Annotated in this window: 51 protein-coding genes and 1 tRNA gene (2 of these 52 running past the window's edge); 29 read left to right on the top strand and 23 right to left on the bottom strand. The window is 61.1% G+C overall.

Annotated features, from left to right (window positions below; all coding sequences use genetic code 11):
- From HYE77_RS21435 to bcsQ, 5 genes are all read left to right on the top strand, one after another.
- A protein-coding gene (locus HYE77_RS21435; protein WP_003218072.1) for an SGNH/GDSL hydrolase family protein crosses the window boundary here: on the top strand, positions 1–5 show its end. Its footprint begins 667 nt before the window's first position; the window shows 5 of its 672 coding nt (coding positions 668–672); its start codon lies off the left edge, out of view; its stop codon occupies positions 3–5.
- Positions 5–670, top strand: a complete 666-nt coding sequence (locus HYE77_RS21440; RefSeq protein ID WP_177069296.1) for an alginate O-acetyltransferase AlgF — start codon at positions 5–7, stop codon at positions 668–670. The genes HYE77_RS21435 and HYE77_RS21440 overlap by 1 nt, the downstream gene beginning before the upstream one ends.
- Before the next feature lie 17 nt (positions 671–687).
- Positions 688–2,103, top strand: a complete 1,416-nt coding sequence (locus HYE77_RS21445; RefSeq protein ID WP_003218070.1) for an MBOAT family protein — start codon at positions 688–690, stop codon at positions 2,101–2,103.
- Positions 2,104–2,115: 12 nt separating this feature from the next.
- Positions 2,116–3,243, top strand: coding sequence for a cell division protein FtsQ (locus HYE77_RS21450; protein ID WP_008435708.1), 1,128 nt, complete (start codon positions 2,116–2,118; stop codon positions 3,241–3,243).
- A gap of 173 nt (positions 3,244–3,416) precedes the next feature.
- A complete protein-coding gene (gene bcsQ, locus HYE77_RS21455; RefSeq protein ID WP_177069297.1) occupies positions 3,417–4,358 on the top strand; it encodes a cellulose biosynthesis protein BcsQ in 942 nt (313 codons plus the stop codon).
- A gap of 242 nt (positions 4,359–4,600) precedes the next feature.
- Here the strand turns inward: bcsQ and HYE77_RS21460 are convergent, their stop codons facing one another.
- From HYE77_RS21460 to HYE77_RS21480, 5 genes are all read right to left on the bottom strand, one after another.
- Complete coding sequence (locus HYE77_RS21460; protein WP_177069298.1) at positions 4,601–5,815, bottom strand: methyltransferase; 1,215 nt, start codon at positions 5,813–5,815, stop codon at positions 4,601–4,603.
- Positions 5,796–6,485 carry an ABC transporter permease gene (locus HYE77_RS21465; protein WP_032899447.1) on the bottom strand — a complete coding sequence of 230 codons (690 nt, stop codon included), beginning with the start codon at positions 6,483–6,485 and terminating at the stop codon, positions 5,796–5,798. Before HYE77_RS21465 ends, HYE77_RS21460 begins: the two co-directional genes overlap by 20 nt.
- A 38-nt stretch (positions 6,486–6,523) precedes the next feature.
- The gene (locus HYE77_RS21470) at positions 6,524–7,219 is read right to left on the bottom strand and encodes an ABC transporter permease (protein WP_003218063.1); all 696 of its coding nucleotides are present in this window, start codon (positions 7,217–7,219) and stop codon (positions 6,524–6,526) included.
- Between the two features lie 73 nt (positions 7,220–7,292).
- A complete protein-coding gene (locus tag HYE77_RS21475) occupies positions 7,293–8,045 on the bottom strand; it encodes an ABC transporter substrate-binding protein (RefSeq protein ID WP_003218061.1) in 753 nt (250 codons plus the stop codon).
- A 13-nt stretch (positions 8,046–8,058) separates the two neighbouring features.
- On the bottom strand, positions 8,059–8,832 hold the full coding sequence (locus HYE77_RS21480) for an ABC transporter ATP-binding protein (protein WP_134325578.1): 774 nt from the start codon (positions 8,830–8,832) through the stop codon (positions 8,059–8,061).
- Positions 8,833–9,386: 554 nt separating this feature from the next.
- On the opposite strand from HYE77_RS21480, the gene gabP reads away from it, so the two are divergent.
- Positions 9,387–10,778, top strand: coding sequence for a GABA permease (gene gabP, locus HYE77_RS21485; protein WP_003218057.1), 1,392 nt, complete (start codon positions 9,387–9,389; stop codon positions 10,776–10,778).
- Positions 10,779–10,913: 135 nt separating this feature from the next.
- On the opposite strand, the gene HYE77_RS21490 is transcribed toward gabP, so the two are convergent.
- Together HYE77_RS21490 and HYE77_RS21495 are read right to left on the bottom strand one after the other, a co-directional pair.
- Positions 10,914–11,327 carry a hypothetical protein gene (locus tag HYE77_RS21490; RefSeq protein WP_134325579.1) on the bottom strand — a complete coding sequence of 138 codons (414 nt, stop codon included), beginning with the start codon at positions 11,325–11,327 and terminating at the stop codon, positions 10,914–10,916.
- Between the two features lie 73 nt (positions 11,328–11,400).
- The gene (locus HYE77_RS21495; RefSeq protein WP_102604466.1) at positions 11,401–12,321 is read right to left on the bottom strand and encodes an alpha/beta fold hydrolase; all 921 of its coding nucleotides are present in this window, start codon (positions 12,319–12,321) and stop codon (positions 11,401–11,403) included.
- A gap of 172 nt (positions 12,322–12,493) precedes the next feature.
- Here HYE77_RS21495 and HYE77_RS21500 point away from each other — a divergent pair, with 172 nt between their 5' ends.
- The 3 genes from HYE77_RS21500 to HYE77_RS21510 all read left to right on the top strand — a co-directional run bounded on the left by HYE77_RS21500 (position 12,494) and on the right by HYE77_RS21510 (position 15,715).
- Entirely contained in the window at positions 12,494–13,459 is a 966-nt protein-coding gene (locus HYE77_RS21500; RefSeq protein ID WP_177069299.1) for an arsenic resistance protein, read from the top strand.
- An 87-nt stretch (positions 13,460–13,546) separates the two neighbouring features.
- Entirely contained in the window at positions 13,547–15,187 is a 1,641-nt protein-coding gene (locus tag HYE77_RS21505; protein WP_177069300.1) for a glycosyltransferase family 39 protein, read from the top strand.
- A gap of 252 nt (positions 15,188–15,439) precedes the next feature.
- The gene (locus HYE77_RS21510) at positions 15,440–15,715 is read left to right on the top strand and encodes a hypothetical protein (protein ID WP_008435692.1); all 276 of its coding nucleotides are present in this window, start codon (positions 15,440–15,442) and stop codon (positions 15,713–15,715) included.
- Between the two features lie 91 nt (positions 15,716–15,806).
- On the opposite strand, the gene HYE77_RS21515 is transcribed toward HYE77_RS21510, so the two are convergent.
- From HYE77_RS21515 to HYE77_RS21530, 4 genes are all read right to left on the bottom strand, one after another.
- A tRNA-Phe gene (locus HYE77_RS21515) sits at positions 15,807–15,882 on the bottom strand.
- A 103-nt stretch (positions 15,883–15,985) separates the two neighbouring features.
- Positions 15,986–16,258, bottom strand: coding sequence for an oxidative damage protection protein (locus HYE77_RS21520; RefSeq protein WP_087693327.1), 273 nt, complete (start codon positions 16,256–16,258; stop codon positions 15,986–15,988).
- The gene (mutY, locus tag HYE77_RS21525; protein ID WP_008435691.1) at positions 16,255–17,322 is read right to left on the bottom strand and encodes an A/G-specific adenine glycosylase; all 1,068 of its coding nucleotides are present in this window, start codon (positions 17,320–17,322) and stop codon (positions 16,255–16,257) included. The genes HYE77_RS21520 and mutY overlap by 4 nt, the downstream gene beginning before the upstream one ends.
- Positions 17,319–19,535 carry an AsmA family protein gene (locus tag HYE77_RS21530; protein WP_177040782.1) on the bottom strand — a complete coding sequence of 739 codons (2,217 nt, stop codon included), beginning with the start codon at positions 19,533–19,535 and terminating at the stop codon, positions 17,319–17,321. The genes mutY and HYE77_RS21530 overlap by 4 nt, the downstream gene beginning before the upstream one ends.
- Positions 19,536–19,830: 295 nt before the next feature.
- Here HYE77_RS21530 and HYE77_RS21535 point away from each other — a divergent pair, with 295 nt between their 5' ends.
- The 7 genes from HYE77_RS21535 to HYE77_RS21565 all read left to right on the top strand — a co-directional run bounded on the left by HYE77_RS21535 (position 19,831) and on the right by HYE77_RS21565 (position 25,619).
- A complete protein-coding gene (locus HYE77_RS21535) occupies positions 19,831–21,492 on the top strand; it encodes an OFA family MFS transporter (protein WP_003218039.1) in 1,662 nt (553 codons plus the stop codon).
- 256 nt (positions 21,493–21,748) lie between these two features.
- Positions 21,749–22,342: an imidazoleglycerol-phosphate dehydratase HisB gene (hisB, locus tag HYE77_RS21540; protein WP_003218037.1), complete on the top strand. Its 594-nt coding sequence runs from the start codon at positions 21,749–21,751 to the stop codon at positions 22,340–22,342.
- On the top strand, positions 22,342–22,980 hold the full coding sequence (gene hisH, locus HYE77_RS21545; RefSeq protein WP_003218034.1) for an imidazole glycerol phosphate synthase subunit HisH: 639 nt from the start codon (positions 22,342–22,344) through the stop codon (positions 22,978–22,980). Before hisB ends, hisH begins: the two co-directional genes overlap by 1 nt.
- On the top strand, positions 22,980–23,237 hold the full coding sequence (locus HYE77_RS21550; protein ID WP_003218033.1) for a DUF2164 domain-containing protein: 258 nt from the start codon (positions 22,980–22,982) through the stop codon (positions 23,235–23,237). Before hisH ends, HYE77_RS21550 begins: the two co-directional genes overlap by 1 nt.
- Before the next feature lie 39 nt (positions 23,238–23,276).
- Positions 23,277–24,014, top strand: a complete 738-nt coding sequence (hisA, locus tag HYE77_RS21555; RefSeq protein WP_003187784.1) for a 1-(5-phosphoribosyl)-5-[(5-phosphoribosylamino)methylideneamino]imidazole-4-carboxamide isomerase — start codon at positions 23,277–23,279, stop codon at positions 24,012–24,014.
- Positions 24,015–24,023: 9 nt separating this feature from the next.
- A complete protein-coding gene (gene hisF, locus HYE77_RS21560) occupies positions 24,024–24,794 on the top strand; it encodes an imidazole glycerol phosphate synthase subunit HisF (protein ID WP_003218030.1) in 771 nt (256 codons plus the stop codon).
- A 66-nt stretch (positions 24,795–24,860) separates the two neighbouring features.
- Complete coding sequence (locus HYE77_RS21565) at positions 24,861–25,619, top strand: ABC transporter substrate-binding protein (protein WP_003218028.1); 759 nt, start codon at positions 24,861–24,863, stop codon at positions 25,617–25,619.
- On the opposite strand, the gene HYE77_RS21570 is transcribed toward HYE77_RS21565, so the two are convergent.
- From HYE77_RS21570 to HYE77_RS21585, 4 genes are all read right to left on the bottom strand, one after another.
- On the bottom strand, positions 25,572–26,876 hold the full coding sequence (locus HYE77_RS21570) for a Vps62-related protein (RefSeq protein WP_177069301.1): 1,305 nt from the start codon (positions 26,874–26,876) through the stop codon (positions 25,572–25,574). The genes HYE77_RS21565 and HYE77_RS21570 overlap by 48 nt on opposite strands.
- 74 nt (positions 26,877–26,950) lie before the next feature.
- The gene (locus HYE77_RS21575; RefSeq protein WP_008435686.1) at positions 26,951–27,733 is read right to left on the bottom strand and encodes a divergent polysaccharide deacetylase family protein; all 783 of its coding nucleotides are present in this window, start codon (positions 27,731–27,733) and stop codon (positions 26,951–26,953) included.
- Between the two features lies 1 nt (position 27,734).
- Complete coding sequence (locus HYE77_RS21580; RefSeq protein ID WP_003218023.1) at positions 27,735–29,042, bottom strand: S41 family peptidase; 1,308 nt, start codon at positions 29,040–29,042, stop codon at positions 27,735–27,737.
- Between the two features lie 31 nt (positions 29,043–29,073).
- Positions 29,074–30,378: a murein hydrolase activator EnvC gene (locus HYE77_RS21585; protein WP_177069302.1), complete on the bottom strand. Its 1,305-nt coding sequence runs from the start codon at positions 30,376–30,378 to the stop codon at positions 29,074–29,076.
- A gap of 296 nt (positions 30,379–30,674) precedes the next feature.
- Between HYE77_RS21585 and HYE77_RS21590 the strand changes: the two genes are divergently transcribed.
- The gene (locus HYE77_RS21590; protein WP_177069303.1) at positions 30,675–31,187 is read left to right on the top strand and encodes a PBECR2 nuclease fold domain-containing protein; all 513 of its coding nucleotides are present in this window, start codon (positions 30,675–30,677) and stop codon (positions 31,185–31,187) included.
- Between the two features lie 217 nt (positions 31,188–31,404).
- On the opposite strand, the gene gpmI is transcribed toward HYE77_RS21590, so the two are convergent.
- Positions 31,405–32,931, bottom strand: coding sequence for a 2,3-bisphosphoglycerate-independent phosphoglycerate mutase (gene gpmI, locus HYE77_RS21595; protein ID WP_177069304.1), 1,527 nt, complete (start codon positions 32,929–32,931; stop codon positions 31,405–31,407).
- Between the two features lie 151 nt (positions 32,932–33,082).
- On the opposite strand from gpmI, the gene HYE77_RS21600 reads away from it, so the two are divergent.
- Genes HYE77_RS21600 through secB form a run of 3 tightly spaced genes read left to right on the top strand, consistent with a single transcriptional unit; the run spans position 33,083 to position 34,280 of the window.
- Complete coding sequence (locus tag HYE77_RS21600; RefSeq protein WP_003218014.1) at positions 33,083–33,496, top strand: rhodanese-like domain-containing protein; 414 nt, start codon at positions 33,083–33,085, stop codon at positions 33,494–33,496.
- Position 33,497: 1 nt separating this feature from the next.
- On the top strand, positions 33,498–33,752 hold the full coding sequence (grxC, locus tag HYE77_RS21605; RefSeq protein ID WP_003218011.1) for a glutaredoxin 3: 255 nt from the start codon (positions 33,498–33,500) through the stop codon (positions 33,750–33,752).
- Positions 33,753–33,794: 42 nt separating this feature from the next.
- A complete protein-coding gene (secB, locus tag HYE77_RS21610) occupies positions 33,795–34,280 on the top strand; it encodes a protein-export chaperone SecB (protein WP_003218009.1) in 486 nt (161 codons plus the stop codon).
- Positions 34,281–34,412: 132 nt separating this feature from the next.
- On the opposite strand, the gene HYE77_RS21615 is transcribed toward secB, so the two are convergent.
- Complete coding sequence (locus tag HYE77_RS21615) at positions 34,413–34,868, bottom strand: tRNA (cytidine(34)-2'-O)-methyltransferase (RefSeq protein ID WP_003218007.1); 456 nt, start codon at positions 34,866–34,868, stop codon at positions 34,413–34,415.
- On the opposite strand from HYE77_RS21615, the gene HYE77_RS21620 reads away from it, so the two are divergent.
- Positions 34,867–35,307: a hypothetical protein gene (locus tag HYE77_RS21620; protein WP_003218005.1), complete on the top strand. Its 441-nt coding sequence runs from the start codon at positions 34,867–34,869 to the stop codon at positions 35,305–35,307. The genes HYE77_RS21615 and HYE77_RS21620 overlap by 2 nt on opposite strands.
- 611 nt (positions 35,308–35,918) lie before the next feature.
- Here the strand turns inward: HYE77_RS21620 and ntrC are convergent.
- The 4 genes from ntrC to glnA form a co-directional block, all read right to left on the bottom strand.
- Entirely contained in the window at positions 35,919–37,355 is a 1,437-nt protein-coding gene (ntrC, locus tag HYE77_RS21625) for a nitrogen regulation protein NR(I) (RefSeq protein WP_008435682.1), read from the bottom strand.
- Positions 37,352–38,437: a nitrogen regulation protein NR(II) gene (gene glnL / locus HYE77_RS21630; RefSeq protein WP_003218001.1), complete on the bottom strand. Its 1,086-nt coding sequence runs from the start codon at positions 38,435–38,437 to the stop codon at positions 37,352–37,354. Before glnL ends, ntrC begins: the two co-directional genes overlap by 4 nt.
- A 392-nt stretch (positions 38,438–38,829) precedes the next feature.
- Positions 38,830–39,366 (bottom strand): chorismate mutase, encoded by a 537-nt coding sequence (locus HYE77_RS21635; RefSeq protein ID WP_003218000.1) that lies wholly within the window; start codon positions 39,364–39,366, stop codon positions 38,830–38,832.
- A gap of 189 nt (positions 39,367–39,555) precedes the next feature.
- Positions 39,556–40,962 carry a glutamate--ammonia ligase gene (gene glnA, locus HYE77_RS21640; protein WP_003217999.1) on the bottom strand — a complete coding sequence of 469 codons (1,407 nt, stop codon included), beginning with the start codon at positions 40,960–40,962 and terminating at the stop codon, positions 39,556–39,558.
- A 333-nt stretch (positions 40,963–41,295) separates the two neighbouring features.
- On the opposite strand from glnA, the gene thiI reads away from it, so the two are divergent.
- Both thiI and typA read left to right on the top strand, forming a co-directional pair.
- Positions 41,296–42,750: a tRNA uracil 4-sulfurtransferase ThiI gene (gene thiI / locus HYE77_RS21645; RefSeq protein WP_023659343.1), complete on the top strand. Its 1,455-nt coding sequence runs from the start codon at positions 41,296–41,298 to the stop codon at positions 42,748–42,750.
- Positions 42,751–42,889: 139 nt separating this feature from the next.
- Complete coding sequence (typA, locus tag HYE77_RS21650; RefSeq protein ID WP_003217997.1) at positions 42,890–44,710, top strand: translational GTPase TypA; 1,821 nt, start codon at positions 42,890–42,892, stop codon at positions 44,708–44,710.
- Positions 44,711–44,913: 203 nt separating this feature from the next.
- Here typA and HYE77_RS21655 read toward each other — a convergent pair whose 3' ends face one another.
- A complete protein-coding gene (locus HYE77_RS21655) occupies positions 44,914–45,348 on the bottom strand; it encodes a YkgJ family cysteine cluster protein (protein WP_003217996.1) in 435 nt (144 codons plus the stop codon).
- Between the two features lie 235 nt (positions 45,349–45,583).
- Between HYE77_RS21655 and HYE77_RS21660 the strand changes: the two genes are divergently transcribed.
- The 6 genes from HYE77_RS21660 (at position 45,584) to HYE77_RS21685 (ending at position 55,214) form a co-directional block, all read left to right on the top strand.
- Entirely contained in the window at positions 45,584–48,034 is a 2,451-nt protein-coding gene (locus HYE77_RS21660) for a glycogen/starch/alpha-glucan phosphorylase (protein ID WP_003217995.1), read from the top strand.
- 170 nt (positions 48,035–48,204) lie between these two features.
- Positions 48,205–51,741, top strand: a complete 3,537-nt coding sequence (locus HYE77_RS21665) for a DUF2339 domain-containing protein (RefSeq protein ID WP_177069305.1) — start codon at positions 48,205–48,207, stop codon at positions 51,739–51,741.
- Positions 51,741–53,096, top strand: coding sequence for a DUF3999 domain-containing protein (locus tag HYE77_RS21670; RefSeq protein WP_177069306.1), 1,356 nt, complete (start codon positions 51,741–51,743; stop codon positions 53,094–53,096). Before HYE77_RS21665 ends, HYE77_RS21670 begins: the two co-directional genes overlap by 1 nt.
- 107 nt (positions 53,097–53,203) lie before the next feature.
- The gene (locus tag HYE77_RS21675; protein WP_003217989.1) at positions 53,204–54,214 is read left to right on the top strand and encodes a class 1 fructose-bisphosphatase; all 1,011 of its coding nucleotides are present in this window, start codon (positions 53,204–53,206) and stop codon (positions 54,212–54,214) included.
- A 143-nt stretch (positions 54,215–54,357) separates the two neighbouring features.
- Positions 54,358–54,612: a hypothetical protein gene (locus HYE77_RS21680; RefSeq protein WP_003217986.1), complete on the top strand. Its 255-nt coding sequence runs from the start codon at positions 54,358–54,360 to the stop codon at positions 54,610–54,612.
- A 32-nt stretch (positions 54,613–54,644) separates the two neighbouring features.
- Entirely contained in the window at positions 54,645–55,214 is a 570-nt protein-coding gene (locus tag HYE77_RS21685; RefSeq protein WP_003217984.1) for a lipocalin family protein, read from the top strand.
- A 129-nt stretch (positions 55,215–55,343) separates the two neighbouring features.
- On the opposite strand, the gene HYE77_RS21690 is transcribed toward HYE77_RS21685, so the two are convergent.
- Positions 55,344–56,617, bottom strand: the 3' portion of a protein-coding gene (locus HYE77_RS21690; protein ID WP_087693348.1) for a formimidoylglutamate deiminase. Its footprint extends 91 nt past the window's final position; the window shows 1,274 of its 1,365 coding nt (coding positions 92–1,365); the start codon falls outside the window, past its right edge; its stop codon occupies positions 55,344–55,346.

Genomic DNA, 56,617 nt, shown 5'->3' on the forward strand with positions numbered 1-56,617 from the left:
AATAATGAAACGGATCACCCTGGGCCTGGCGACCTTGCTCGCCAGCGTCAGCGCCTACAGCGCCGACATCCCGCTTTACCCCACCGGCCCGGAGAAGGATTCGGCCTTCCTGCGCCTGGCCAACGGCACCGACGGCGAGCTGAAATTGCTGCCCCAGGGTTCCAAGGCCAGCCTGGTGTTGGGTGGCGACAAACTGGTGTCTGACTACCTGCCGGTGTCGGGCGGCAAGACTCCGATCAAGGGCGTGTTGAGCCAGGGCGGCAAGGATTCCGAGCTGGCCGTGACCGTCGCGCCGGGCGAGTTCGCCACCGTAGTGGCCGTGCCGGACGCCAAGGGCGGCACGCGCCAGTTGGTGATCCACGAACAGCCGGATGACTTCAACGCACTGAAGGCCTCGCTGGCCTTTATCAACGCCGACGCCGCCTGCGCCGACGCGAGCCTGGAAGCCGTGGCGCAAAAAACCGAGCTGTTCAAGAAGGTCGCCGAAGGCGCGATTTCGCGCCGCATGATCAACCCGGTGGAACTGTCGGTGCAGCTCAAGTGCGCCAACGCGCCGGTGGGCCAGCCGCTGACCTTCACCCTCAAGGCCGGCGAACGCTACAGCGTGCTCGCACTGCCATCGGCCGCCGGTTCGAGGTTGCTGTTTACCTCCGACACGCTCGCTAACTGATCGGGCCCGACACCACCATGGTCTTTGCCTCACTGGAATTCCTCACGCTGTTCCTGCCGGCCTTCCTGTTGATTTATGCGCTGGCCCGTCCGGGCTGGCGCAACGTCATCCTGTTGATCGGCAGCTGGCTGTTCTACGGCTGGTTGAGCCCGCTGTTCCTGTTCCTGCACATGGTGTTGACCGTGGTGGCGTGGGTCGGCGGTTTGCTGGTGGACCGTTCCCGTGAAGACGGCAAGGGCCGGGTGCGGCTGTTGATCGCGTTGATCGTGTTCAACACCGCGGTGCTGTGTTGGTACAAGTACGCCAACATCGTCGCGGGCACCGTGAGTGAGGTGATCACCTGGTACGGCGCGATGCCGCTGGATTGGCAGCGCGTGGCGTTGCCGGCCGGGTTGTCGTTCATTGTGCTGCAGGCGATTTCGTACCTGGTGGATGTGCACCGGCACACCGTGCCGGTGGAGCGCAGCTTCATCAATTACGCGACCTATATCTCGATGTTCGGCCACTCGATTGCGGGCCCGATCATTCGTTATGACTGGGTGCGGCGCGAGCTGAACCAGCGTTATTTCAACTGGCCGAATTTCAGCCTTGGCGCTCGGCGTTTCATGATCGGCATGGGCATGAAAGTGCTGGTGGCCGATACCTTGTCGCCGCTGGTGGACATCGCCTTCCACCTGGAAAACCCGAGCCTGGTGGATGCCTGGATCGGCTGCCTGGCGTACTCGTTGCAACTGTTTTTCGACTTCGCCGGCTACAGTGCCATGGCCATCGGCCTGGGCTTGATGCTGGGCTTCCACTTCCCGGAAAACTTCAACCGGCCGTACCTCGCCAGCAGCATCCAGGACTTCTGGCGGCGCTGGCATTTGTCGTTGTCCAGCTGGCTGCGGGACTACCTGTACATCGCCCTCGGCGGTAACCGCGATGGCGTATGGCGTACCTACCGCAACCTGTTCCTGACCATGGCGATTGCCGGGTTATGGCATGGCGGCGACAGTTGGAACTACCTGTTGTGGGGTTCGGCCCACGGTATCGCGTTGTGCATTGACCGGGCGTGGTCGCGCTCGAGCCTGCCGAGCATTCCGCCGGTGCTGTCGCACATCTTGACGCTGCTGTTTGTGTGCCTGGCCTGGACGCTGTTCCGCGCACCGGACTTCCATTCGGCACTGACCATGTACGCCGGCCAATTCGGCATGCATGGCATGGCCTTGGGTGATGCGTTGGCCGTGGCCATGCGCCCGGCTCATGGCATGGCCGCGTTGCTCGGTTTGGTGTGCATCATCGCGCCGATCTGGCAGACCCGCTGCGAGCAGCGTTTTGGTACGCAGCCTTGGTTTGTGGTGGCCGCATCCCTGTGGCCGGTGGCCGGGTTTGTGTTGTCGTTCGCGCTGATTGCCAGCCGCGATGCCGTACCGTTTCTGTACTTTCAGTTCTAAGGAAGCCTGACGATGCCCGCCCCTACCGCGCCGACCCCACCGAGTGAACTGGCCGTCCGCACCAGCCCCCTGGCGGGCTGGGTGTTGGTGCCTTTCCTGGCGGCGGGGCTGTTGTCTTGCGTCTGGCTGATGGTCAAGGGGCCGGTGAGTTTCCTGCCGCCCAAGGTCGACAGCGACATGCTGCTGCACGGTGAAGTGACCCATCGGTTTGCCAAGGAATTGTCCAAGGCACCGATGGCCATCGAAGCGGCAAACCTGGAGCGCGGCGCCAGTTGGCTGGCGTTCGGCGACACCGGGCCGCGGGTGCGCCAGGGCTGCCCGGGCTGGCTGTTTATCAGCGATGAGCTGAAGCTCAACCGCCACGCCGAAGACAATGCGCGCACCAAGGCCGACGCGGTGATCGACCTGAAAAAGCAGCTAGGCCAGCGCGGTATTGATCTGCAAGTGATGGTGGTGCCGGATAAAACCCGCATCGCCGCTGCCCAGCGTTGCGGCTTGTATCGTCCGGCCGTGCTGGATGGCCGGATTCAGCAATGGAGCACGCTGTTGCAAGCGGCGGGCGTTGAAGTGCTGGATTTGACCGACACCCTGAAACCCCTCGGCCCGGATGCCTACCTGCGTACCGACACGCACTGGAGCGAAATCGGCTCGAATGCCGGCGCCCGCGCCGTGGCCCTGCGCATCCAGCAGCGCGGTATCCAGGCCACGCCGGAGCAAGCCTTCGACATTACCCAGGCACCGCTCGCACCGCGTCCGGGTGACCTGGTACGCCTGGCCGGTCTCGACTGGTTGCCGCCGAAGTTACAGCCGGTGGGCGAGCAGGTTGCGGCCAGCACCGCGCATGAGAACGGCCCGGCGGCGTCGAGTAACCCTGACGATTTGTTTGGTGACGCCGGCCTGCCGAACGTGGCACTGATCGGTACCTCGTTTTCGCGCAATTCGAATTTCGTGGGTTTCCTGCAAAAAGCCCTGAACGCTCCGGTGGGTAACTTCAGCAAGGACGGCGGCGAATTTTCAGGCGCCGCCAAGGCTTATTTCGACAGCCCGGCGTTCAAGCAGACGCCGCCCAAGCTGCTGATCTGGGAGATCCCGGAGCGGGATTTGCAAACACCTTACGACCCGATAAAGATTAGTCAGTAAATTGACCATTTACCGCTCGTCTTAAAGATTTCTTCAGAAACACCAAAATAATGACACCTTCATTCCTTTGTCACAGAATGCGTACACAAAGGCGCCCACAAAAAGACCTGCGGTAAGCATCAGTACAGCTGACCTTTCACGTCTTTAAGATGCGTCGTGAGGGAGTGTTGGCGATGAGCCGTACCGATGATCTTTTTTCGTTGTTCGATAAGACGACTGCCAGTGATGTTCAAGGGATGGATTCGATGCTGCAGTTCTTCGAAGACATGCCGGTCGACGACAGTGCCAGCCTCAGTATGGGCAGTGGCGCGTCGTTCTCCCGACATTCCCCTTGTGCCAACGAGCAGTCCCGCGAAGCCGCGAACATCCGGGCGAAGGTGGTAGCGCTGGTTTCGGTCAATGGCGGCGTCGGCCGCAGCACCCTGGCCACGGCGCTGAGCAGCGGTTTGCAGCGCCTGGGGCAGCCAGTGGTGGCGCTGGACCTGGACCCGCAAAACGCGCTCTATCACCACTTCGGCCTGAGCCATACCTTGCCCGGCATCGGGCGCACCAGCCTGCATAACGAGCGCTGGAGCCAGATCCTTCATTCAGGCTTTGCCGGTTGCCAGGTGATCACGTTTGGCGAAACCGATATCCGTCAGCAGGAAGACCTCCAGCGCTGGCTGAAACAGGAGCCGCATTGGCTGGCGCAACATTTGTCGGCCCTGGGCTTGGGTGAGCAGGACACGGTGATCATCGACACCCCGGCGGGTAATAACGTCTACCTGCATCAGGCACTGAACGTGGCCGATGTGGTGCTGGTCATCGCCCAGGCGGATGCGGCTTCCCTTGGCACCCTGGAGCAGATGGAGCAGTTGCTGGCGCCACACCTTGATGATCGGCCGGCGCTGCGTTGCCACTTCGTGATCAACCAACTCGACGAGACCTCGGGCTTTAGCCTGGACATGGTCGAGGTGTTCAGGAAGCGCCTGGGTGACAGCCTGTTGGAGGTGGTGCATCGGGATCCGGCGATCAGCGAGGCCCTGGCTTTTGGCAGCGATCCGCTGGATAACCAAGCCGCAAGCATGGCCTGTGACGATATAAACGCGCTTTGCCGCCTGCTGGTTGCCCACTGAAAAGCCCGGGTTATGCCGCTAACCTCAGATGCTTATGCACAATCGGTTGGTTCGACCTGTCATCAAACCGCAATTTTGCGGAGCGGTTCTCATCACGCTGCAACTGCCTGTTTTGCGTGCGTTTTATTTTGTGAACAAAAAATGACCAGTCAGCATTTTGCCCCGCGAAGCTTGCCGGCAGGGCCTCTGCCAGAATTCCATCAACAGAGTTATCCACAGGGCACGCTGCGACAAAATGCCCTTTAATTGCGCTCGGCGAGCAGCATCAGGTTGCGCGGGGTGAGCGGTGTTTCGCAGAAGCTGCCGACTTGAACCCTGTAACCGTTTTCTTCGAGAAACAATGCCCGGTCCAGCACCAGCCACATTTCCAGCGGGCGCCGAAACAGACCACGCACTAATTCCAGGTTTCGCACCTGCGCCAAGCGCTGCCAGCCTTGGGCCTCCAGTGCCGACCAATCCTGTTCCCCTGTGGATAATCCCTTGAGGGCCGCCAGTTCGCGGCAGTAGTCGGCGAACGGCTTGGCCAGCCAACTCGCGGGCAGGGACGGAGTGGGCAGGTAAGCATCGCTCTTGCGCAGTTGCCGCTGCAGAACATCAAAACCCAGGCGCCTGGCCATCGACGTATCGCGCTGCTGACGCACCCGCGCGCCTGCGGTAACGGTTTCGCTCAGCGGCAGGCCGAGGTCTTCCACCGATAAATGCAGTGACGACGCCTGGGCGGCAATCGACAGCGGCTGGTACTGCTCGGCGCGGATGCGGTTGTAGCAGCAGGGCGCCACGGCCAACTGCTGGCAGCCGGCGGCGCTGGCCAGCTGGAGCAGGCGCACATGCAGGTCGCCGCAGGCGTGCAGTGCCACCGGGGTTTGGTCGCGGCTGATCTGTACGTCGGCCATCACGTCTTGCAGGCGATGGGTGACGGGCAATTGATGGTGTTCGCTGAGGGCTTGCCCTGAGGCGATGAGGGCCGGGTCGTATTCCAGGCAGGTCAGTTGCTGCCCGGGTTGCAACAGGCGGCGGCCGAGGTGGCCCTTGCCGGCACACCAGTCTAGCCAGTGTTCGGGGGGTTGGCGAAATTGCAGCGCGGCACCGAAGGCTTCGATCTGCTGCCATTTGCGGCCGGGTACATCGACGTTCAGGCGATGACGGGCGGCGGGTAGCGGGCGGGACGGTAAGTTATCCACAGCGCTGAGATTCAGCGACTGCATGGCCAGCTCAGGGAAAGGCGCAGGCGCCGGCAGGTGGTGAGGCTGGTTATGGCTGCTTTCCGCTTCGGCCAGCGAGCGCTGGCGCAGCCAATGGGCCAGTTCGGGATGCTGGGTTTCCCACGGCAATTGCAGATGGGTAAAGGGCCGTGGTCGCCACAGCCCTTGATGTTCGGTGAGGAACGTATCCAGCGCCTGGAAGCGGGCGAGCAGGTGCTCACCCGTCAACAAGGCGTCAGCGGCCCTGGCAGGCATCGACCCGCAACCAGCGCTCCAGCAGCTTGAAGAAGCGCACCAGGACGTAGGACATCAGCAGGTAGAACAAACCCGCTGCGAAGAAGATCTCCACCGGCAGGTAGGTGCGGGCAATGATTGTGCGGGCCATGCCGGTCAGTTCCAGCAGGGTCACGGTACTGGCCAGGGCGCTGGCCTTGAGCATCAGGATCACTTCGTTGCTGTAGGCCGGCAGGCCGATGCGCGCGGCACGCGGCAGGATGATGTAGAACAGCGCCTTGGGCCTGGACATGCCCAGCGCCCGCGCGGCTTCGATTTCACCCGGCGGGATGGCCTGGATCGCGCCGCGCAGGATCTCGGCGATATAGGCGGCGGTGTGCAGGGTCATGGTGGCGGTGGCGCACCAGAACGGGTCCCGCAGGTACGGCCACATGAAACTCTCACGCACGGCGTCGAACTGTGCCAGGCCGTAGTACACCAGGAACAGCTGCACCAGCAGCGGCGTGCCGCGGAAGAAGAAAATGTAGCAGTAGGGCAGGGTGCGCACGTACCACAGGCGTGACGAGCGGGCGATGCCCAGCGGGATTGCCAGCAGCAGGCCGGCGATCACGGCGATGGCCACCAGCTCCAGGGTCAGGGTTGCGCCCTGGGCCAGTTTCGGCAGCCATTTAATGATCACGGCCCAGTTCAGGCCCAGGTCGAAATGCGACAGCCAGCTGTAGTCGCCACTCATTGCGTGCTCCTCGCAAAGCCGCGCGCGGCACGTTTTTCCAGGAAGTGCATGCCGGTCATCGCCAGGACAGTGAGGCCCAGGTACATGAAGGCCGCGACCATAAAGAAGGTGAAGGGCTGCTTGGTGACGGTCACGCCGATCTGCGCGTGGCGCATGATTTCTTCCAGGCCGATCACCGAGACCAGCGCGGTGTCCTTCATCAGAATCATGAACAGGTTGCCCAGGCCCGGCAGCGCGATGCGCCACATCTGCGGCATGATCAAGCGAGTGAAGATCCGGACCTTCGACAAGCCCAGTGCGACACCGGCTTCACGGTGGCCCTTGGGAATGGCCAGGATCGCGCCGCGGAAGACTTCCGTGGCGTAGGCGCCAAAGCACAGGCCCAGGGCGATCACCCCGGCGGCGAAAGCGCTGAGGGAAAGGTCGGGGTTGCCGAAAAACTCCCCGAGGGAGCGCATCAGGTTGACCGTGCCGAAGTAGATCAGCAGGACCCACAGCAGTTCCGGGATGCCGCGAACCAGGGTGGAGTAGCTGCCGCCAAGCCATTGCAGCGGCTTGTACGGGGAAGTCTTGGCCAGGGCGCCGGCCAGCCCGAGCACCAGCCCGAGGCACAGGGCGGTGAGCGCCAGCTTGACGGTCATCAGCGCGCCGGCGGCGAGCGCCGGGCCGAATCCGTAGAGGTCGAAATTCATGGTTTAGTCGTTTCGCAAGGCAAAGCTCAGGACCGGCGCACTCAAGCGAGCACGCCGGGCAGGCCATTCAGGATCACTCGATACTGAAAGGGAAGTACTTGTCGTTGATCTTCTTGTAGGTGCCGTCGGCCTTGATTTCAGCCAGGGCTTTGTTCAAGCGCTCGCGCAGCGGGTCGCCTTTGCGTACGGCGATACCGATCTTGTCGCTCTCGACCACCGGGTCGCCCTTGAATTCGTAGGCGGAGCCGTCTTTGCTTTTCAGCCACTCGTATTGCACGTACTTGTCGGCGAGCATCCCGTCCAGGCGGCCGGAAGTCAGGTCGAGGTAGGCGTTTTCCTGGGTGTCGTAGAGCTTGGCGGTGGTGTCCGGCAGCTTGTCTTCCAGGTAGGTACCGGCCAGCGTTGCGCGCTGTGCACCGATGATCTTGCCCTTCAGGTAGTCCGCGTCGGTCTTGAAGTCTTTGTTGGCTTTGGGCGCGATGAACTGCAGCTTGTTGGAGTAGTACGGGTCGGTGAAGTCGACGGCCTGCTTGCGTTCATCGGTGATGGACAGCGAGGAGACCAGGAAGTCGAACTTCTTGGCATTCAGGGCCGGGATGATGCCGTCCCAGTCGGAGACATACACTTCGCACTTCTCGACTTTCATCTTGGCGCACAGGGCGTCGCCGATGTCCTTGTCGAAGCCGACGACGTTGCCGCTGGCATCTTTATTGTTGAACGGCGGGTAGGCCGCTTCGATCCCCATTTTCAAGGTTTCAGCCATCGCCGTGGCGCTGAACGCCATCGAAACAGCGGCGGCCAAGAGGAATTTTTTATAGTTCTGCATGCATGTTGCTCCGTTAGCGGTTGCTGGACATGAATTGTTTGCAGCGCGCCGAAAGCGGGTTTTCAAATACCTGCTGTGGCGATCCTTGCTCTTCGACCAGGCCCTGGTGCAGGAACACCACTTCACTGGACACCTGGCGGGCAAAGCCCATTTCATGGGTGACCAGCAGCATGGTGCGGCCTTCTTCGGCCAGGGCGCGGATCACATTAAGTACTTCCTGAACCATTTCCGGGTCAAGGGCCGATGTGGGCTCGTCGAACAGGATGACTTTGGGCTGCATGGCCAGGGTGCGTGCGATCGCGGCGCGTTGTTGCTGGCCGCCGGACAGTTGCGCGGGGTAGGCATGACGCTTGTCAATGATGCCGACCTTGGCCAGCAAGGCTTCGGCGATTTCAGTGGCTTCGGCCTTGCTCTGGCCGAGCACGCGGCGCGGGGCCTCGATGATGTTGTCGAGGACGCTCATGTGCGGCCACAGGTTAAAGTTTTGAAACACAAAACCGATTTCGCTGCGCAGGCGGTTGATCTGTTTGCCGTCGGCGGCCACCAGTTCGCCGTTTTTCGCAGCCTTGAGCTTGAGCTCTTCACCAGCCACCAGGATTTGCCCCTGGTGCGGGTTTTCCAGCAGGTTGATGCAGCGCAGGAACGTGGACTTGCCGGAACCGGAGGAACCCAGGATCGAGATCACATCGCCGTCGCGGGCGGTCAGCGAGATACCTTTAAGCACCTCCAGCTCACCATAGCGTTTATGCAAGTTGCGGATTTCAAGCGCGGGCGTGGCCTCAGCCATGTGCGGTCCTCATTGTGTTCATTGCGCTCCTGCTGTTGGCCCGCCTTCCTGGCGAGGCGCCAAGCTAGCATAGCGTCCGGATGACAGCCAACAGCCCTGCAGGCGGTAAACAGACGGTCTGCGGCAGGGTGTCGCATCGGCACAGCAGTGTGTCGCGCCATCAACAACCGAACAGCCGTTTGAACCAGTATTCCTACAGGTTTCGCGTAAAAAAGGGCGCGATGGTGCCAGCTTTGGCCGGGTGTTGGAAGGGTTAAACCGGCGAACGGTCCTTATCAGCCCTTTTATGGGGCGTCACGCACAAATTGTGTGTGTTTTTGGTGCACTGATTCGTCTTTCAAGTGAGTCGCACAGTAACGCTATAGCGGAATGCCATTAGTGTCAGTGACTTACGAGAGCTATTGAGTTTCCCTACAGCCCGCGTCAATCGTGGCTCTGTAACATTTTGGCGCAAATCTTGCGTAAAAAATAAAGAACGCCCCGTTGGTTTCTTTTCACGAGAAAGACGCCAGACCGGGTGGACCGTATTCGCAATTCCTCGCAAAGGTGTGTCAATGAGTAGTACGCAAAGCTCCAATGACCTCGAACAGGGGCTCAAACCGCGTCACGTCACCATGCTGTCGATTGCCGGCGTTATCGGTGCCGGGTTGTTTGTGGGCTCCGGCCACGCGATTGCTGCGGCGGGCCCGGCCGTGCTGCTGGCTTATGCCGCCGCCGGTACGCTGGTGGTGTTGGTGATGCGCATGCTGGCCGAGATGGCCGTGGCATCGCCGGACACGGGTTCGTTCTCTACTTATGCCGACCGTGCGATCGGGCACTGGGCCGGTTTCACCATCGGCTGGTTGTACTGGTGGTTCTGGGTGCTGGTGATTCCGCTGGAAGCCAACGCTGCCGCGACCATCCTGCACGCCTGGTTCCCCGGCGTGGCGATCTGGGCCTTCACCCTGATCATTACCTTGCTGCTGACCGCGACCAACCTGTTCAGTGTGAAGAACTACGGCGAGTTCGAGTTCTGGTTTGCGCTGATCAAAGTGGTGGCGATCATCGGGTTTGTGATCCTCGGCATCCTGGCGATCTTCGGCTTCCTGCCGGGCAGTCAGGTCAGCGGCGTTTCGCACCTGTTCGACACCCAGGGCTTCCTGCCCAACGGCATGGGCGCGGTATTGGCGGCGATCCTGACCACCATGTTCTCGTTCATGGGCACCGAGATCGTGACCATCGCGGCCGCTGAATCGAAGAACCCGGGCCAGCAGATTTCCAAGGCCACCAACTCGGTGATCTGGCGGATCGGCTTGTTCTACCTGGTGTCGATCTTCATCGTCGTGGCCCTGGTGCCGTGGAATGATCCTGCGCTGGCAGCGGTCGGTTCCTACCAGACCGTGCTGGAACGCATGGGCATCCCGAATGCCAAGCTGATCGTTGACCTGGTGGTGCTGGTGGCCGTGACCAGTTGCCTGAACTCGGCGCTGTACACCGCTTCGCGCATGATGTTCTCCCTGGGCCGTCGCGGTGATGCACCGGCGGTGTCCAAGATCACCAACAAGAGCGGCACGCCTTACTGGGCGGTGTTGCTGTCTACCGGCGCGGCGTTCCTGGCGGTATTCGCCAACTACGTGGCACCGGCGGCGGTGTTTGAATTCCTGCTGGCCAGCTCCGGCGCCATCGCGCTGCTGGTGTACCTGGTGATCGCCGTGTCGCAACTGCGCATGCGCCAGAAACGCACGGAAGCGGGCGAGAAGATTGCCTTCAAGATGTGGCTGTTCCCGGGCCTGACGTATGCGGTGATCGTGTTCATCGTGGGCGTGCTGACGATCATGTTGTTCCAGGAAGCGCATCAGGTGGAGATCATTGCCACCGGGATCCTGAGCTTGCTGGTAGTTGCGGCGGGGCTGATGGTGTCGCGTCGGCGCAAGGGCCGGAAGGTTGGGGCTGCGGTGCTTAACTGACGGAATGCTTTCGTCGCAATACCGTTGATCAAATGTGGGAGCGGGCTTGCTCGCGAATGCGGTGGATCAGTCGACATTTGAGCTGACTGACACACTGCCTTCGCGAGCAAGCCCGCTCCCACATTTCGTTTTGTATCAGCCTTCGGAGCTAACAAGCGCCTGTGACGCCGCGACGTAATCGGCCTGGAATTCCGGCGATTCAATCCACGCCAGCGCTGCCGCTTCATCCTCGGTATCCGTGGCCCACTGGCGATACTCGATCAGCGCCGCGAGGATAAAGTCCGTCGCTTCTTCTTCGCCTTCCTGCTCCAGTACCACTGCCAGCAGCGGGTGCGCCAGGAACACGGCACACAGCGCCTGCTGGCTGGTTTCGCCAGCGGTGCGCATCTCCAGGAACAGCTCGGTCAAATCCACCGATTCAAGATCAATGCGGCTGTCATCGCCGGCAAAGGCATCCGGCTTGGTGGCGACGGCGCGTTGGGTGCGATTCTGCTTGGCCTTGGCTTTTGCCCGGTGGGCGCGTTTTTGCTGCTTGTTCGGCGAAGCCATGGGCTCACGTCCTTGGTGTCAGGATCTGGGGGTGGGGTATTGAAGCGCAGGTCTGGAGAAATCCCAAGGCTTTCTAGGTGCGATCCGTCACTTGGCGCCCCGGCGTGCCGTTGGCCAACTCTCCCCGTTGCAGCCAAGCCAATGCAATCGGCCACAACCGATCCTGATACTGGCTGCGAAAGAATGCGAAGTGTCCGACCTCTTTTTCGCCGATATCTTCAGGCGCGATTCGCAGATGCGTGCGCTCGCTGCCGTCGAAGTAACCCAGCAGGCGTTCGATTGCTGCGACGGTACCAAACGGATCGTCGGTAATGCTGATCGCCAATATCTGTGCCTTCACCCGCGAAAACGGCAACTCGGGCAAGGCTCGCCCACTCGGACGTTTTTCATAACTCGGCGTCGGCGTACTCCAGTCGCGTACCACGCCCGCCGGGGTATCCTCCAGCCAGCCTATGCGTTTGCCCGGGAAGTAGCCAAAAACCGCTGTCACCAGCGGCATCACCACATGCCATTTGGCAAGCATCCGCCAGCGCCCGCTCGCCTCGTAGTCGCGCCAGTAGGCAAACTGCGCGCCTACCGTCACCAGGCGCCGAATCACCGCGCCGGAAGCCCCGAGCCCCGCCGCACATCCGCCAAAACTGTGCCCGACCACATCAATCGGTTGGCCGGCAAACTCCCGCTGGGCCCGCTGCAGGATCGCTTCGAAGTCCAGCACGCCCCAATCGGACCACGAGGCCTTGAACCCTTTCAGCGAGCCGCTGCGGGATTCGCCGATGCCGCGGTAGTCGTAGGTGATGACGTCGAAGCCATTGGCAAACAGGTAATCGGCAAACCGTGAGTAGTGACGGCAGCGTACGGAGGTGGCGGCGTTGATGATGACGACCGGGCGTTCAACGTCTGTGCGCGGATGGCGCCATGTGAAGCCGCCGATGGAATGCCCATCGGCTGTGGGCTCGCGGAATGCTTCGGCTTGAGGTCGGACTGGCAGGTTCATGAACAGGCTCGATCATTGCGCTTTCGATGGGGGGTCAAAGGCCCGTGCGCAGTTTTATGAGAAGTCGAAACTAACAAATTTCTGCTATGAAGACCCCGGGGATTTTTCTGAGGCTCGACCTGAGCGGCACAGATGCCTAGGCTTAGACCCTTTCGCCCACCAGAGCCGGCCCATGACCCGCGACACCCTCGAACAAAACCAGATCCCGATCTACTTCGCCAGCGTGGTGCTGGCTGCCGTTGTCGGCCTGCTGGCGCCCTCCATGTCTCAAGGTGTGGCCGCCCTGGTTACGCCCGCCATCGCCGTGCTGATGTACGCGATGTTCCTGCAAATCCCCTTTCTGGACCTGCGCCAGGGGCTGGGCAACAAACACTTCATGGCCGCGTTGCTGCTGGCCAACTTCATCCTGATTCCGCTGCTGGTGTGGGCGCTGACTCGGGGCCTGGTGGAACACCCGGCGATCCTGGTGGGTGCGTTGCTGGTGCTGTTGACGCCGTGCATCGACTACGTGGTGGTGTTTACCCATATCGGCAAGGGTGACTCGCGGTTGATGCTGGCGGCGACCCCGATTCTGTTGTTGCTGCAACTGCTGCTGTTGCCGGTCTACCTGGGGTTGATGCTGGGGGCGCAGTCGCAGGTGGTGGTTGCAGTGGGGCCGTTTGTCGAGGCCTTCCTGCTGCTGATCGTTGCCCCCATGATTCTGGCGGTGCTGACCACTTCCCTGTCCCGGCGCTCACCGGTCGTCAGTGCCTGGAACGATGCCTGGGCCTGGCTGCCCGTGCCGGCCATGGCGCTGGTGCTGATGGTGGTGATCGGTTCGCAGATCACCGCCGTGGTCCGCGATATCGGCCTGCTGGCGCCGGTGATCCCGGTGTATATCGGCTTCCTGTTGCTGGCCCCGCTGATGGGGGCGCTGGCTTCGTGCCTGTTCAAGCTATCGGCGCCCACGGCGCGGGCGGTCACCTTCAGCGCCTCCACGCGTAATTCCCTGGTGGTGCTGCCGCTGGCGCTGGCGTTGCCCGAAGAGATCCGCGGGCTCGCTGCTGCAGCGGTGATCACGCAAACCCTGGTGGAATTGGTAGGGGAGCTACTCTATATCCGCCTGCTGCCGCTGCTGATCTGGCCCGCTCGTCGTTAGGTGGATGAATGTTTGATTCCGTTCAGGGCTTATTCAGGGTGGCGTTCGGCAACATGAGCCGGTTTACCCCACCTGACAGGCTGAATAATGGATCAACACAATCGCTTTCGAATGGAATCGCTGGGTATTTTCCTCATCGCCCTGCTGCTGTTCACCCTGGGCATCTGGGACCAGCAGCCACAGGGCTTCGACGGCCGCTGGGCCGTGTTCATGCAAGAAATGTTTCGCCACGGCGCGAGCCTGTTTCCTACCACCTACGGTGAGCCTTACCCGGACTATCCGGGCACCGCGACCTACCTGAGCTACCTCTTTGCCCGTTTATTCGGCGCGCCCAACGACCTGGCTAACGTGATGCCCACCGCCCTGGCGTCTGCCGGGGTCATGGCGCTGATCTACCGCTTGCTGGTGCCGTCGGGCCGGGCGTGGGCGCTGCTGACGGTGCTGCTCACCGCATTGACTGCCCAGTTGCTGGAGAAGTCGCGCTCGGTGTGCCTGGACCAGATGATCTCGTTGTTGTGCCTGGGGTGTTTCTACCTGCTGCATACCGGTGAGCGCCTGGGCTCGCGGCTGCGCCAATATGCGATCTTTCCGTTGTTCGTGGTGGCGTTTGCCATTCGCGGGCCGCTGGGGTTGATCGAGGTGTGCGGGGTGGCCTGTGTCTACTGGGCGCTGGGCACCGCTCGTACGCGGCAAGAGCGGATTGCACTGCTGAAAAAGGTGATTGCCCACGGCGTGGTCGGTTTGATCCTGCTGGCCGGCTGTTGGTGGGCGCTGTTGAAACTGGCGCGGATCAGCGGGGGCGATGCTTTCGTCGATGATGTGCTGCGGATGCAATTCACCGGGCGCCTTGATGAAACCGGTGAGGCGTTCTACTTCTACTTCAAGCTGAGCCTGTACCGCTATTTCCCGGTGGTGCCGCTGGCCCTGGCGACGATGATTGCCCTGCGCCACAAATGGTCGGCCCGCCACGACGATGCCGATGTGCAGTTGATGCTGCGCTTGGCCGCCTGCGGCCTGATGATTTTGCTGGGCTTGTCGGTGCCGCACTTCAAGCGCGCCTATTACATCGTGCCCATGGTCCCGATGTTTGCCGCGGTGGCCGCCTATGGCTTGCTCCAGGCCCAGGGCTGGTTGCTGGGCGTGCGGCGTGGCTATGAGTGGCTGGTGGCGGTCCTGCCGGTGCTGGGCATTGTCGTGGTGTTTGTCTGTCGGCATCTGTGGCACAAGCACGGCTACTGGCCGGACGTTTCAGTGCCGGCGCTGGTGGGTGTGCTGATCGTGCTGCAACTCGCAGCCGTGATTGCCTGGCGCCGTTTGCAGGGCAATCTCGGCCAGCGCCTGGTGGTGCTCAGCCTGATTGCGCTGGCCACCCAATGGCTGGTGCTGGTGAAGGTTGTGGAGCCGGCCAAGGACCTGCAATTCGACACCAGGAACTTCGTAAGCGCGGTGGAAAAGCTGCGTGCCGATAATCCCGGGACCCTGGTGTTCGTCGATCTGGCCAAGGACACCTGGGCGATTCGCTACATCATGAACCTGGATCACGACGAGCAGCCGCTGTTCATCGGGCGCAACCAACCCTTGCTGGTGGATACGCTGCCGCGCCCCGCCTGGGTGATTGTGGAGCGCAAGCAAACCGCATTGCTCAGCGGCACGCCGCTGGAACACATGGCGCCGGTGTTCAATGGGCGGTTGAATGACAACCCGCTGCTGGTGTTCCTGGTGAAGTGACTCAGTCGCCTTGACATGCTTGTCGGTGGTGACGCCGACGAGAGTGGCGATCACTGGGGAATTAAGGATGGATCAATGGGGTCGGAATGAGGTGTTGATAACCGGCGCTTTGGATCGTCTTACTGTATGGTCGCCGCCTGGATGACCGGTTGGTCTGATTGGAGCGCTTTGCAGCCTGCCGCAAAACAGGCGCCTGCTAGGCTTGGGTACTTTCGTGGTGATGAGTTTGGGTGCGACATGGAAGCAGTAAAAATGGATTTTGAGTATGCCGGTGCCGAGAGCGTCGGTAGTGCCCACGTGATCGGCCGTTCCTGGCTTGGCGGCCTCAGCATCTGTTTTGACGGAGGCTGCAGCTACCCCTCGATGATCAGCGTGCTGGAGGCTGTGTTCAGGCGCTACGGACGCCTGGTGCGTTTTGGCGAGTCGCTCTCGGCGCAGGATTGGATTGCGCGCGTGGAGGAGAGTGGTTTTCACATCTCCGAGCAGGAGCGGGTTGCGGTGTTGACGTTGATGCGGGGCGGTGGCTGAAGGAGTCAAAAACGCCAGGCAACAAAAAACCCGCACCAGGCGGGTTTTTTGTGTGTTTCAGATGACGTTTGCACCACCTGAAACTAATTAGTGGTGCCCAGAGACGGAATCGAACCGCCGACACGGGGATTTTCAATCCCCTGCTCTACCGACTGAGCTATCTGGGCAACGGGGCGCATTAAACGGGTTTTTCAGGGGGTCGTCAAGCAAGTTTTCAAAAAATATTTAATTATTACCGTCGCTTACGGGCCAACCCCCAATTTTGATCAATTATTCAGCAGGTGGCACGTAGCCGTCGGCCTTGGCGTAATCCTCGCCGGAAAAGTACTTGTCCATCTCGCCCTGCAGGTATTTGCGGTCTTCGGCGTTCATCATGTTCAGGCGCTTTTCGTTGATCAACAGGGTCTGGTGCTTTTGCCAGTCAGCCCAGGCCTTGGCGGAGACGTTGTCGAAAATGTCCTGGCCCTTGGCGCCAGGGAACGGGGCGCGCTCGAGGGCGGGCAGTTCTTCGTGGTACTTGCGGCAGATGATGGTGCGGGTCATGACGGAACTCCTGCGTTCAATACTTCAGCCGCGCGCTTCAGCAGTTTTTTCACCGGGGCGGCAAGGCCCAGGCGCGGCGGGGTGGCGAGGTTATACCAGAGCCAGTCAGCCTCGGCCACGTGATGGGCAGACTCCTGGACCTGGACCAGCCAGGGTTCGATAGCCAGTTGGAAGTGGCTGAAGGTGTGGATCAGGCTCGGCAGCTCCTGGTGTTTGCCCAGCGCCAGCGAGTGCTGGTTGGCCAGGTGTTCCAGGTCGGCCAGGTCATCCAGCTCCGGCAGGCTCCACAAACCGCCCCACAGGCCTGTGGAGGGGCGACGGTAAAGCAGGATCGCGCCCTCGCCATTGGCCAGCATCGGCATCAGCGTGCGCTTCTGGGGCACGGTCTTGCGTGGCTTGGGGATCGGGTAGCGGGTTTCCAGGCCGAGCAGGTGCGCTTCGCAGCCCTTTTCCAGCGGGCACAGCAGGCAGCTGGGCTTGCTGCGGGTGCAGAGGGTGGCGCCCATGTCCATCATGGCCTGGGTGTAGGCGTTGACGCGGTCATGGGGCGTAAAGCGCTCTGCGGTGGCCCACAGCTGTTTGGCGACCTTCGGCTCGCCCGGGTAACCCTCTTGCGCGGTAAAGCGCGCCAGCACGCGTTTGACGTTGCCATCGAGGATCGGCGCTCGCAGGCCCATGCTCAGGCTGGCAATCGCACCCGCGGTGGACAGGCCAATGCCGGGCAGTTCGGTGAGTTTTTCGACGTCACGGGGAAACTCGCCGCCATATTCGGCAACGACGATCTTCGCGGTCTTTTGCAGGTTGCGCGCCCGGGTGTAGTAACCCAGCCCGGTCCACAGGTGCAGCACTTCGTCTTCCGGCGCGGCAGCCAGGGCTTCGACCGTTGGCAAGGACGCCATGAACCGGTCGAAGTAGTTCAGCACGGTGCTGACCTGGGTCTGCTGCAACATGATCTCCGAGACCCACACCCGGTAAGGCGTGATGCCCTGTTGCCAGGGCAGGTCATGGCGACCGTGGCGGTCGTACCAGTCGAGCACCGCCGTTGAAAACTGCTCGTTTCTCATCGTTTGAACAGGCCTTTAAGCGCGTCTTTCAGCTGTGGATTGACCTTGTCGAGCTTCTGTTCAAGCTTCTCGCTGAGCTTGTTGCCCGCCGCCTTGATGGCGACCTGGCTCAAGCCGTCCTTGTCCAGGCGGCAGGCCTTGGCGCCCAGTTCCAGCGGGCCACGGCAGCGCAGCGGGACTTCGATGTTCTGGAAGTTGGAGCCCACCTGGCAAGCCGGGTCCGGCACGTCGCGCTGGTCGCCTTCGACGATGATGCCGACGCGGTAGTCCATGCCCAGCACGCGCAGGTCGACGTCACCGTCGCCGTTGACGGTCAGGCCCGGGATGCGCACTTTCAGGTCGGGGTTGCTGGCCACGCCATTGCGGAAGGTCAGGTTGCCCTTGAGTTCCTGGAACGGGGTGTCCTTGCCGCGCTGGTCGCCGCTGAGGGTCTTGCGGTTGAGCAGGGCGATGCCGGTGCACAGCTGTTGCTCGATGTTGGCGTTGAGCAGCACGCCGTTGTTGATCGCGAAGCTGGCGGTACCGTTGAGGCTGTCGATCAGGGCTTTCTGGCTATTGCCGCGGCCGTTGAGGTTGCTGTCGAGGGTGAGCTGGCCCTTCACCGGCGGGTTCTGCCCCTGGGCTTGCAGGATGCGTTCGACCGGTACCTGCTTGATTCGGGTTTGCAGCGCCAGCAGCGGGATGTCCTGGCGCACGTCAAGGTTGCCGTTGGCCTGGAAGGTGCCGTTGTAGAGGCCGCCGCTCAAGGTATCGAGCTTGAGCTGGCCATCGAGGCCGGAGGCTTTCAGGGCGGCATTCTGGATCGGCAGCTTGCTCAGGGTCAGTTGGCCAAAGGACAGGTCGGCGTTTACGTCCAGGGTGCGCAGGCGGGTCAGCGGCAGCAGCTTGTCGGTACTCCACGCGGCTTTGGTCGGGGCGTCCGGCAACGGTGTGGTGCCACCGGCCGCCATGGCGCCGGCTTCGCTGTTCTGCACTTCAGCCTGGCGCGCGGCCGCAGCGCCCTTGGCGGCTTCGGACTTGGCCGGCAGGTAGTTGTCGGCGTTGAACGTATCGGCCTTGAGCTGCACCCGCAGGGATTGCCTGGCGAAATCATCCACGGCCACGCGACCGGTGAAGGTGCTGTCGTCGAGTTTCAGGTTGAGGTCTTCAAGCGCCAGGCTGGTCGGCGTGCCCTTGAGGCGGCTGACCAGTTCGACCTTGCTCAGGCTGCCGGCGGCCATCGGTGGCAGCGGGTTGCCGACGCTGTCGAGGAACTTGGCCAGGTCAAACTGGGCAATCGACAGGGCGCCGCTGAGCTGTGGAGTCTTGTCCAGGTCGTTGACCTTCAGCTCGCCCAGGGCGCGCAGTTGGTTCAGCGACAGCTTCATGCCGGTCCATTCGGCGATATTCGCAGACTGGTCCACCAGCAATTGGCCCTGGGTCGAAAAGGTCACAGTCTTGCCTTGCAGCGGCTCGCCGGTGGCTTCACCAGTGACCTTCATGTCTTCGAACTGGTAGCGCTTGAGGGCGCGCTGAATGCGCAGGTTGCCATTGACCTCGGTCTTGACGCGCATCAGCGGCTGGTTGGTGCCGAAGAACGCGGTGAGTTTGACCGGGATGCTTGCACCTTCGTGCACGGCGCCGGCACTCAGCTGGATGCTTTCGGCGCTGAACTGCTTGCCGGTCTGCTCGTCGTTGTATTCGACGCGGGCGTTGTTGATGGTCAGGCTGTCGATGTCCAGGCGGATCGGCTGCGGCGGCTTTTCAGGCTTGGGCGGTGTGGCCGCTTCAGCCACGGCAGGCGTGGTGGCGGCGGTAGCCGGGTCCGGCACATTCTTGCCGATGTCTTCCCAGTTGCCGTGGCCATGCACGTCTTTGTTCAGGCGCAGGTTCAGGCCTTCGACACGTACATCGCTCATCTGCACTTCACGGCGCAGCAGCGGCAGCACGCGCACCGACAGGCCGAGCATCTGCAGATCGGCAAACGGTTGGCTCGGATTGGTCAGGGTCGCAACGCTGGCCTCGTGCAATTCAAGACCGAGCCAGGGGAACAGGCTCCAGCCGATGTCGCCATTGAGCGTCAGCTCGATGTGGGCCTTGTCGCGGGCAATCTGGCGAATCTCGTCTTTGTAGTCGTTGGGATCGAAGAGATGGGTCAGGGCAAAGCCTAGAGCCACAATGATCAGCAACAGCCCGAGAAGTACCAGACCCAGGATTTTGCCGAACGCTTTCATGGGCGAGTCCTTGTATGTCGATTTTAAAATTTAGCCGAAGAGTATAACGCTCGTAGCCCTATGGCTGTTTAGGGATCGTTACATGGCGTCAAACAAATCAGATAACTCCAGAAAGGTGATATCAGTTTGGTTTTTCTGTCATCCACAGATGCTAATCTGCGCATGTTCGTCTGCCGTCTGCGACTAAACGTCGCGTTTAAAAGGAGCTTTACTCAACAAAACGGCCACGCCTTGCGTGTAAGGCCGAGGGAGAGAGCGCCCGACGGACACATACTAATAACTGGGGGAAACACCAATGAGCACTAGCACTGCGGCGGGTAATACTGCTGCACAGCCTGCGTTCCTGTCCAAGGAACGCATTATCGCCAAGCCCGGGTTCAACCGTTGGCTGGTACCACCGGCCGCCCTGGCGATCCACCTGTGTATCGGCATGGCCTACGGTTTTTCGGTGTTCTGGCTGCCGTTGTCCAAGGCGCTGGGGATCACCGCACCGGTCGCCTGCGCGCCGGACATGAGCTTCATCAGCCAGGTCTTCTCGTCGCAATGCGACTGGCCCATCTCCATGCTGGGCTGGATCTACACCCTGTTCTTCATCTTCCTCGGCTGCTCCGCGGCGATCTGGGGCGGCTGGCTGGAACACGCCGGGCCACGCAAGGCTGGTGTCGTTTCGGCCTTGTGCTGGTGTGGCGGCCTGCTGATCTCTGCGTTGGGGATCTATACCCACCAGATCTGGCTGATGTGGATCGGCTCCGGGGTCATTGGCGGTATCGGCCTGGGCCTGGGCTATATCTCGCCGGTCTCGACCCTGATCAAGTGGTTCCCGGACAAGCGCGGCATGGCCACCGGCATGGCGATCATGGGCTTCGGCGGCGGCGCGATGGTGGGTGCCCCGCTGGCAGCCGCCTTGATGGGCCACTTTGCCTCGCCGACCAGCGTTGGCGTGTGGCAGAGCTTCGTGGTCATGGCCGTGATCTACTTCGTGTTCATGATCGGCGGCGCCTTGTCCTACCGTGTTCCGCCTACCGGCTGGAAGCCTGAGGGCTGGACTGCCCCGGCGAAAAAAGCCAGCAATGCGATGATCACCCACCGTCACGTGCACGTGAACGTGGCCTGGAAAACCCCGCAATTCCGCCTGGTGTGGCTGGTGCTGTGCCTGAACGTGTCTGCCGGCATCGGCATCCTCGGCATGGCTTCGCCGCTGCTGCAGGAAGTGTTCGGCGGCAAGTTGCTGGGTAACGGCCTGGCATTTGGCCAACTGGATGCCGGCCAACTGGCTTCCATCGCGGCCATCGCAGCCGGCTTTACCGGTCTGTTGAGCCTGTTCAACATCGGTGGCCGGTTCTTCTGGGCATCGTTCTCCGACTACCTGGGCCGTAAAAACACCTACTTCGTGTTCTTCGCCCTGGGCTTTGCCCTGTACGCGTTGATCCCGAACCTGGGTCACCTGGGTAACGTCGCGCTTTTCGTGGCGGCGTTCTGCATCATCCTGTCGATGTACGGCGGTGGTTTTGCGACGGTGCCGGCTTACCTGGCGGACCTGTTCGGTACGCAAATGGTGGGTGCGATCCACGGTCGCCTGCTGACCGCTTGGGCGGCGGCGGGCGTACTGGGTCCGGTGCTGGTGAACTACCTGCGTGAGTATCAGTTGAGCATCGGCGTTGAACGCGCTGCCGCCTACGACATCACCTTGTACATCCTCGCCGGCCTGCTGGTGCTGGGCTTTATCTGCAACCTGCTGGTCCGGCCGGTGGCAGACAAGTACTTCATGACCGACGCCGAACTGGCTGCCGAGCAGGCGCTGGGCCATGACAAGGGCGCCGATTCCAGCACCGTGCTGGAGTGGAAAGCCTCCTCCGGCAGCGTGCCATTGGCGGTTGCCGCCTGGCTGGCGGTGGGCATTCCGTTGGCGTGGGGCGTGTGGGTCACCCTGCAGAAAACCGCAGTCCTGTTCCACTAACACCGCGTAACCCTTGTGGGAGCGGGCTTGTGTGGGAGCGGGCTTGCTCGCGAATGCGATGGATCAGTCAGCACATGTATTGGCTGACCCACCGCCTTCGCGAGCAAGCCCGCTCACACACAAAGCTGCTCCCACACTTGTACTGACATGTCTATCCCCGACACTCCATCAGTCTTATCCCCTCCGATGTTTCTGTTTAGCGCCCGCGCCCCTATAATGGCTGCCTTTTTCGCCCAATGATTTTGCGGAGCTGGTGATGGCCGAACGTAAGGCGTCCGTCGAGCGCGACACTCTGGAAACCCAGATCAAAGCCTCGATCAACCTGGATGGCACCGGAAAGGCCCGATTTGATATCGGTGTACCTTTTCTTGAGCACATGCTGGACCAGATCGCCCGTCACGGGCTGATCGACCTGGATATCGTCAGCAAGGGCGACCTGCATATCGACGACCACCACACGGTGGAAGACGTCGGTATCACGTTGGGCCAGGCATTTGCCAAAGCCATCGGCGACAAGAAAGGCATCCGTCGCTACGGCCACGCCTATGTCCCGCTGGATGAAGCGCTGTCGCGTGTGGTCATCGACTTCTCCGGCCGCCCGGGCCTGCAGATGCACGTGCCGTACACCCGCGCCACCGTGGGCGGCTTCGACGTCGACCTGTTCCAGGAATTCTTCCAGGGTTTCGTCAACCACGCCCTGGTCAGCCTGCACATCGACAACCTGCGTGGCACCAACACCCACCACCAGATCGAGACCGTGTTCAAGGCTTTCGGCCGTGCCCTGCGCATGGCCGTGGAGCTGGATGACCGCATGGCCGGGCAAATGCCGTCGACCAAGGGCGTCCTGTAATGCAGACGGTCGCGGTTATCGACTACGGCATGGGTAACCTGCACTCGGTGGCCAAGGCCCTCGAGCACGTAGGTGCCGGCAAGGTGCTGATCACCAGCGATGCCGACGTGATTCGCGAAGCCGACCGGGTAGTGTTCCCGGGGGTTGGCGCGATTCGCGACTGCATGGCCGAGATTCGTCGCCTGGGCTTCGACAGCCTGGTGCGTGAAGTCAGCCAGGACCGGCCGTTCCTCGGCATCTGCGTGGGCATGCAAGCCTTGCTCGACAGCAGTGAAGAGAACGACGGCGTCGACTGCATCGGTCTGTTTCCGGGCCAGGTGAAGTTTTTCGGCAAGGACCTGCACGAAGACGGCGAGCACCTGAAGGTGCCGCACATGGGCTGGAACGAAGTGCGCCAGACCGTGGATCACCCGCTGTGGCACGAAGTGCCGGACCTGGCGCGTTTCTATTTCGTACACAGCTATTACATCGCCGCCGGTAACCCGCGCCAGGTGGTGGGTGGCGGGCACTATGGCGTCGACTTCGCCGCGGCCCTGGCCGACGGTTCGCGCTTTGCCGTGCAATTCCACCCGGAGAAGAGCCATACCCATGGCCTGCAATTGCTGCAGAACTTCGCCGCGTGGGACGGGCGCTGGTAATGGCCAAGAAGGTCAAGCCGCCGATCTTGAACCTCACTCCCCAGCAGGAGAGTGAGGCCACCGACAAGATCAAGCGTTTCATGGAAGACCGCTTCGAGCTCAAGCTCGGCTCGTTCGAGGTCGCAGAAATCCTCGAACTGTTCACCACTGAAATTGCTCCGCACTATTACAACAGGGCGATTTTCGATGTGCAGACGCACCTTAAAGAAAGGTTCGAAAGCATCGAAAGCGACTTGTGGGCGCTCGAGAAACCCTGATTTCCCGAGCAACGCTGAATATCGAATAAGGTTTGCCAGATGCTGATTATTCCCGCAATCGATCTCAAGGACGGCGCCTGCGTACGTCTGCGCCAGGGCCGCATGGAAGATTCCACGGTGTTCTCCGATGACCCGGTGAGCATGGCTGCCAAGTGGGTGGAAGGCGGTTGCCGTCGTCTGCATCTGGTGGACTTGAACGGTGCGTTCGAAGGCCAGCCGGTCAACGGTGAAGTGGTGACGGCGATCGCCAAGCGCTACCCGAACCTGCCGATCCAGATCGGCGGCGGCATCCGCTCCCTGGAAACCATCGAACACTACGTGAAAGCAGGCGTGAGCTACGTGATCATCGGCACCAAGGCCGTGAAAGACCCGGCCTTCGTCGCCGAAGCGTGCCGTGCGTTCCCCGGCAAAGTGATCGTGGGCCTGGACGCCAAGGACGGTTTCGTCGCCACCGACGGCTGGGCCGAGATCAGCACCGTCCAGGTGATCGACCTCGCCAAGCAGTTTGAAGCCGACGGCGTCTCCGCCATCGTTTATACCGACATCGCCAAAGACGGCATGATGCAGGGCTGCAACGTACCGTTCACCGCTGCGCTGGCTGCGGCCACCAAGATCCCGGTGATCGCTTCCGGCGGTATCCACAACCTGGGCGACATCAAGTCGCTGCTGGACGCGAAGGCGCCGGGGATCATCGGCGCGATCACCGGCCGGGCGATCTATGAAGGCACCCTGGACGTCGCTGAAGCCCAGGCTTACTGCGACGCCTACAACGGCTGAGGACTGACCATGGCGCTGGCCAAACGCATCATCCCTTGCCTGGACGTCGACAACGGTCGCGTGGTCAAGGGCGTCAAGTTCGAGAACATCCGTGACGCCGGCGACCCGGTGGAGATCGCCCGTCGCTACGACGAACAGGGCGCCGACGAGATTACCTTTCTCGACATCACCGCCAGCGTCGATGGTCGCGACACCACGCTGCATACCGTGGAGCGCATGGCCAGCCAGGTGTTTATCCCGCTGACCGTGGGCGGTGGCGTGCGTACCGTGCAGGACATTCGCAACCTGCTGAATGCCGGCGCGGACAAGGTTTCGATCAACACCGCGGCGGTGTTCAACCCGGAATTTGTCGGCGAAGCCGCACAGCACTTCGGTTCGCAATGCATCGTGGTTGCCATCGACGCCAAGAAAGTCTCCGGCCCGGGCGAAACCCCGCGCTGGGAGATCTTCACCCACGGCGGGCGCAAGCCGACCGGGCTGGATGCCGTGCAGTGGGCGATGAAGATGGAAGCCCTGGGTGCCGGTGAAATCCTGCTGACCAGCATGGACCAGGACGGCATGAAAAACGGCTTCGACCTGGGCGTGACCCGCGCCATCAGCGACGCACTGGGCATCCCGGTGATTGCTTCCGGCGGCGTCGGCAACCTGCAGCACCTGGCCGACGGCGTGATCGAAGGCCACGCCAGCGCAGTGCTGGCGGCGAGTATTTTCCACTTTGGCGAATACACCGTGCCTGAGGCCAAGGCCTACATGGCGGCGCGCGGTATCGTCGTACGCTAAACGTCACTGGACACCATGGCAGGCTCGCGGCACTCTCTGGGCTTGCCATGGATTCCGGTAACTTTCATGTTCAAAGACCTGCTGCTCGCCCTCGCCAGTACCACCGTTCTGCTGACGGGTTCGGCTTACGCTGATGAACCGTCCGACGGCGCTTCCCTGGTGTTGCTGACGGAAAACTTCCCGCCGTACAACATGGCGAAAAACGGCAAGAACTTCGCCAAGGAAGAGAACATCGAAGGCATTGCCGTGGACATCGTCCGCGAGACGTTCCAGCGTGCCGGTATTTCCTACAACCTGACCCTGCGGTTCCCTTGGGACCGGATCTACAAACTCGCCCTGGAAAAACCCGGTTACGGCGTGTTCGTGATGGCGCGCTTGCCGGACCGTGAGGCGCTGTTCAAATGGGTCGGCCCCATCGGCCCGGACGATTGGGTGCTGCTGGCCAAGGCTGACAGCAAGATCCAGCTGAGCGACCTTGAGCAGGCGCGGCGCTACAAGATCGGCGCCTACAAGGGCGACGCCATCGCCGAGAGCCTGGAGAAGCAGGGGCTCAAGCCGGTAATCGTGTTGCGGGATCAGGACAACGCGAAAAAGCTGGTGGATGGCCAGATCGACCTGTGGGCCACCGGGGACCCGGCGGGCCGTTATCTGGCACGCCAGGTCGGGGTGACCGGGCTCAAGACTGTGTTGCGTTTCAACAGCGCGGAGCTGTACCTGGCGCTGAACAAAAACGTGCCGGATGACGTAGTGGCGAAACTCCAGGCGGCCCTCGATCAGTTACGGCAGGAGGGTGTCGTCGATGAAATCATGGGGCGTTATCTCTAGGTTGTTTTCTGTGGGCTCGGGCACCGCTGCTGGTACTTCCTCTGGCTCCTCAACAGCAGTAACCGCCGCTTCAGGTTGCAGCAGCTCGCTGAAGTAGACGTTATCTCCGCTGGCATAGGTCAGGGTTGGCCCGAGCTGGCTGCCGTCAGCCCGCAATAGCTCGTATCGGCTTTTGACCAGGTAGGCAGCGATGGATTTATTCGCCGGGATGTAAGCCATCACATCCGCCACGCCCTCCCGTTCCCAGCCTTGTGCGGTCAAGCCCGTATGCGTGAAGTCGCGATTGAGGTTGGCACTGATACTCAACGGATGCCGGGGTGCCCAGGCAGCCTTTATATCGACGCCGGTCAAGGAGCGCAGGCCCATGGAGAAGTCACTGATCTCTCCTTTTGCGAATACCCAACTGAAGGTTTGGCTTGCTGGCGTGGTGTTTTGACCGCTGGCCACCAAGCTGTACTGGTCGATTCTTTTCAACCGATATACCGGGCAGGTTTGCAGTTTTTCCAGGGGCGTCAGGGTCGGGTCGTTCACGGTAAACCAGGGCAGTTCGCACACATGAATGCCCTCTGTTACCTGCTCCGGCATCGTGCGTCCTGGTGCCATTTCGGGTGAAAGTGGCGGCAAATCTTCGGAATGAAGCGCAAGGTCCAGCCGCAGGGCGTGCACCGGGCGTTGCCTGGTTGGCTTGGCATAGCCCTCGGCGCCGGTAAAGGTGCCCGGTGCCAGGTAGGCTTGGCCAGGAGCTGCTTGCGACGGGGAGACACCCCAGGCGCTGAAGTCCCGGTGGGCGCCGCTGCCTTGGTCGCTCCAGATCAACTGGTCGACATAGGCCTGAGTCACCAGGTCTTCTCTGACACAGCGGATGGTATTGCGTGGTGGTTTGTCGTTACCGAGGCCACAGACCAGCCCCATCGCCACATAACCTTCTGGAGCGGTGGGCCGCCAGATTGAGAAATTGGCGCGTGCCCTTGGTCCCGAGTGTTCCCAGACTCTCTCGAAGTCGACGGGGGGCCGCAAGGCGGTGCCATTCTCCCGGTCAACTTCGCTGACAACAGCGACGATGTTCAGTTGATTGATGTTGTGGTAACCCGCCACCGCCACATCACCCAGCGGGACGAAGTTGCCCAGCGCGTCGGAGGATGTGCTCGGGCGCCAGAAGGTCACGGGTTTCTCGGCGCGAGTGCCTTTGTCGTTCCATACAGGAACGAACTCGGTGGTGAAGTTGATCAGCAGGTCTTTGTATTGCAGTGAGTTCATCTACAGACTCTCCAGTGGATACGAAGATCCACTATCGAAGAGTCCGCTCGGTCAGGCGCGGTAGCTATATAGCACTAGCGGTAAGTGCCGTTTTTTCCGTGGCCGGCCATGGCCTGGTTGCTGCGCAGGCTGATCATCAACTTGATGTCGATCCACTCGACGCCCTGGGCCTTGAGCTTGGGCAGCTCACGTTCGAGTACCGCCAGGGTCTGTGGATAAGGGTGGCCGATCATCACCGCCGACCCCTGTTTGTGGGCCAGCTTGATCGCGGTCTGCAGCTGGGTGGTGATGGCCGCTTCGGTGCGTTCGTCGTCGAGGAACACATCCCGCGAGACGCTGGCCAGGCCAATCTTTTGCGCCTCGGCGGCGGCGACGGTTTTAGCGCTGGTGCGGCTGTCGACGAAGAACTTGTGGCGTCGTTGCAGCTCACCCATCAACCAGGCCATGGCCTCCGGCTGGGCGGTCATGCGACTGCCCATGTGGTTGTTGATTCCGGCGGTGTAGGGCACTGCCTTGAAGGCCGCGTCCAGGCGTTTGCCGAGCTCTTCGATAGGCAGGTCGGGGTGCCAGGCGAACGGGCCGGTGGCCGGGTCCATGGGCATGTGCAGGATGACGATCTTGCCGGCCTTGTGGGCTTCGCGGGCGAATTCGGCGGCGTGGGGTGTGTCGGGCATGATCGCCGTGGTCACCGGGCCGGGCAGGGCGAGCACACGACGATCCCGGGGCAGGTTTTGCCCAAGGTCGTCGATGATCAGGGTCAGGTAGGCTTTGTGTTCAGCGGGGGCTGCACTGGCGGGGTTGCCTTGGGCAACTCCCGCCAGACAGCACAGCAAAGCGATGATCAGTCCACGGCGCATATCAACGGCTGCGCGTAATGCTCAGGCCCTTGAGCAGGCTCAGCGCCTGGGCCAACTGATAATCGTCGTCCTGCGGCATCGGCTTGGCTTTCGAGCCGCTGCCGGTCGGCTGGTCGGCGCCGCCGTTGCCATTGCCCAGGTGGCCTTGCAGGTCCGCTTCCTTGTAGAACTCGCTGTCGGCTTCGTTGGTGATCTTGGCCTTGCGCACTTCGATGTCCGGCACGATGCCCTGGGCCTGGATCGAGCGACCGTTCGGCGTGTAGTACAGCGCCGTGGTGATCTTCAAGGCACGCTCGTTGTTCAGCGGCAGCACGGTTTGCACCGAGCCTTTGCCGAAGCTGGTGGTGCCCATCAGCACGCCGCGTTTCTGGTCTTGCAGGGCGCCGGCGACGATTTCCGAAGCCGAGGCGCTGCCGCCGTTGATCAGCACAACCATCGGCACGCCTTCGCTGAGGTCGTTGCCGGTGGCCGAGAAGCGCAGCTCGGAGTTGGCGATACGGCCCTTGGTGTAGACGATCAGGCCCTTGGTGATGAAGTGGTCGACCACCTCCACAGCGGCCTGCAACACGCCGCCCGGGTTGTTGCGCAGGTCGAGCACGATGCCGCTGAGTTTCTTGCCGTTGTCTTTGCGCAGCTTGGCGAGGGCCTTGGCCACTTCGTCGCCGGTCTTGACCTGGAACTGGGTGATACGGATGTAGCCGTAGCCCGACTCCAGCAGCTGGCTCTTCACGCTCTTGACCGTGATGGTAGCGCGGGTCAGGGTTACGTCGAACGGCGTGCCGCCGTCGCGCACCAGGGTCAGGGTGATTTTCTGGCCGATCTTGCCGCGCATCTTGTCGACGGCTTCGGTCATGGTCTGGCCGCGGGTCGGCTGGCCGTTGATCTTGACGATAAAGTCACCGGCCTGGATGCCGGCCTTGGACGCAGGGGTGTCATCGATCGGCGAAACGACCTTGATGTTGCCGTCGTCGGCGCCGACTTCAATGCCCAGGCCACCGAATTCACCGCTGGTGCTCTCCTGCAGCTCGGCGAAATCTTCCGGGCCCAGGTAGGCGGAGTGCGGGTCAAGGTTGCTGAGCATGCCCTTGATGGCATTTTCCAGCAGGGTCTTGTCGTCCACAGGTTCGACATAAGCGGCCTTGATCCGGTCCATGACCTCGGCAAAGGTGCGCAACTCGTCCAGCGGCAGCGGGGCCTTGGTGGTCGCGGCCGTGGCCGACTGGGCGGTCTGGTCGGCGAATGCCAAAGGCGCGCCGATCACCAGAGCGATCGTCAGGGCCAGCGATGTGAGGCGGGACAAATGCAGCATGTCGAACGAACTCCTAATGTAGATGCGACCCTTATCCTTGGGTACGGCACCATTGTGCCGGGTCGCTCGGGCGGCCCTGCTGACGAATAGCGAAGTACAGCGCCGGGGTGTCCTGGCCACCACTGTTACCGACAGTGGAGATGGATTCACCGGCTTTTACAACATCACCTGCCGCTTTAAGCAAAGTTTGATTGTGGCCGTAAAGGCTCAAATAGCCATTACCGTGGTCAAGAATCACCAACAAACCTGCGCCACGCAGCCAATCGGCGAATACCACGCGGCCGCCGTGGATAGCGTGGACCTGGGTGCCGGCACCGGCACTGATCATCACACCGTCCCACTTGGCGCGGGTGTCATCGCCACGGGTTTCACCAAAGCGTGCCAGTAATCGACCATCAACTGGCCATGGAAGTTTGCCCCGAGCTGAAGCAAAAGGTCCGCCGAAGGATTCGCCGGCGCTGGAAACCAGCGGGCCAGGTGCTGCACGCGCCGGTTTACGCGGGGGCGGGGCGTCGGTAGTGGCGCTGGCGACTGCCTCGGCGGCTTCACGCTCGCGCTTTTTTTCGGCTTCCTGCTGGGCAAGCAGCGCTTTTTGCCGCGCCTGCTCTGCCTCACGGGCCTGGCGAGCGAGGGTTTCCTCGATGGTTTTCAGGACTTTGCCCAGGTCGGCCTGGTCTTGCTCGCGGGCCTGGAGCTTGGCGTCACGGGCCTTCACGTCGTCATTCAGCTTGGCCAGCGCCTGCTGGCGCTCCTTGCGGACCTTGTCCAGTTCGTCGCGCTGGCTGTCGAGGGCGGTTTTCTGGTCGAGCAGCTGCGACTGCTGGTTGGCGATTTCCTGCTCGACGTTGGCCAACTGGCGCAGGGTCTCGTTGAAGCTTTTCAGTTGCTCCAGGCGGGCCTTGCTCAGGTAGTCGTAATAGGTAAGGGTGCGGGCGAACTTTTCCGGGTTCTGCTGGTTGAGCAGCAGCTTGAGGTATTCCTGGCGGCCGTTCTGGTAAGCGGCGCGGGCCTGGATCGCGATCAGGCGTTGCTGTTCAACGCGGGCGCTCTGGAGTTTTTTTTTCTCAGCGTCGAGTCGCTCCAGTTCCGACTCGCTCTTCTTTAGTTCTTTTTGCAGCTCCTGGACCTGCTTCTCCAGCTTGCCCATCTCGGTTTCCGTGCCGCGCAGGTCTTTCTGCACGCCGGACTTCTCTTCCTGGAGCTTGCCGAGCAGCTTCTTCAGCTCGGTAATGTCCTGACGCGTAGCGTCCAACTGTTGTTGGGTTTGTGCGCGCTCATCGGCAAACGCCGGTTGGAGCAGGCAGACAAGAGCAAGGGTAATCAAGGCGCGAAGCATAGAGGCGGGCGACACCAGGGAAAGGGACGGCCTAGTATGCCCGCCAAGCGCTGCAAAAAAAACGCCCAATTCGGCTTGGCAGGCAAGTTAGGTGCCCAGTGGCCGCATTCTGCAAGCAATTGTGGGCAAGTCCCATAGCCCTTTGAAGGCGACGAGCGGTTGAGAGCGTCGTGTCGTGCTTCTGCAGTTGTTTTGTGTGCTTCGCGAAATGCCTTGAAATGCTCCACCCTGACGGTGCATTTGCGCTCGGAATAGACTCTTCGGCCCTGTTAATCCGACGGTCGGCATAGTGAGTAATGCCTTGTATTCACGAGTCAAAAGGCCAGCAAACGTGGCTTGATTATGGGCTTCCCGATCTTCGTAGTCTGGATCGGGCTTTGCGAGCGCGTCCACTTGAGGAAGTGGCCGCCGGCAACGATGTCGAAGCGGCCATCGATATAGTCGCAATGCATTTTGGCATTGCCCATTCGAGCTGTTCGGAAGTGGAAGTTGCCTCGCCTTTGGGGCAAATAGCGATCAGGCGTAGCTGTCTGCAGCACATTGTTGAAAAGCGGCAGGACGCCAGAGAGCGTTATGTCAGGTTCGCCTTGGACACATTGACTGGGCCTCTGGAAATATGGCGTGTTGCTTATAGCGATTGCTCCGCCCGTTTAGCATTCATTGGGGCTTATGAATCCAGGAGGCAGATGCTGGTGGTGGTCAATATTCAGGCTGGCAATGTGCTGTGGAGCTTCATGCAGACAGACGCCAAGGCCTTGAACAAGCATCGTCATGGTGAGTTGCTCTACAAGCGTTACGAGCTTTTGTGACGCCCAAAGAAAAGGGCAGCTCTTTCGAACTGCCCTAAGTAGTGCTTGCTTGATATTCATATACACACCCTCAAGCAGGGGTGTGGAGGTCTCACCCTACGCGGATATCCAGCCATCTGCGGGGTTCCTACGCCAGTTATCGCCGCTGGAGGCAACTGGTTTCGCGCTCGAGTCCATTATTGACGGGCTGCCTGTTTTGAGCAACCCCTGAACTGTGTCAGACCAGAATCGAAGTGCCAGTCATCTCTTTCGGCTTCTCCAGCCCCATCAGCATCAACATGGTCGGTGCCACGTCGGCCAGCACGCCGCCATCACGTACTTTAAAGTCACGTTTGCCTACGTAGATGAATGGCACCGGCTCGGTGGTGTGGGCGGTGTGGGCCTGTCCGGTGGATTCGTCGGACATTTGCTCGCAGTTGCCGTGGTCAGCGGTGATCAGCGCTTCGCCGCCCACCTTTTCCAGCGCGTCGACGATGCGGCCGACGCACAGGTCCAGGCATTCCACGGCTTTTACCGCCGCTTCCAGGTTGCCGCTGTGGCCCACCATGTCACCGTTGGCGTAGTTGACCACGATCACGTCGTAGCGCTGGTGTTCGATGGCGTCGACGATCTTGTCCGTGACTTCCGGGGCACTCATCTCCGGCTGCAGGTCGTAGGTGGCGACTTTCGGCGACGGAATCAGGATGCGTTCTTCACCCGGGAACGGTTCTTCACGACCGCCGGAGAAGAAGAAGGTCACGTGGGCGTATTTCTCGGTTTCGGCAATGCGCAGTTGGGTCTTGCCGTTTTTCGCCAGGTAATCCCCCAGCACGTTTTCCAGGCTGCCCGGGGCGAATGCCGACGGGGCCGGGATGTTGGCGGCGTATTGGGTCAGCATCACGAATTCGACTTTCGGCTGGCGGGCGCGCTCGAAGTCCTTGAAGCCGGCATCGACGAATACGTGGCTCAGCTCGCGGGCACGGTCGGCGCGGAAGTTCATGAACACCACGGCGTCGCCATCTTCGACCTTGACCGGTTCGCCGATGGTGGTGGCCTTGACGAACTCGTCACTCTCGCCACGGGCGTAGGCGGCTTCCAGGCCTTTCTGGGCGGTGGCGGCGTTGAATTCGGCCTGGCCGTCGACGATCAGGTTGTAGGCCTGTGCCACGCGGTCCCAGCGGTTGTCGCGGTCCATGGCGAAGTAGCGGCCAACCAGGCTGGCGATGCGGCCTTTGCCGAGGGTCTTGAAGGTTTCATCCAGCAGTTCGATGGAGGACTGGGCACTTTTCGGCGGGGTGTCGCGGCCGTCGAGGAACGCGTGCAGGTAGATCTTCTCGGCGCCGCGCTTGAAGGCCAGTTCGGCCATGGCGATCAGGTGGTCCTGGTGGCTGTGGACGCCGCCGTCCGACAGCAGGCCCATGAAGTGCACGGCCTTGCCGGCCTTGACCGCTTTATCCACTGCCGCGCAGATGTTTGGGTTCTCGAAAAACTCACCGTCGCGGATCGCTTTGGTCACGCGGGTGAAGTCTTGATAGACCACTCGTCCGGCACCGAGATTCATATGGCCGACTTCCGAGTTGCCCATTTGGCCGTCCGGCAGGCCAACATCCATGCCCGAGCCCGAGATCAGGCCGTTCGGAACGGTAGCGCTCAGACGGTCCAGTACTGGCTTGCTGGCCGAGTACACGGCGTTGTCGTGGTGGCTTTCACTGTGTCCGAAGCCATCGAGAATTATCAGGACCAAAGGTTTAGGCGTAGTAGTCATAGATCCTCTCGCGGCGGTAATGAATGAAGGGAATAGAAAAGGGAGTGGCAGTTTAAAGCGAAGTTCCGACCACGTCACCGCTTTACGGGGGTTGGCCGACCATGACGGCTGTGTATACTTACCGCCATTTTAACGCCCTGGAACCTCCTTGATGGTTGATCACCTGATTGCATTTGCCACTACCCACTATTTGCTCGCTGGTGCGTTCGTCGTACTGCTGGCGCTGCTGATCGCTCACGAATTGAGCCGCGGTGGCCGCAGCCTCAGCACGTCCGAGCTGACCGCCCTGGTCAACAAGGATGAGGCCGTAGTGGTGGACATTCGTCCCGCCAAGGATTTCGCCGCCGGTCACATTGTCGGCGCGCTGAACATTCCCCAGGACAAACTGATTTCGCGCCTGGCCGAGCTGGAAAAGCACAAGGCCAAGACCATTATCCTGGTCGACGCCCAGGGCCAGCACTCCGGCACCCACGCCCGCGAGATGCTGAAAACCGGCTTCAACGCCGCCAAACTGTCGGGTGGTATTTCCAGCTGGCGTGGCGATAACCTGCCGCTGGTGAAGTGATATGAGCCAGGTTGTCGTTTATTCCAGCGATTATTGCCCTTATTGCATGCGGGCCAAGGCCCTGCTTGTGAAAAAGGGCGTTGTCTTCGAAGAGATCAAGGTTGATGGCAAGCCCCAGGTGCGCGCCGAGATGACCAAGAAAGCGGGACGCACGTCCGTGCCGCAGATCTGGATCGGTGACAAGCATGTCGGTGGTTGCGATGACCTGTTCGCACTCGAGCGCGCCGGTAAACTGGATGCGCTGCTTCACGTCTGACTCCTAACCCCTAAAAGACCCCAAGATCACGAAGGATCTGCGATGACTGACCAACAGAACACCGAAGCGGCAGCAGAAGAAGCTCAAGGCCCACAATTTTCCCTGCAGCGTATTTACGTGCGTGACTTGTCGTTCGAAGCGCCGAAAAGCCCGGCCATCTTCCGTCAGGAATGGACCCCGAGCGTTGCGCTGGACCTGAACACCCGTCAGAAGGCCCTGGAAGGTGACTTCCACGAGGTCGTGCTGACCCTGTCGGTCACCGTCAAGAACGGCGAAGAAGTGGCCTTCATTGCTGAAGTGCAACAGGCCGGTATCTTCCTGATCCAGGGCCTGGACGAAGCGTCCATGAGCCACACCCTGGGCGCGTTCTGCCCGAACATCCTGTTCCCGTATGCCCGTGAGACCCTGGACAGCCTGGTCACCCGTGGCTCGTTCCCGGCGCTGATGCTGGCTCCAGTGAACTTCGATGCCCTGTATGCGCAAGAGCTGCAGCGCATGCAACAGGAAGGCTCACCAACGGTTCAGTAAGCTGTTCTGAGCAACGACGCCGATCCAATGTGGGAGCGGGCTTGCTCGCGAATGCGGTACTTCAGTCGATATCTTCGTTGACTGGCACTCCGCTTTCGCGAGCAAGCCCGCTCCCACATTCGTTATGCAGTGTTACTTGAACCCCAGTTGCCGCCAACCTTCGTAAACCGCGACGGCCACGGTATTGGACAGGTTCAGGCTGCGGCAGCCTTCGCGCATCGGCAGGCGCAGGCGGTGGCCGTCTGGCAGGGCGTCCAGCACGTCTGCCGGCAGGCCGCGGCTTTCCGGACCGAACAGGAAGGCGTCGCCTTCGGCAAAGCTGGCATCATGGAACGGCCGCGAACCCTTGGTGGTAAACGCGAACAACCGTGGGTGGTTCAGGCTTTCCAGGCAGCTGGCAAGGTCGGCGTGGCGTTGCAGGGTGGCGTACTCGTGGTAGTCCAGCCCGGCGCGGCGCAGGCGCTTGTCGTCCATGTCGAAACCCAGGGGCTCGATCAAATGCAGGTGGCAGCCACTGTTGGCGCACAGCCTGATAACGTTGCCGGTATTCGGCGGAATTTCTGGTTGAAAAAGGATGACGTGAAACATGCACGGCTCCGAAGGCAAAGATGCGCTGCATTCTACCCCTGAAGAAGACCCCAGGCCGAAGCTATTGCCACGGGTTTTAGGCTCGTTGGCGATTGTCGGCTTGATGGTGGGCCTGATGATCGGCCGGCTGACCACGCCAGACCCGGTTGAGCTGCAGCAGGTAGAGCCCGCCGCCGATGGCCTGGTGGTGTGGTTCAACAGCGAACCCAAGCTGCACGGCGAGCATATCGACGGCACCGTGGCGCTGCTGTTCGATGCGCTTGGCAAGGCCCAGGGCGGCCAATTGAAGGTCAATGACAAGGATGTGAACTGGCGCGTACGCAAGACCGATGGCGGCTTGCTGCTGAACCTGGTGGCGGCTCGGCCGTTGCGCGGGGAGTGGTCGGGAGAGAAGGCCGATGGACGCTGGCGGGTGGAGATCCATCTCCAGGAGCAATAAAAGAGGGAATCCCCGGCCTGCCTGTACCAAGGTTCCCAAAACGGGCTGGGGCTATGGGCGCGTTGCCTCATAAGCCCCGGGTGTAAAGAAGGGAGTTCCCGGCCTGCCTGTACCAGGGCTCCCAAAACGGGGTGAAGCCAAAGGCTTCGGTGTTAAAGAGGGAATCCCCGGCCTGCCTGTACCGAGGTTCCCGAAACGGGTGTGGGGCGCGACGCGATCCGCATCAAGCACCCCGGGTGTTAAAGAGGGGATTCTCGGCCTGCCTGTACCAAGGTCCCCGAAACTGGGTAGTGACAGGGTTATTGCAGGGCGCGTGCCAGAATTGCGAAGTGGCGCCAAAAAATTTCTTCAGAAAGCGCAAAGCCCCGGAATACGGGGCTTTGGCTTTTTTGGGTTTTAATATTTTCTTAACAAGGCATGGGTTTCAGGCGTTGGATAAGTGCGCGATGCCGGTTCGTGGTGCATTGAAGCGGTGCACGGTCGTTAGTCTGGTACAAAACAAATGTGGGAGCCGGGCTTGCCCGCGATGGCGCTGTGTCAGTCGATAAATCCAGTGACTGACACAGCGCCATCGCGGGCAAGCCCGGCTCCCACATTAGATCTTCAGTGGATCAGGCCTCATCACCTTCATCATCATCCCCACCGTCGACCTTCATCCCCAGCTCCTTGATCTTGCGTGTCAGCGTATTGCGGCCCCAGCCCAGCAGCACGGCGGCGTCGCGACGACGTCCAGCAGTATGCTTGAGGGCGGTTTCGATCATGATCCGCTCGAAAGCCGGCACAGCGCTGTCCAGCAGGTTCGACTGGCCACGTGCCAGGGCCTGGTCGGCCCATTGGCGCAGCGCCTGCTCCCAGTTGGTCACCGGTGCCGAATCCTGCGGCAGGCTCAGCAGCTCAGGCGGCAGGTCGCTGATATGCACTTCGCGCCCCGAAGCCATCACCGTGATCCAGCGGCAGGTGTTCTCCAGCTGACGCACGTTGCCCGGCCATGGCAGGTTCTTCAGGTATTCCTCGGTCTCGCTTTTCAGCAGCTTCGGCTCGACGGCCAGCTCCTGGGCGGCGCGGCTGAGGAAGTGACGGGCCAGGGTCGGGATGTCCTCGCGACGGTCCGACATCCGTGGGATGTGGATGCGGATCACGTTCAGGCGGTGGAACAAGTCTTCACGGAATTTCCCGGCGTGCACCAGGGTTTCCAGGTTCTGGTGCGTCGCCGCGATGATACGTACGTCGACCTTGACCGGGGTGTGCCCGCCTACCCGATAAAACTCGCCGTCGGCCAGGACCCGCAGCAAGCGCGTCTGGGTGTCGGCCGGCATGTCGCCGATTTCATCGAGGAACAGCGTGCCGCCGTCGGCCTGTTCAAAACGGCCACGGCGCAGGTTGGCCGCACCGGTGAACGCGCCTTTTTCATGGCCGAACAGTTCCGACTCCATCAAGTCTTTCGGGATCGCCGCCATGTTCAGCGCAATGAACGGCGACGCCGCCCGTGGGCTGTGACGGTGCAGGGCGTGGGCCACCAGCTCTTTACCGGTACCCGACTCGCCATTGATCAGCACGGTGATGTTGGAGTGGCTCAAGCGCCCGATGGCGCGAAACACTTCCTGCATCGCCGGCGCTTCGCCGATGATTTCCGGGGTACGGGTCAGGGCCGGCGGGGCTTCCTGGTTCTGCTGTTCCTGGGCGTGCTGGTTGGCGCGTTTTACCAGCGCCACCGCTTCGTCCACGTCGAACGGTTTTGGCAGGTATTCAAAGGCGCCGCCCTGATAGGACGCGACAGCGCTGTCCAGGTCCGAGTGCGCGGTCATGATGATCACCGGCAGGCGCGGGTGCTGCTCGCGAATCCGCGCCAGCAAGTCCAGGCCACTGGCGCCGGGCATGCGGATGTCGGAGATGATCACATCGGGCTGCTGGCGAGCCAGGCGGCTCATCACCCCGTCGGCGCTGTCGAAGCTCTGGGTGGTCATGCCTTCCTGTTGCAAGGCTTTCTCCAGGACCCAGCGGATAGAACGGTCGTCATCGACGATCCAGACAGTTTCACTACGGCTCATGTCGATGGGGCTCCTTGTTCCAGTGGCAGAAAGATCGAGAAGGTGGTGTGACCGGGATGGCTCTCACATTCGATCAAACCCTGGTGCTGGCTGATGATGTTCTGGGTAATGGCCAGGCCGAGCCCGGTACCGTCCGGGCGGCCGCTGACCATTGGGAAAAAGATGGTTTCCTGCAGTTCTGCAGGGATGCCGGGGCCGTTGTCGATGATCTCGACCTTGGTCACCAGGCGATGGCGCACGTGGCCAATGGTGAACTGGCGCAGGGCACGGGTGCGCAGGCTGATGCGGCCCAGGCGCAGCTCGTTCTGGCTGCTGATGGCCTGCATGGCGTTGCGCACGATATTGAGCACCGCCTGGATCATCTGCTCGCGGTCGATCAATACGTCGGGAATGCTCGGGTCGTAGTCGCGCACCAAGGTGATGCAGCCCTGGCTTTCGGCCTCCACCAACTGGCAAACCCGCTCCAGCACTTCGTGCACGTTGGTCATTGCCAGAGACGGCAGCTTGTTGGAGCCGAGCATGCGGTCTACCAGGTTACGCAGGCGGTCGGCTTCCTCGATGATGACGTTGGTGTAGTCCTTGAGGTTTTCGTCCGGCAGCTCGCGGGCCAGCAGCTGTGCGGCACCGCGAATCCCGCCCAGGGGGTTCTTGATCTCATGGGCCAGGCCGCGTACCAGCATTTTGCTGGTTTCCTGCTTGGACAGTTGCGCCTCTTCCTTGGTGATGCGCAGCAGGCGATCCCGGGGATGCACCTCCAGCAGCAGCAAGGTGGCGCCGTGGCTGAGGATCGGTGTAACCGCGTAGTCGACGGTGAGGGTCTGGCCGGTGAGGGCGGTGAGCATCGCTTCGCGCTTGGTGAACGGGTGCGCCTGCTCCACGGCCTGGCGCAACGAGCTCAAGGCCTCGGCCGACTCAGTGAACAGCTCACTGATGAATTGCCCATGGCTGCGCTGCCCGCTGATGGCCAGCAGCATCTCCGCCGCCGGGTTCATGTACTCAAGGCGCAGTTCGTCATTGAGCAGAATGGTCGCGGTGGTCAGGTTGTCGAGTAACAGGCGGTGCAGTGCGTCGCTGATGGTCATTAGGACCTCTTTTGGAGCAAGGCGCGGGCTTGAGGCACACGCTGATACAAGGAAAATGCAAAAACCAAACCAAAGCTCCGAAAAGAAGCGTTAAAGCCCTGAAATGGGGGCTTAAGGCGCGAAACTGTGGCGTTCTGCCAGCTTGGACGGGAAGTTTCGAACCAAAATGGGTTGCGTAAGTGGGAAGGGTGCAGCGTATCGCACCAATATAGTGCGGTTTTGAAAAGTCTGTTCAGGAAGCTGGTGGCAGCGACTGATTGGCTGAATGGGTCGGATCTAAATTGTGGGAGCGGGCTTGCTCGCGAAGGCGGCGTGTCAGTCATGCATATATCAACTGACACACCGCCTTCGCGAGCAAGCCCGCTCCCACATTTTTGATGGCGTTCGCAATTTTAGATTTTATAGAGGCACAGCTCGGCGGTGGCGCGGATCATTGCCAGTTGGTGCAGCGCGTCTTTGGCAGGTGCGCGATTGGCCTGGGCCAGCCATTGCGGGCATTGCGGGTTGGTGCGCTCCGGGGTGAAGTCCGCCAGCTGTTGCAGCAGGCGTTTTTGCAGCAGGTCCAGTTTAGGGCGGATCTGGCCGACCAGATCCGGGCGTGGGTCATTGGGCGCCTTGCCTTGCAGCTGCCAGTCGGAAAGGTGGGCGTATTGCACCAGTTTGTTCGCCTCGATCTGGGCCGAGAAAAACTGCTCGGCCTGTGCCGGTGCCAGTTTGTAGCTCGGCGCCTGGGCGACGACGCTGGCGATCACGTCCTGCTCCCGTGGGCGGTCTTCGACGGGCTTGTGGCTGTCCCATTTGCTCAGGGCCACCTGGTCGGCAATCGCCAGGCGTTCGGCAATGCTGTCGAGCAGCGGGGCGAGGGTGGGTGGTGCTGCGAATACATTGGCGCTGATGGCCAGCAAGATGAACCCAATTTTGAGTTTCAAGGCAGATCCCTCTTCTGTAGGGGCGAGCTTGCTCGCGAAGGTCGTTAACGATAACGCGTAAGTATTGAAGAAATGCGGTGCCTTTGAATTTTTCGTGGGCAAGCCCGCTCCAACAGGGTTTTGCGGGCAAAAAAAAGACCTCCCGAAGGAGGTCTTTTTCATCACGCCGCGTTACGCAGCGCTACCGGATCAGCAGCTGTAGTACAGCTCGTATTCCAGTGGGTGTACGAAGGTGCGGACCTTGATTTCTTCTTCGCTTTTCAGGGCGATGTAGGCATCGATAAAGTCGTCGCTGAACACGCCGCCTTTGGTCAGGAACGCACGGCCCTTGTCCAGCTCTTCCAGGGCTTCTTTCAGGCTGCCGCACACTTGTGGGATCTCTTTGGCCTCTTCAGGCGGCAGGTCGTACAAGTTTTTGTCGGCGGCATCGCCAGGGTGGATCTTGTTCTGGATACCGTCCAGGCCGGCCATGACCAGGGCAGCGAAGGCCAGGTACGGGTTGGCTGCCGGATCCGGGAAGCGGGCTTCGATACGGCGAGCGCGAGGGCTGGACACGTAAGGAATACGGATCGAAGCGGAACGGTTGCGAGCCGAGTAGGCGAGCATTACCGGAGCTTCGAAACCTGGGACCAGACGCTTGTAGGAGTTGGTCGATGGGTTGGTGAAGCCGTTCAGGGCCTTACCGTGCTTGATGATACCGCCGATGAAGTACAGGGCAGTGTCGGACAGGCCGGCATAACCTTCGCCAGCGAAGGTGTTCTTGCCTTCTTTGGCGATGGACAGGTGAACGTGCATACCCGAACCGTTATCGCCGTACAGAGGCTTAGGCATGAAGGTAGCGGTACGGCCGTAGGCATCAGCCACGTTGTGTACGCAGTACTTCAGGGTCTGAACTTCGTCAGCCTTGGCAACCAGGGTGTTGAACTTCACGCCGATTTCGTTCTGGCCGGCAGTCGCCACTTCGTGGTGGTGAACTTCGATGACCAGGCCCATCTCTTCCATGGCGTTGCACATGGAGGTACGGATTTCGTGGTCGTGGTCGAACGGAGGAACCGGGAAGTAGCCGCCTTTGATACCTGGACGGTGGCCTTTGTTGCCGCCTTCCACGTCCTGGTCGGACATCCACGAACCTTGTTCGGAGAAGATCTTGAACATGGAGCCTGAGATGTCGGACTTGAACTTGACCGAATCAAAGATGAAGAATTCTGGTTCCGGACCTACGAATACGGTGTCACCGATACCGGTCGACTTCAGGTATTCCTCGGCACGCTTGGCGATCGCACGTGGGTCACGGTCGTAGCCCTGCATGGTCGAAGGCTCGATCACGTCGCAGACGATGATCAAGGTTGGGTCTTCGGTGAACGGGTCGAGTACGGCAGTGCTGTCGTCCGGCATCAGGATCATGTCGGAAGCTTCGATGCCTTTCCAGCCGGCAATGGAGGAGCCGTCGAACATTTTGCCTTCTTCGAAGAAGGCGTCATCCAGCGCGTCGCGAGCCGGCATGGTCACGTGGTGCTGAGTGCCTTTGGTGTCCGTGAAGCGCAGATCAATCCATTTGACGTCATGATCTTTGATGAGTTGAACCGACTTCGACATAGTGTCCTCCGGGTGGCTTCGGGCTGGGGTAGTGGAGTAGCCCTTAGAATGTGGGTGATGCCGGCGCGAATACTCGACCAAGGCAACCTGCCTCACAAGAGAGCAAATTGCATGCCAGTGCCCCGACATGGGTTTTTTGCCACAAAAACGCCCCTATAAAGGTGCAATCCGCTGAAACGGAAGAAATTGCGCACCGCAATGTAGCGCTTATTTTGGTTTATGACCCGTTTTGGTGCGCGAAAGGTCAGTTGCATATTAACTGGTTAAACCTTGAGCGATTTCCGCTATAATCCGCGCCCCCCTTTTTCGGCTGGGCCTGCGCGCGCTGTTTTCATGAAATTAATCGTTAAAGTCTTCCCCGAGATCACCATCAAGAGCCGACCGGTACGGATGCGTTTCATCCGTCAATTGGCCAAGAACATCCGTGCCGTGCTCCGCGATCTGGACCCGGCTGTGGTGGTGAATGGTGTGTGGGACAATCTCGAGCTGGAAACCCGCCTCACAGACCCCAAGGCCCTGAAGGATATGACCGAGCGCCTGAGCTGCGTGCCGGGCATCGCGCATTTCCTGCAGGTCGACGAGTACCCGCTGGGCGACTTCGACGACATCACCGAAAAGTGCAAACAGCACTACGGCGATGTGCTGGCAGGCAAGGTGTTTTCAGTGCGTTGCAAACGCGCCGGCAAGCACCCGTTCAGCTCCATGGATGTCGAGAAATACGTGGGCAGCAAGCTGCGTCGCGAGTGCGGCGCTGCCGGAATTTCCCTGAAAGAGCCGCAAATTGAAGTGCGGATGGAAATTCGCGACCAACGGTTGTTTGTGATCCACAGCCAGCACGACAGCATCGGCGGCTACCCGCTGGGTGCCCTGGAACAGACCCTGGTATTGATGTCCGGCGGTTTCGATTCCACTGTCGCGGCCTACCAGATCATGCGCCGCGGGCTGATGAGCCACTTCTGCTTCTTCAACCTGGGCGGGCGTGCACACGAATTGGGCGTGATGGAAGTCGCGCATTACATCTGGAAGAAGTACGGCAGCTCGCAACGGGTGCTGTTTGTCAGCGTACCGTTCGAGGAAGTCCTGGGAGAAATTCTCGGGAAAGTCGATAACAGTCATATGGGCGTAGTATTGAAGCGTATGATGTTACGCGCTGCGTCCCGAATCGCGGATCGGCTGGAAATCGACGCACTGGTCACCGGTGAAGCGATTTCCCAGGTGTCCAGCCAGACCCTGCCGAACCTGTCGTTGATCGACTCTGTGACCGAGAAGCTGGTACTGCGCCCGCTGATCGCCAGTCACAAGCAAGACATCATCGACCTGGCGACCCAGATCGGCACGGCGGATTTCGCCAAGCACATGCCGGAATATTGCGGGGTCATCTCGGTGAACCCCAAGACCCACGCCAAGCGCAACCGCGTGGAGTACGAAGAACAACAGTTCGATATGGCGGTGCTCGAGCGTGCGCTTGAGAACGCCAAGCTGGTGCCGATCGATCGGGTTATCGACGAATTGGGCCAGGATTTGCAGATCGAAGAAGTCAGCGAGGCTCTGGCCGGTCAGATCATCATCGACATCCGTCACCCGGATGCCGCTGAAGACGAGCCGCTGGAAATTGCTGGCATCGACGTACAAACGCTGCCGTTCTATGCATTGAATGCGCGTTTCAAGGAACTGGATGACAGCCGTCAGTACCTGTTGTATTGCGACAAAGGCGTGATGAGTCGCCTGCATGCCCACCATTTGCTCAGTGAGGGGCATGCCAATGTGCGCGTTTATCGACCGAGCTAAGAGCCCGGGGCTGTTTGCCTGTGGCCTGCGTCACCGGCCCCCCGACTCTGCCGTCAAGCTGTAACGGCAAGGCCTGACTCTACTGTTAATCGCTGCCACGACCTGTCAGCACACCGAATCCTCTGATCGAGATACACAAGTGATCGAAAATCTACGCAACATCGCCATCATTGCTCACGTTGACCATGGTAAGACCACCCTGGTAGACAAACTCTTGCGTCAATCCGGCACCCTGGAGCGCAACGAGCTCAACGACGAGCGCGTGATGGACTCCAACGACCAGGAGAAAGAGCGCGGTATTACCATTCTGGCGAAAAACACCGCCATCAACTGGAACGGCTACCACATCAACATCGTGGATACCCCGGGCCACGCCGACTTCGGCGGCGAAGTTGAACGCGTAATGTCGATGGTTGACTCCGTTCTGCTGCTGGTTGACGCTCAAGACGGCCCTATGCCGCAAACCCGTTTCGTGACCAAGAAGGCTTTCGAAGCCGGCCTGCGTCCGATCGTGTGCATCAACAAGGTTGACCGTCCAGGCGCGCGTCCGGACTGGGTTCTGGACCAGATCTTCGACCTGTTCGACAACCTGGGTGCCACCGAAGAACAGCTGGACTTCAAAGTCGTCTACGCCTCGGCCCTGAACGGCATTGCCGGTCTGGAACACACCGACATGGCTGAAGACATGACCCCGCTGTACCAGTCGATCGTCGACAACGTACCGGCTCCGAAAGTTGACCGTGAAGGCCCGTTCCAGATGCAAATCTCGGCACTGGACTACAACAGCTTCCTGGGTGTTATCGGTGTTGGCCGTATCGCTCGTGGTAGCGTCAAGCCGAACACTCCGGTGGTCGCCATCGGCGCCGACGGCAAGAAGCGCAACGGTCGTATCCTGAAGCTGATGGGTCACCACGGCCTGCACCGCATCGACGTTGAAGAAGCGTTTGCCGGTGACATCGTGTGTGTGAGCGGTATGGACTCGCTGTTCATCTCCGACACCCTGTGCCAGCCGGACAACGTCGAGGCGATGAAGCCTCTGACCGTTGACGAGCCAACCGTTTCCATGACCTTCCAGGTAAACGACTCGCCTTTCTGCGGTAAAGAAGGCAAGTTCGTGACTTCCCGTAACATCAAGGAACGTCTGGACAAAGAGCTGCTGTACAACGTTGCTCTGCGCGTTGAAGAAGGCGACTCGGCTGACAAGTTCAAGGTTTCCGGCCGTGGTGAGCTGCACCTCTCGGTACTGATCGAAACCATGCGTCGCGAAGGCTTCGAAATGGGCGTTGGTCGTCCTGAAGTGATCATCCGTCAGGTTGACGGCGTGAAGCAGGAACCGTTTGAAAACGTCACCATCGACACCCCTGAAGAATCCCAGGGCAAGGTCATGGAAGAGATGGGCCTGCGTAAGGGCGACCTGACCAACATGGTGCCGGATGGCAAAGGCCGTGTGCGTCTGGAATACAACATCCCTGCTCGTGGTCTGATCGGTTTCCGTAACCAGTTCCTGACCCTGACCAACGGTGCTGGCATCCTGACCTCGATCTTCGATCGCTACGACACCATGAAGTCCGGCGACATGTCCGGCCGTCAGAACGGTGTTCTGGTATCGGTAGAAACCGGCAAGGCGCTGACCTACTCCCTGGAAACCCTCCAGGCGCGTGGCAAGCTGTTCGTTGAACACGGTCAAGAGATCTACAACGGTCAGATCGTTGGCCTGAACAGCCGTGACAACGACATGGGCGTCAACCCAACCAAAGGCAAGAAGCTCGACAACATGCGTGCTTCGGGTAAAGACGAAACCATCGCTCTGGTTCCACCTGTTCGCTTCACCCTGGAACAGGCTCTGGAATTCATCCAGGACGACGAGCTGTGCGAAGTCACGCCTAAGTCGATCCGCCTGCGTAAGAAGATCCTGGACGAAGGCGAGCGTACCCGCGCTGCCAAGAAAGCCAAGAACTGAGTTAACTCAGGTTGAATGAAAAACGCCCCCGGTCGAAAGGCCGGGGGCGTTTTTTTATGCCTGCAATATCTGTAGTGACTGTGCGGGCCCCTTCGCGAGCAAGCCCGCTCCCACATTCGACCGCGTTTTTTCAGGATGAGTAAGGTCAAGTGTGGGAGCGGGCTTGCTCGCGAAAGCGGTAGTTCAGGTAATAAGAATCTGGATCAGAACTTGTCGAGGGTCTTGAACCTGGTCTCGCGCACCACTTCCTTCGGCTTGTACGCGCAATACCCCGGGCGCGGCCCGATTTTCGGGTGATTGCGGCAAGTATCCGGGCGCTTGTCATAAATAGTGCAGAAGCGGCTCTTACGATCCAGGTACAGGCAATCGTTGTTGCTCATGCGCTGCAGGGTGAAGATCTCGGATTTGGCGTTGAAGCGCTCGACGATGCCTTCCTTCTGCAAGCGCTTGGCGATGTTCTTCGGCGGGTCGCCACGCTCGAACTCATCGACGATGCCGATGCGGATCAGGTCCTTGATCTTCACCTCAACCGGCAGGGTGCAGCAGCTCGACACACAGCCGCCACACATATGGCTTGAGTATTTCTGCCAGGTCTCGAGACGGTCGAGTTCCGCGGCGGCGATCAGTTGAGGCTTCATCAGGTTTCCAAGAGGGGTGTTATCCGGCGCGGGATCATACCGGAACTGGTGGTTTTTTGAACAATATCTTCCAGCTTTCAGCTCGAAGGCTGTGCCGGGCCACAAACGGGCACGGCCCCTGCATCAAATTCCCGCAAAGGTGAATGAGTTAAAAAACTGCCGAACCAGAGCGTCTACCGTCTGTCAGACCGTCTAGGCTCTAGCAACTCCTTCTATCTCGCCCGAGGTCGCATCGATGTCTCAGGAACCGCTTGTACGAGAAGCAGAGGTAGCCGCATTTCGCGATGCCGTCTTGACCAAACTTACCTATGCGGTGGGCAAGGACCCCGACCACGCCTTCGACCACGATTGGTTTGAAGCCATCGCACTGGCCGCCCGCGACCACATGGTCGACCACTGGATGGACCACACGCGGCACATCTACCGCAAGGGACAGAAGCGGGTCTATTACCTCTCGCTGGAATTCTTGATCGGCCGTCTGCTCTACGACAGCCTGAGCAACCTTGGCTTGCTGGACGTGGCCCGTGAGGCCATGAGCGAGTTGGGTGTGGACATGGAGCGCATTCGCCTGCTGGAGCCCGACGCGGCCCTGGGCAACGGTGGCCTTGGCCGCCTGGCGGCCTGCTTCATGGAAAGCATGTCGACCCTGGGCATCGCCGGCCATGGCTATGGCATTCGGTATGAGCACGGGCTGTTTCGCCAGGCGATTGTCGATGGCTGGCAGCAGGAGCAAACCGAACGCTGGCTGGATTTCGGCAACCCCTGGGAGTTCGAGCGCGCCGAAGTGATCTACCCGATCGGCTTTGGCGGTGGTGTGGAAACCGTGCTGGACGCGTCCGGCAAGTCGATCCAGGTCTGGTCGCCGAATGAAACCGTACGCGCGGTGGCGTATGACACCCCGGTCGTCGGCTGGCGCGGCGCAAGCGTCAACACCTTGCGCCTGTGGCGTGCCCGTGCGGTGGAAGACCTGCACCTGGAACGTTTCAACGCCGGTGACCACTTGGGCGCCGTCGCCGAGGTGGCCCGCGCCGAAAGCATCTCCCGAGTGCTTTACCCGGCCGACAGCACCGAAGCAGGGCAGGAGCTGCGCCTGCGCCAGGAGTACTTCTTCGTCTCCGCCTCGTTGCAGGATCTGCTGCGTCGCCACAAGAACATGCACGGCTCGGTATTGAGCCTGGGCGAGCACGCGGCCATCCAGCTCAACGACACTCACCCGTCGATCGCGGTGGCCGAGTTGATGCGTCAGTTGGTGGACCTGCACGACATCCCGTGGGATGCCGCCTGGGACGTCACCGTCGAAACGCTGTCGTACACCAACCACACCTTGCTCCCCGAGGCGTTGGAAACCTGGCCGGTCGGCCTGATGGAGCGCATGCTGCCGCGGCACATGCAGATCATCTACCTGATCAACGCCCAGCATATCGACTCGCTGCGGGCCAAGGGCATCCATGACTTCGACGTGCTGCGTGCCGTCTCGCTGATCGAAGAAGACAACGGTCGCCGCGTACGCATGGGCAACCTGGCGTTCCTCGGTTCCCACAGTGTCAACGGCGTATCCGGCCTGCACACGCAACTGATGCGCAGCACGGTGTTCTCCGAACTGCACAAGCTCTACCCGGACCGCATCAACAACAAAACCAACGGTATTACCTTCCGCCGCTGGCTGTACCAGGCCAACCCCAAGCTCACGGCGATGCTGGTGGAGGCACTGGGCCCGGACGTGCTGGATAACCCCGAACAGCGCCTGGCAGACCTGGAACCGTTTGCCGAGAAGCAAGCCTTTCGCAAGGCCTTCGCCGAACAGCGCCTGCACAGTAAGCGGGCACTGGCCGACATCATTCACGAGCGCCTGGGGATTTCGGTCAACCCGGCGGCGATGTTCGATGTGCAGGTCAAGCGGATCCACGAGTACAAGCGCCAGCTGCTGAACCTGATGCACACCGTCGCGCTGTACCAGGCGATCCGGGCCGAGCCGGGCACCGACTGGGTGCCGCGGGTGAAGATCTTCGCCGGCAAGGCCGCGGCCAGCTATCACCAGGCCAAGCTGATCATCAAGCTGACTAACGACATCGCCCGTACCGTCAACAACGACCCCACCGTGCGCGGGTTGCTCAAGGTGGTATTCCTGCCCAACTACAACGTCAGCCTGGCGGAAAGCATCATTCCGGCGGCCGACTTGTCGGAGCAGATTTCCACCGCCGGCTTTGAAGCCTCGGGCACCAGCAACATGAAATTCGGCCTCAACGGCGCGCTGACCATCGGCACCATGGACGGCGCCAACGTCGAGATGCACGAGCGCGTGGGTGCCGACCACATGTTCATCTTCGGCCTCAGCGCCCAGCAGGTGGAAGCGCGCAAACACGCGGGCGAATTCAACGCCGGGCCAGAGATCGCCGCGTCCCATCGCTTGAATGATGTGCTGCAAGCGATTCGTGGCGGGGTGTTCTCACCGGATGATCCGGGCCGTTATGCCGGGTTGGTGGATTCGCTGATCGACTACGACCGCTTCCTGGTCTGTGCCGACTTCGATTCCTACTGGGATGCCCAGGCGCGGGTCGAGGCCCATTGGCACGACTCCAAGGAATGGTGGCGTTCGGCGGTGCTCAATACCGCGCGCATGGGCTGGTTCTCGTCGGACCGGACCATCCGCGAATACGCGACGGAAATCTGGAAAGCGTTGGATTAGACACTGCAATAAAAAATGTGGGAGCGGGCTTGCTCGCGAAAGCGCAGCGTCAGTCGACAAATTTGTGACTGATCCACCGCCTTCGCGAGCAAGCCCGCTCCCACATGGGGTCCGTGTCGATATACTGAGCATCGCCTTTGCCCGCTTCGGGCTGCTTAGGGATATCGACCATGCAATGGATTTTCATGCTGATTGGCCTGGTGCTCGGCTGGACACTCGATGAGTCGTTCAGTGATGCGGGCATTGGAGCGCTGCTCGGTTTGGGCATTGGCCAGGCGATTCGCCTGTCGATGCTCGCCTCGCGTACGGAGGAACAAGGCCGTCAGCTGGAGTCTGCCCGCAACGCCCTGAAAGTGGTCGAGCAACGCCTGGCCTTGCTGGAAAGGCCTGCCGCCGTTGAAACCCCCGGACCCGTGTTTGTCGAAGAGCCGCTGCCGGTAGCGGCGCCGCCTGAACTCGTCTGGGAATTACCCGCCGAACTGGAACCCGCTTACGCAAGCGTGGTGGCCGAACCCAGCCAGCCATTGCCGGCTGATGTGTGGCGGGCCGAACCGAGCGCGAAAATCCCTGAACAGCCTGCCGCGCCTGCGGTGCCTCGCGGCCCCAACTTTATCGAGCGCGCAATCAGCGGTGCCCGCAACTGGCTGTTCGGTGGCAACACCGTGCTGCGGGTCGGCGTGGTGTTGTTGTTCCTCGGCCTGGCCTTCCTGCTGCGCTATGCCACTGAAGGCATGGTGGTGCCAATCGAGTTGCGTTACGCAGGTGTCGCCGGTTGCGCATTGGCACTGCTGGGCCTGGGTTGGTGGCTGCGGCTGCGCAACAGTAATTACGGGTTGATGCTGCAGGGCACCGGCATTGCGGTGTTGTACCTCACGGTGTTCGCCGCGATGCGCCTGCACCCGCTGCTCGACCCCGGCGCGGCACTCGGCTTGCTGGTGGCGGTCACCGTTTTCTCGGCGATCCTGGCGATTACCCAGGACGCCCTCGGCCTAGCCTGCGCCGCTGCACTCGGCGGTTTTGCGGCACCGATCCTCACGTCCACCGGCGCCGGCAACCATGTGGCGCTGTTCAGCTATTTCGCCCTGCTCAACGCAGGCATTCTCGCCATCGCCTGGTTCAAGGCCTGGCGCCTGCTCAATTTGATCGGTTTTGTCGGCACCTTCGGCATCGGCTTCGCCTGGGGCATGCGCTCCTATACACCGGAGCTGCTGTGGAGCACCGAGCCGTTCCTGATTCTATTTTTCCTGATGTACCTGGGCATCGGCCTGTTGTTCGCCCGGCGCAAGTTGCTGGAGATGCGCGACGCACCGGACGATGACAGCCGTGGCGCGTTGCTGCGCTGGTCGGCGGCCAAGGGCGATTATGTCGACGGCAGCATGCTGTTCGGTCCGCCATTGGTGGGCTTCGGTTTGCAGTTTGCGCTGGTGCAGCACCTGGAATTTGCCGCTGCGTTCAGCGCGCTGGCCCTGGGCATTATCTATATGGGCCTGGCTCGTCTGCTGAGTGGCGGGCGCGCCTTGCTGCTGGCGGAAACCTGCTTGGCGCTGGGTGTGATCTTCGCCAGCCTGGCGATTCCGTTGGGCCTCGACGCACGCTGGACCGCGGCTGCCTGGGCCGTGGAAGGCGCCGGGATTTTCTGGCTCGGCCTGCGTCAGCAGCGGCCTTTGGCACGGGCGTTTGGCTTGCTGTTGCAAGTCGGTTCGGCGCTGGCGTTCCTCAGCGAATTGCGGATTGGCGAGACCAGCCTGCTGGACGGTGCACCCTTGGGTGCGTCGTTGCTGGGGGCGGCCTTGCTGTTCAGTTTCGACCAGTTGCGCAAGGCGCCGGTGGAGCACGCGGCGCAATGGGAGCGTCGAGGCTTGCCGGTATTGGCCAGTGTGGGCCTGGGCTTCTTGTACCTGCTCGCACCGTTGCTGCTGTGGACCCAAGGCACGGCCATCAGTTGGGCGCTTGCCGGTCTTGCGACCTTGCTGGTGGGCCTGCGCATCGGCTCGCGTACGTTCCTCTTCACCGCGTTTGCCGTGCAGCTGCTGGGTGGTGCGCTGTTCCTGCTGCGCCTGCAAGCGGGTGCTGATTCAGGCGCGGTGTTCAGTGCGGGCTGGAGCGGCTTGCTCACCGCATCGCTGATTGGCCTGGCATTGATCGGCGGCATGCTGCTGGCCGCGCGGGACACCATGGTGCGCAGCGATGTGCGGTTGTTGCGTGGCCTGTCGGTGGTGTTGCTCGCCGGGTTGGTGCTGATCAACCTGGCGGTGCTGTTTCTGCTGCCGTGGGAGACCGCCAGCGGCGTGTGGGCGGCCAGTGGTTTGTTGATCATCTGGCTGAGCCTGTACCTGCAACAGCGCGTCAGTTTTGTCTTCGGGTTGTTGCTGCAAGTGATCGGCGGCGCTTCGTTCCTGATCGCGGTGCCGGACCTGCTCGGGCCGCTGACCAGCGAGGGTTTGCGTCCTTTGGGCCATAGCGGTTTCTGGACGCCAATGGTGCTCGGGCTGGCGGCGCTGGTCGGTGCCTGGCGCTTGCAGCGTCGACCTCACGCGCCGGTGTTCGAAGCGTTGAGCTTGCAACGGCTGTCCGACGTGCTGTTGGTATGGGGCGCGGGTTGGTGGACGTTGGCATTGGTCAGTGAAGTGCTGCGTTTTGCACCGTCGATGCTGCAAGGCACCTGGCTGTTGGCGGTAGCGGCGGTGAGTGTGGCGATCTGGGCGGTATTGGCCCTGAGGCTGCAATGGGCGTCGCTGGGCTTGCTGTGCACGCTGTTGATGCCGGCGGTGGGCGTGGTGTTGCTGGGCGCGTGGGGCTCGCGTTATCACCCGGCGGCGAACTTCGCCTGGCTGGCATGGGCAGCGGTGTTTGCGGTGCATTTCGTGTCGCTGCGACGCCTGGCTTCGGTCATTCCGGAGAAAGCCCTGAGCGCCGCGCATGTGCTTGGTTGCTGGCTGCTGATCGGCGTGCTGGCGCTGGAGCTGCGCTACGGCCTGTTGCTGCTGTCCGAGGAATACAACGCCTGGCGCTGGCTGGGCTGGGCGATCCTGCCGAGCCTATACCTGGTGCTGGCCGCCGCGCCACGCAGTTGGCCGTGGCCGGTGTCGGCGTACCCGCGCGAGTACCGGTTGTATGCCGCGTTGCCGCTGGCGGTGTTGATGCTCGGCTGGTTCTGGCTGGCGAATATCTTCAGCGACGGCACCGCCGAGCCGCTGCCGTATGTGCCGCTGCTTAACCCGCTGGATATTGGATTGCTATTCGCGCTGTTGGGTGTGTACCTGTGGTCCCGCAGTGCCGCACCGCAACGCGGGCCGCGCGCCGAACTGGTCGCCCAGGCGGTCTCCGGTGTCTCGTTGTTCGCCTTCTTCACTGCGCTGGTGATGCGCACGGCTCATCACTGGGGTGGCGTGCCGTTCCATCTGGATGCGTTGCTGGAGTCGATGCTGGTGCAGGCCGGGCTGTCGATAGTGTGGACCCTGATTGCCCTGAGCCTGATGATCGGCGGCCATCTGCGTCATCGGCGTGAGGTGTGGCTGATCGGTGCGGCATTGATTGCCGTGGTGGTGGCCAAATTGTTCTTCGTCGAATTGAGCAACCGCGGCGGGCTGGCGCGGATCGTATCGTTTATCGGTGTGGGCGGGCTGTTGCTGGTGGTGGGCTATTTCGCGCCGCTGCCGCCCAAGCGCCCCGAGCCGGTGGTTGAAACTGAAGGAGTGGCCTCTTGATGGGCAAGCTGAGTGTGGCGCTGTTGGGGTTGTGCACGACGTTATCGGCCTGGGCCCAGGAAACGCCCGCCGATTTCACCACGCGTGTGCCGCTGACGGTCAGTGGAGAAGGCCCGTGGTACCGCCTGGAACTGCCGCTGGCGGTGCAATTGAGCGCCCGTCAGGCCGACCTGGGTGACGTGCGGGTGTTCAACGCCGCTGGCGAGCCCCAGGCTTACGCACTGGCGCGGCAGTCGGCGCAAAGCACCGAAAGCCGCAGCCTGTCCAACGTGAAGTGGTTCCCGTTGTACGCTGCGGCTGACTCCTCCGAAGCCGTGCCCAGCGTGCGTGTGCAATCCACGTCCACCGGCACGCTGGTGCAAGTGCAGCCGCCGAGCCAACTGGAGGCCGGCGAAGAAGTGCTGCGCGGCTGGCTGCTCGATGCGAGTGCGATCAAGGCCCCGTTGCAGCAACTGATCCTCGACTGGACGAGCGAGCGCGACGGCTTCCAGCGTTTCAGCATCGAAGCCAGCGACGACTTGCAGCACTGGCGCGCCTGGGGCGAAGGGCAGGTGGCGCGGTTGTCGTTTGCCGATGAGCGCGTCGAGCAGCATGAAGTGAGTTTGCCGGGGCAGTCGGCGCGGTATCTGCGTCTGCTGTGGAAAGGCCAGGCGGCACCGGCGCTGACGTCGGCGCAGTTGGAGAGTGTCAGCGCCCACAACCTGCCGTTGCCGCTGGTGTGGTCGCAGCCGTTGTCGGGCAGCCGGCTCAAGGCCGGGGAATACAGCTGGCAGTTACCCAACGCACTGAACGTCGAACGCTTGCGAATCGACTTGAGCCAACCCAACAGCCTGGCGCCGGTCACCTTGTCGGGCCGCCGGGAAAGTAATCAGGCCTGGCAGCCCATGAGCAGCGGTTTGCTCTACCGGTTGACACAAAATGGCCAGGACGTTTTACAGAACGAACTGCAGTTGCCGGGCCAGGCTGTTGCGCAGCTCAAGCTCGACGTGGACGAGCGTGGTGGTGGCCTGGGCGTGGAGGCGCCGACCTTGAGCTTTGCGGTGCGGGCCACGCAGTTGGTGTTCCTGGCGCGGGGCGAGCCACCGTTCACCCTTGTGCTCGGCAATCCGTCGGTGAAAGGCGCGAACTTGCCGCTGTCGACCCTGATTCCGGACTACAGCGCCGAACGTCTCGCGGGGGTTGGGCAGGCCAAGGTGGCGGGCGAGGCGGTGGTTACATCGGCTGCGGTCGCGGCCCCGGTTGTTGCCGGGCCGAACTGGAAAAAGCTCGGTCTTTGGGCCGTGCTGCTGCTCGGTGTGGCGGCCCTGGGCGCCATGGCCTACAGTTTGCTGCGCAAGCCGCCGGTGGCACGTTAAATAAAGTCCATGAACTCTATTGGGTTTAAATCCTCTGATAGGAGGAAATACGCCCCGACTCGCGTTAAACTGCGCGGGTTTTTAGCCCCCACTTTCCGGAGCCTTCCATGTCCCGCGTTACCCTGAGTCGCTATTTGATCGAGCAGACCCGCAGCAACAACACGCCTGCCGATCTGCGCTTCCTTATCGAAGTGGTGGCGCGTGCTTGCAAGGAAATCAGCCACGCCGTGTCCAAAGGCGCGCTGGGTGGTGTCCTGGGCAGCATGGGCACTGAAAACGTACAAGGCGAAGTGCAGAAGAAGCTTGACGTGATCTCCAACGAAATCCTGCTCGAAGCCAACGAGTGGGGCGGTCACCTGGCCGGCATGGCGTCCGAAGAAATGGACAATGCCTACCAGATCCCGGGCAAATACCCGAAAGGCGCGTACCTGCTGGTATTCGACCCACTGGACGGTTCGTCGAACATCGACATCAACGCGCCAGTCGGCACCATTTTCTCGGTACTGCGTTGCCCGAACGAATACCTGAGCCAGAACGAAGCCCTGAACGAAAAGGCCTTCCTGCAGCCGGGCACCGAGCAGGTAGCTGCCGGTTACGCGATCTACGGCCCACAGACCATGCTGGTGCTGACCCTGGGCGACGGCGTCAAGGGCTTCACCCTGGACCGCGAAATGGGCAGCTTCGTGCTCACCCACGAAGACATCACCATTCCTGCGTCCACCCAGGAATTTGCAATCAACATGTCCAACCAGCGTCACTGGGAAGAGCCGGTTACCCGCTACGTGGGCGAGTTGATGGCCGGCGAAGAAGGCCCGCTGAAGAAGAACTTCAACATGCGCTGGGTGGCTGCGATGGTTGCCGACGTGCACCGCATCCTGACCCGTGGTGGCCTGTTCATGTACCCACGCGACAGCCGCGAGCCGTCCAAGCCAGGCAAGCTGCGCCTGATGTACGAAGCCAACCCGATGTCGTTCCTGGTTGAGCAGGCGGGCGGTGCGTCCACCGACGGCCACCAGCGCATCCTCGACATCCAGCCTGAAGGCCTGCACCAGCGCGTAGCGGTGTTCCTGGGTTCGAAGGAAGAAGTTGAGCGTGTGACCGGCTACCACAAGGCGTAAGTCCTTGCGGTAAGCAAAAGCCCCGAAACGTTTCAGCGTTTTCGGGGCTTTTTTGTTTTCGCTCGTCGGGAACCAGACACCTCTTTTCCCTTCTAAGCTTCTGGCAGACCCCCAAGCTGCTTCGTCTCTCCAGGAGTTTTTCCATGTCGTTACGCCGTCTCGCCCTGTTGTCGTTTTGCGTGCTTCTGGCCGCTTGCAGCAAGGTCACTCAAGAAAATTACGCAAAACTGTCGGCCGGCATGCCAAAGGCCGAGGTGGAGTCGTTGTTGGGCAAGCCGACTGATTGTTCTGGCGCGCTGGGTATGTCCAGTTGCACCTGGGGCGATAAAAACAGCTTTATCAGCGTGCAATATGCCGGTGACAAAGTACTGATTTTTTCCGGGCAAGGCCTGAAGTAAACCGGGGCGAAAGCCTGCGGGAGAAAAACAACATGATGCGTTTCGTTCTATACCTCTGCGCCAGCCTGTTTTTGGCGGGCTGCGCCAGCCATTCTGGCGATGATCTGCAACCCAAGACTGTTGGCAGCGTCAACCTCAAGCGTTACCAGGGCACCTGGTATGAGCTGGCCCGTTTGCCGATGTACTTCCAGCGCAATTGTGCGCAGTCCGAAGCCCGCTACACGCTGTTGCCCGATGGCAACATGTCGGTGTTCAACCGCTGCCTGACCCCTGAGTGGAAGTGGCAGGAAGCCAAGGGCACCGCAACGCCGCAGGTCGCCGGCAAGACCGACAAACTGTGGGTCGAATTCAATAACTGGTTCACCTCGCTGTTGCCGGGCGTGGCCAAGGGCGATTACTGGGTGCTGTACGTCAGCGATGACTACAAGACCGCCATTGTCGGCAGCCCGAGCCGGCGCTACATGTGGTTGCTGTCGCGCACGCCGACGGTCAGCGCCGACACCCGCGAAGACCTGCTGAGCAGAGCGCGGCAGCAGGGGTATGACACCACGCGTTTGATCTGGCGTACGTCGGACAAGCAGATGGCGAAGACCTCGCAGTAATACGAAACAGCGCCAATCCAATGTGGGAGCGGGCTTGCTCGCGAAGGCGGTGTGACAGTCACCAGATGTATTGACTGATCCACTGCTTTCGCGAGCAAGTCCGCTCCCACATTTGTTATGTGTCGTCTGTCAGCCCAGCAAATCCCGCAAGACCTGGGTAAACGCCCGGCTGCTGTCTTCTTCGGCGGCGTGATGCCCGTCGCGCACCACCCACTTCCCGTTGACCAGCACATCGCGCACCTGGCGATCACCACCGGCAAACAACCAGCGATTGAGGATCCCGTCTTCGTTCGCTGTCGCCAGGTACGGATCGTTGCCGTCCAGCACCAGCCAGTCCGCACGCTTGCCAACTTCCAGACGCCCAATCGGCTGCCCCAACGCTTCGGCACCGCCGTCCAGCGCGGCATCGAACAGCGTACGCCCAACCATCGGTTGATCGCTGCGATACAGCCGGTTGCGCCGCTGGTCCCGCAGCCGCTGCCCATATTCCAGCCAGCGCAATTCTTCCACCACGCTCAGTGATACATGGCTGTCGGAGCCAATCCCCATTCGCCCGCCCTGGGCCAGGAAGTCCACCGCCGGGAAAATCCCGTCGCCCAGGTTGGCTTCAGTGGTCAGGCACAACCCGGCAATCGCCCGGCTCCTGGCCATCAACGTCACTTCTTCCGGATTGGCGTGGGTGGCGTGCACCAGGCACCAGCGCTGATCCACTTCAACATGGTCATACAACCATTGCAGCGGGCGCTGGCCGCTCCAGGCCAGGCAGTCGTCGACTTCCTTCTGCTGCTCGGCGATGTGGATGTGCACCGGGCACGCCTTGTCGCTGGCTGCCAGCACTTCGCTGATCTGTTGCGGTGTGACGGCGCGCAGCGAGTGGAAACACAGGCCCAGCCGTTGTGCCGGTTGCGCGGCCAGAATCGGTTGCAGGCGTGATTGCAGGCTCAGGTAATTTTCGGTGCTGTTGATAAAGCGGCGCTGGCCTTCATTGGGGGCCTGGCCGCCGAAACCGGAGTGGCTGTAGAGCACCGGCAACAACGTCAGGCCGATACCGCTGCTGGCGGCGGCCTGGCTGATTTGCCGCGACAGCTCCGCAGGGTCGGCATAGGGCTGGCCGCTGACGTCGTGGTGCACGTAGTGAAATTCGGCCACCGAGGTGTAGCCGGCCTTGAGCATTTCGATATACAACTGGCGCGCGATGACCTGCAACTGGTCGGGGCGGATCTTGCCGACCATCCGATACATCAGGTCGCGCCAGGTCCAGAAACTGTCATTCGGGTTGCCGGCCACTTCCGCCAGCCCGGCCATCGCGCGCTGGAAAGCGTGGGAATGCAGGTTCGGCATGCCCGCCAGCACGGGGCCCCTGAGCCGTTCGGCACCGTCTGCACTGGCGTTGGGCTCAACCT

This window comes from Pseudomonas sp. IPO3774 (assembly GCF_013386835.1).
In the GTDB taxonomy this organism is placed as follows: domain Bacteria; phylum Pseudomonadota; class Gammaproteobacteria; order Pseudomonadales; family Pseudomonadaceae; genus Aquipseudomonas.

Excerpts from the sequence above, each read along its gene's own strand:
- HYE77_RS21440 (WP_177069296.1), top strand. The coding sequence starts at position 5 with ATGAAACGGATCACCCTGGGCCTGGCGACCTTGCTCGCCAGCGTCAGC.
- HYE77_RS21445 (WP_003218070.1), top strand. The coding sequence starts at position 688 with ATGGTCTTTGCCTCACTGGAATTCCTCACGCTGTTCCTGCCGGCCTTC.
- HYE77_RS21450 (WP_008435708.1), top strand. The coding sequence starts at position 2,116 with ATGCCCGCCCCTACCGCGCCGACCCCACCGAGTGAACTGGCCGTCCGC.
- bcsQ (WP_177069297.1), top strand. The coding sequence starts at position 3,417 with ATGAGCCGTACCGATGATCTTTTTTCGTTGTTCGATAAGACGACTGCC.
- HYE77_RS21460 (WP_177069298.1), bottom strand. The coding sequence starts at position 5,815 with ATGCCTGCCAGGGCCGCTGACGCCTTGTTGACGGGTGAGCACCTGCTC.
- HYE77_RS21470 (WP_003218063.1), bottom strand. The coding sequence starts at position 7,219 with ATGAATTTCGACCTCTACGGATTCGGCCCGGCGCTCGCCGCCGGCGCG.
- HYE77_RS21475 (WP_003218061.1), bottom strand. The coding sequence starts at position 8,045 with ATGCAGAACTATAAAAAATTCCTCTTGGCCGCCGCTGTTTCGATGGCG.
- HYE77_RS21480 (WP_134325578.1), bottom strand. The coding sequence starts at position 8,832 with ATGGCTGAGGCCACGCCCGCGCTTGAAATCCGCAACTTGCATAAACGC.
- gabP (WP_003218057.1), top strand. The coding sequence starts at position 9,387 with ATGAGTAGTACGCAAAGCTCCAATGACCTCGAACAGGGGCTCAAACCG.
- HYE77_RS21490 (WP_134325579.1), bottom strand. The coding sequence starts at position 11,327 with ATGGCTTCGCCGAACAAGCAGCAAAAACGCGCCCACCGGGCAAAAGCC.
- HYE77_RS21495 (WP_102604466.1), bottom strand. The coding sequence starts at position 12,321 with ATGAACCTGCCAGTCCGACCTCAAGCCGAAGCATTCCGCGAGCCCACA.
- HYE77_RS21500 (WP_177069299.1), top strand. The coding sequence starts at position 12,494 with ATGACCCGCGACACCCTCGAACAAAACCAGATCCCGATCTACTTCGCC.
- HYE77_RS21505 (WP_177069300.1), top strand. The coding sequence starts at position 13,547 with ATGGATCAACACAATCGCTTTCGAATGGAATCGCTGGGTATTTTCCTC.
- HYE77_RS21510 (WP_008435692.1), top strand. The coding sequence starts at position 15,440 with ATGGATTTTGAGTATGCCGGTGCCGAGAGCGTCGGTAGTGCCCACGTG.
- HYE77_RS21520 (WP_087693327.1), bottom strand. The coding sequence starts at position 16,258 with ATGACCCGCACCATCATCTGCCGCAAGTACCACGAAGAACTGCCCGCC.
- mutY (WP_008435691.1), bottom strand. The coding sequence starts at position 17,322 with ATGAGAAACGAGCAGTTTTCAACGGCGGTGCTCGACTGGTACGACCGC.
- HYE77_RS21530 (WP_177040782.1), bottom strand. The coding sequence starts at position 19,535 with ATGAAAGCGTTCGGCAAAATCCTGGGTCTGGTACTTCTCGGGCTGTTG.
- HYE77_RS21535 (WP_003218039.1), top strand. The coding sequence starts at position 19,831 with ATGAGCACTAGCACTGCGGCGGGTAATACTGCTGCACAGCCTGCGTTC.
- hisB (WP_003218037.1), top strand. The coding sequence starts at position 21,749 with ATGGCCGAACGTAAGGCGTCCGTCGAGCGCGACACTCTGGAAACCCAG.
- hisH (WP_003218034.1), top strand. The coding sequence starts at position 22,342 with ATGCAGACGGTCGCGGTTATCGACTACGGCATGGGTAACCTGCACTCG.
- HYE77_RS21550 (WP_003218033.1), top strand. The coding sequence starts at position 22,980 with ATGGCCAAGAAGGTCAAGCCGCCGATCTTGAACCTCACTCCCCAGCAG.
- hisA (WP_003187784.1), top strand. The coding sequence starts at position 23,277 with ATGCTGATTATTCCCGCAATCGATCTCAAGGACGGCGCCTGCGTACGT.
- hisF (WP_003218030.1), top strand. The coding sequence starts at position 24,024 with ATGGCGCTGGCCAAACGCATCATCCCTTGCCTGGACGTCGACAACGGT.
- HYE77_RS21565 (WP_003218028.1), top strand. The coding sequence starts at position 24,861 with ATGTTCAAAGACCTGCTGCTCGCCCTCGCCAGTACCACCGTTCTGCTG.
- HYE77_RS21570 (WP_177069301.1), bottom strand. The coding sequence starts at position 26,876 with ATGAACTCACTGCAATACAAAGACCTGCTGATCAACTTCACCACCGAG.
- HYE77_RS21575 (WP_008435686.1), bottom strand. The coding sequence starts at position 27,733 with ATGCGCCGTGGACTGATCATCGCTTTGCTGTGCTGTCTGGCGGGAGTT.
- HYE77_RS21580 (WP_003218023.1), bottom strand. The coding sequence starts at position 29,042 with ATGCTGCATTTGTCCCGCCTCACATCGCTGGCCCTGACGATCGCTCTG.
- HYE77_RS21585 (WP_177069302.1), bottom strand. The coding sequence starts at position 30,378 with ATGCTTCGCGCCTTGATTACCCTTGCTCTTGTCTGCCTGCTCCAACCG.
- HYE77_RS21590 (WP_177069303.1), top strand. The coding sequence starts at position 30,675 with ATGCCTTGTATTCACGAGTCAAAAGGCCAGCAAACGTGGCTTGATTAT.
- gpmI (WP_177069304.1), bottom strand. The coding sequence starts at position 32,931 with ATGACTACTACGCCTAAACCTTTGGTCCTGATAATTCTCGATGGCTTC.
- HYE77_RS21600 (WP_003218014.1), top strand. The coding sequence starts at position 33,083 with ATGGTTGATCACCTGATTGCATTTGCCACTACCCACTATTTGCTCGCT.
- grxC (WP_003218011.1), top strand. The coding sequence starts at position 33,498 with ATGAGCCAGGTTGTCGTTTATTCCAGCGATTATTGCCCTTATTGCATG.
- secB (WP_003218009.1), top strand. The coding sequence starts at position 33,795 with ATGACTGACCAACAGAACACCGAAGCGGCAGCAGAAGAAGCTCAAGGC.
- HYE77_RS21620 (WP_003218005.1), top strand. The coding sequence starts at position 34,867 with ATGCACGGCTCCGAAGGCAAAGATGCGCTGCATTCTACCCCTGAAGAA.
- HYE77_RS21615 (WP_003218007.1), bottom strand. The coding sequence starts at position 34,868 with ATGTTTCACGTCATCCTTTTTCAACCAGAAATTCCGCCGAATACCGGC.
- ntrC (WP_008435682.1), bottom strand. The coding sequence starts at position 37,355 with ATGAGCCGTAGTGAAACTGTCTGGATCGTCGATGACGACCGTTCTATC.
- glnL (WP_003218001.1), bottom strand. The coding sequence starts at position 38,437 with ATGACCATCAGCGACGCACTGCACCGCCTGTTACTCGACAACCTGACC.
- glnA (WP_003217999.1), bottom strand. The coding sequence starts at position 40,962 with ATGTCGAAGTCGGTTCAACTCATCAAAGATCATGACGTCAAATGGATT.
- thiI (WP_023659343.1), top strand. The coding sequence starts at position 41,296 with ATGAAATTAATCGTTAAAGTCTTCCCCGAGATCACCATCAAGAGCCGA.
- HYE77_RS21655 (WP_003217996.1), bottom strand. The coding sequence starts at position 45,348 with ATGAAGCCTCAACTGATCGCCGCCGCGGAACTCGACCGTCTCGAGACC.
- HYE77_RS21660 (WP_003217995.1), top strand. The coding sequence starts at position 45,584 with ATGTCTCAGGAACCGCTTGTACGAGAAGCAGAGGTAGCCGCATTTCGC.
- HYE77_RS21665 (WP_177069305.1), top strand. The coding sequence starts at position 48,205 with ATGCAATGGATTTTCATGCTGATTGGCCTGGTGCTCGGCTGGACACTC.
- HYE77_RS21670 (WP_177069306.1), top strand. The coding sequence starts at position 51,741 with ATGGGCAAGCTGAGTGTGGCGCTGTTGGGGTTGTGCACGACGTTATCG.
- HYE77_RS21675 (WP_003217989.1), top strand. The coding sequence starts at position 53,204 with ATGTCCCGCGTTACCCTGAGTCGCTATTTGATCGAGCAGACCCGCAGC.
- HYE77_RS21680 (WP_003217986.1), top strand. The coding sequence starts at position 54,358 with ATGTCGTTACGCCGTCTCGCCCTGTTGTCGTTTTGCGTGCTTCTGGCC.
- HYE77_RS21685 (WP_003217984.1), top strand. The coding sequence starts at position 54,645 with ATGATGCGTTTCGTTCTATACCTCTGCGCCAGCCTGTTTTTGGCGGGC.